54 protein-coding genes and 1 tRNA gene (1 of these 55 running past the window's edge) are annotated in these 56,058 nt (G+C 66.0%); 18 read left to right on the top strand and 37 right to left on the bottom strand.

Annotation, left to right across the window (positions count from 1 at the left end; all coding sequences use genetic code 11):
• The 3 genes in view from ACP159_RS08605 to ACP159_RS08595 are tightly spaced (at most 12 nt apart) and all read left to right on the top strand, a layout consistent with a single transcriptional unit that may run on beyond the window.
• Positions 1–925, top strand: the 3' portion of a protein-coding gene (locus tag ACP159_RS08605; protein ID WP_425099264.1) for a Gfo/Idh/MocA family protein. The gene continues 173 nt to the left of window position 1, outside the view; 925 of the gene's 1,098 nt are visible here — the last part of the coding sequence; its start codon lies beyond the left edge, outside the window; it ends in the stop codon at positions 923–925.
• Positions 922–1,746, top strand: a complete 825-nt coding sequence (locus ACP159_RS08600; protein WP_425099263.1) for an amidohydrolase family protein — start codon at positions 922–924, stop codon at positions 1,744–1,746. Before ACP159_RS08605 ends, ACP159_RS08600 begins: the two co-directional genes overlap by 4 nt.
• A 12-nt stretch (positions 1,747–1,758) precedes the next feature.
• Positions 1,759–2,721 carry an aldo/keto reductase gene (locus tag ACP159_RS08595; protein WP_425099262.1) on the top strand — a complete coding sequence of 321 codons (963 nt, stop codon included), beginning with the start codon at positions 1,759–1,761 and terminating at the stop codon, positions 2,719–2,721.
• A 75-nt stretch (positions 2,722–2,796) separates the two neighbouring features.
• On the opposite strand, the gene ACP159_RS08590 is transcribed toward ACP159_RS08595, so the two are convergent.
• Positions 2,797–3,663 (bottom strand): fumarylacetoacetate hydrolase family protein, encoded by an 867-nt coding sequence (locus ACP159_RS08590; protein WP_425099365.1) that lies wholly within the window; start codon positions 3,661–3,663, stop codon positions 2,797–2,799.
• Positions 3,663–5,081, bottom strand: coding sequence for a pyridoxal phosphate-dependent decarboxylase family protein (locus tag ACP159_RS08585; protein WP_425099261.1), 1,419 nt, complete (start codon positions 5,079–5,081; stop codon positions 3,663–3,665). The genes ACP159_RS08590 and ACP159_RS08585 overlap by 1 nt, the downstream gene beginning before the upstream one ends.
• Before the next feature lie 175 nt (positions 5,082–5,256).
• Between ACP159_RS08585 and ACP159_RS08580 the strand changes: the two genes are divergently transcribed.
• The gene (locus ACP159_RS08580) at positions 5,257–5,703 is read left to right on the top strand and encodes a MarR family transcriptional regulator (protein ID WP_425099260.1); all 447 of its coding nucleotides are present in this window, start codon (positions 5,257–5,259) and stop codon (positions 5,701–5,703) included.
• 79 nt (positions 5,704–5,782) lie between these two features.
• Here ACP159_RS08580 and oiaX read toward each other — a convergent pair whose 3' ends face one another.
• Entirely contained in the window at positions 5,783–7,027 is a 1,245-nt protein-coding gene (oiaX, locus tag ACP159_RS08575; protein WP_425099258.1) for a 3-oxo-isoapionate-4-phosphate decarboxylase OiaX, read from the bottom strand.
• Positions 7,028–7,127: 100 nt separating this feature from the next.
• Between oiaX and ACP159_RS08570 the strand changes: the two genes are divergently transcribed.
• From ACP159_RS08570 to nanR, 3 genes are read left to right on the top strand one after another with little or no spacing between them, the layout of a single operon-like run.
• Positions 7,128–8,147, top strand: coding sequence for a Gfo/Idh/MocA family protein (locus ACP159_RS08570; RefSeq protein ID WP_425099257.1), 1,020 nt, complete (start codon positions 7,128–7,130; stop codon positions 8,145–8,147).
• The gene (locus tag ACP159_RS08565) at positions 8,144–9,859 is read left to right on the top strand and encodes a hypothetical protein (RefSeq protein ID WP_425099256.1); all 1,716 of its coding nucleotides are present in this window, start codon (positions 8,144–8,146) and stop codon (positions 9,857–9,859) included. Before ACP159_RS08570 ends, ACP159_RS08565 begins: the two co-directional genes overlap by 4 nt.
• Positions 9,856–10,569 carry a transcriptional regulator NanR gene (gene nanR, locus ACP159_RS08560; protein ID WP_425099255.1) on the top strand — a complete coding sequence of 238 codons (714 nt, stop codon included), beginning with the start codon at positions 9,856–9,858 and terminating at the stop codon, positions 10,567–10,569. The genes ACP159_RS08565 and nanR overlap by 4 nt, the downstream gene beginning before the upstream one ends.
• A gap of 15 nt (positions 10,570–10,584) precedes the next feature.
• Here nanR and ACP159_RS08555 read toward each other — a convergent pair whose 3' ends face one another.
• Positions 10,585–11,934, bottom strand: coding sequence for a four-carbon acid sugar kinase family protein (locus ACP159_RS08555; protein ID WP_425099254.1), 1,350 nt, complete (start codon positions 11,932–11,934; stop codon positions 10,585–10,587).
• Positions 11,935–12,043: 109 nt separating this feature from the next.
• Between ACP159_RS08555 and ACP159_RS08550 the strand changes: the two genes are divergently transcribed.
• Positions 12,044–12,871, top strand: coding sequence for a phosphogluconate dehydrogenase C-terminal domain-containing protein (locus ACP159_RS08550; RefSeq protein WP_425099253.1), 828 nt, complete (start codon positions 12,044–12,046; stop codon positions 12,869–12,871).
• A 449-nt stretch (positions 12,872–13,320) separates the two neighbouring features.
• Here the strand turns inward: ACP159_RS08550 and ACP159_RS08545 are convergent.
• Positions 13,321–13,397, bottom strand: a tRNA-Met gene (locus tag ACP159_RS08545).
• Between the two features lie 194 nt (positions 13,398–13,591).
• On the opposite strand from ACP159_RS08545, the gene ACP159_RS08540 reads away from it, so the two are divergent.
• Positions 13,592–14,440 (top strand): EamA family transporter, encoded by an 849-nt coding sequence (locus ACP159_RS08540; RefSeq protein ID WP_425099252.1) that lies wholly within the window; start codon positions 13,592–13,594, stop codon positions 14,438–14,440.
• Positions 14,441–14,485: 45 nt separating this feature from the next.
• Here ACP159_RS08540 and ACP159_RS08535 read toward each other — a convergent pair whose 3' ends face one another.
• The 9 genes from ACP159_RS08535 to ACP159_RS08495 all read right to left on the bottom strand — a co-directional run bounded on the left by ACP159_RS08535 (position 14,486) and on the right by ACP159_RS08495 (position 25,984).
• Positions 14,486–15,799, bottom strand: a complete 1,314-nt coding sequence (locus tag ACP159_RS08535; RefSeq protein WP_425099251.1) for an ATPase — start codon at positions 15,797–15,799, stop codon at positions 14,486–14,488.
• 153 nt (positions 15,800–15,952) lie between these two features.
• The gene (locus ACP159_RS08530; RefSeq protein ID WP_425099250.1) at positions 15,953–17,269 is read right to left on the bottom strand and encodes a M16 family metallopeptidase; all 1,317 of its coding nucleotides are present in this window, start codon (positions 17,267–17,269) and stop codon (positions 15,953–15,955) included.
• Entirely contained in the window at positions 17,266–18,630 is a 1,365-nt protein-coding gene (locus ACP159_RS08525) for a M16 family metallopeptidase (protein ID WP_425099249.1), read from the bottom strand. Before ACP159_RS08525 ends, ACP159_RS08530 begins: the two co-directional genes overlap by 4 nt.
• A 117-nt stretch (positions 18,631–18,747) precedes the next feature.
• Positions 18,748–19,269 (bottom strand): DUF3035 domain-containing protein, encoded by a 522-nt coding sequence (locus ACP159_RS08520; RefSeq protein WP_425099248.1) that lies wholly within the window; start codon positions 19,267–19,269, stop codon positions 18,748–18,750.
• Between the two features lie 52 nt (positions 19,270–19,321).
• A complete protein-coding gene (lspA, locus tag ACP159_RS08515) occupies positions 19,322–19,801 on the bottom strand; it encodes a signal peptidase II (protein WP_425099247.1) in 480 nt (159 codons plus the stop codon).
• Positions 19,802–19,900: 99 nt separating this feature from the next.
• On the bottom strand, positions 19,901–21,058 hold the full coding sequence (locus tag ACP159_RS08510; protein WP_425099246.1) for a serine hydrolase: 1,158 nt from the start codon (positions 21,056–21,058) through the stop codon (positions 19,901–19,903).
• Positions 21,059–21,186: 128 nt separating this feature from the next.
• On the bottom strand, positions 21,187–22,776 hold the full coding sequence (gene purH / locus ACP159_RS08505) for a bifunctional phosphoribosylaminoimidazolecarboxamide formyltransferase/IMP cyclohydrolase (protein ID WP_425099245.1): 1,590 nt from the start codon (positions 22,774–22,776) through the stop codon (positions 21,187–21,189).
• A gap of 32 nt (positions 22,777–22,808) precedes the next feature.
• The gene (locus ACP159_RS08500; protein ID WP_425099244.1) at positions 22,809–24,557 is read right to left on the bottom strand and encodes a heparinase II/III family protein; all 1,749 of its coding nucleotides are present in this window, start codon (positions 24,555–24,557) and stop codon (positions 22,809–22,811) included.
• A 173-nt stretch (positions 24,558–24,730) separates the two neighbouring features.
• Positions 24,731–25,984, bottom strand: a complete 1,254-nt coding sequence (locus ACP159_RS08495) for an RsmB/NOP family class I SAM-dependent RNA methyltransferase (RefSeq protein WP_425099243.1) — start codon at positions 25,982–25,984, stop codon at positions 24,731–24,733.
• A 66-nt stretch (positions 25,985–26,050) separates the two neighbouring features.
• On the opposite strand from ACP159_RS08495, the gene ACP159_RS08490 reads away from it, so the two are divergent.
• The gene (locus ACP159_RS08490) at positions 26,051–26,227 is read left to right on the top strand and encodes a DUF1674 domain-containing protein (RefSeq protein WP_425099242.1); all 177 of its coding nucleotides are present in this window, start codon (positions 26,051–26,053) and stop codon (positions 26,225–26,227) included.
• 201 nt (positions 26,228–26,428) lie between these two features.
• On the opposite strand, the gene ACP159_RS08485 is transcribed toward ACP159_RS08490, so the two are convergent.
• From ACP159_RS08485 to ACP159_RS08425, 13 genes are all read right to left on the bottom strand, one after another.
• On the bottom strand, positions 26,429–26,962 hold the full coding sequence (locus tag ACP159_RS08485; RefSeq protein WP_425099241.1) for a prepilin peptidase: 534 nt from the start codon (positions 26,960–26,962) through the stop codon (positions 26,429–26,431).
• Between the two features lie 18 nt (positions 26,963–26,980).
• Positions 26,981–27,841 carry a tetratricopeptide repeat protein gene (locus tag ACP159_RS08480; protein WP_425099240.1) on the bottom strand — a complete coding sequence of 287 codons (861 nt, stop codon included), beginning with the start codon at positions 27,839–27,841 and terminating at the stop codon, positions 26,981–26,983.
• 33 nt (positions 27,842–27,874) lie between these two features.
• On the bottom strand, positions 27,875–28,411 hold the full coding sequence (locus ACP159_RS08475; RefSeq protein ID WP_425099239.1) for a tetratricopeptide repeat protein: 537 nt from the start codon (positions 28,409–28,411) through the stop codon (positions 27,875–27,877).
• Positions 28,412–28,440: 29 nt separating this feature from the next.
• Positions 28,441–29,412, bottom strand: coding sequence for a type II secretion system F family protein (locus tag ACP159_RS08470; RefSeq protein ID WP_425099238.1), 972 nt, complete (start codon positions 29,410–29,412; stop codon positions 28,441–28,443).
• A gap of 12 nt (positions 29,413–29,424) precedes the next feature.
• Positions 29,425–30,390 (bottom strand): type II secretion system F family protein, encoded by a 966-nt coding sequence (locus ACP159_RS08465; RefSeq protein WP_425099237.1) that lies wholly within the window; start codon positions 30,388–30,390, stop codon positions 29,425–29,427.
• A gap of 6 nt (positions 30,391–30,396) precedes the next feature.
• Entirely contained in the window at positions 30,397–31,842 is a 1,446-nt protein-coding gene (locus tag ACP159_RS08460) for a CpaF family protein (protein WP_425099236.1), read from the bottom strand.
• A gap of 14 nt (positions 31,843–31,856) precedes the next feature.
• Positions 31,857–33,095, bottom strand: coding sequence for an AAA family ATPase (locus ACP159_RS08455; protein WP_425099235.1), 1,239 nt, complete (start codon positions 33,093–33,095; stop codon positions 31,857–31,859).
• A gap of 324 nt (positions 33,096–33,419) precedes the next feature.
• Positions 33,420–34,106 carry an OmpA family protein gene (locus ACP159_RS08450; protein WP_425099234.1) on the bottom strand — a complete coding sequence of 229 codons (687 nt, stop codon included), beginning with the start codon at positions 34,104–34,106 and terminating at the stop codon, positions 33,420–33,422.
• 21 nt (positions 34,107–34,127) lie between these two features.
• Positions 34,128–35,561 (bottom strand): type II and III secretion system protein family protein, encoded by a 1,434-nt coding sequence (locus ACP159_RS08445; RefSeq protein ID WP_425099232.1) that lies wholly within the window; start codon positions 35,559–35,561, stop codon positions 34,128–34,130.
• A 322-nt stretch (positions 35,562–35,883) separates the two neighbouring features.
• Complete coding sequence (gene cpaB, locus ACP159_RS08440) at positions 35,884–36,738, bottom strand: Flp pilus assembly protein CpaB (protein ID WP_425099231.1); 855 nt, start codon at positions 36,736–36,738, stop codon at positions 35,884–35,886.
• A 234-nt stretch (positions 36,739–36,972) separates the two neighbouring features.
• Positions 36,973–37,152, bottom strand: coding sequence for a hypothetical protein (locus ACP159_RS08435; protein WP_425099229.1), 180 nt, complete (start codon positions 37,150–37,152; stop codon positions 36,973–36,975).
• 84 nt (positions 37,153–37,236) lie between these two features.
• Positions 37,237–37,416, bottom strand: a complete 180-nt coding sequence (locus ACP159_RS08430; RefSeq protein ID WP_282300137.1) for a Flp family type IVb pilin — start codon at positions 37,414–37,416, stop codon at positions 37,237–37,239.
• A 113-nt stretch (positions 37,417–37,529) separates the two neighbouring features.
• On the bottom strand, positions 37,530–37,709 hold the full coding sequence (locus ACP159_RS08425) for a Flp family type IVb pilin (RefSeq protein ID WP_425099228.1): 180 nt from the start codon (positions 37,707–37,709) through the stop codon (positions 37,530–37,532).
• Between the two features lie 351 nt (positions 37,710–38,060).
• Here ACP159_RS08425 and ACP159_RS08420 point away from each other — a divergent pair, with 351 nt between their 5' ends.
• Positions 38,061–38,918 (top strand): lytic transglycosylase domain-containing protein, encoded by an 858-nt coding sequence (locus ACP159_RS08420; RefSeq protein ID WP_425099227.1) that lies wholly within the window; start codon positions 38,061–38,063, stop codon positions 38,916–38,918.
• Here the strand turns inward: ACP159_RS08420 and ACP159_RS08415 are convergent.
• From ACP159_RS08415 to coxB, 10 genes are all read right to left on the bottom strand, one after another.
• A complete protein-coding gene (locus ACP159_RS08415; RefSeq protein ID WP_425099226.1) occupies positions 38,915–39,745 on the bottom strand; it encodes an MBL fold metallo-hydrolase in 831 nt (276 codons plus the stop codon). The two genes, ACP159_RS08420 and ACP159_RS08415, sit on opposite strands and share 4 nt — an antisense overlap.
• 127 nt (positions 39,746–39,872) lie before the next feature.
• Positions 39,873–40,460, bottom strand: coding sequence for a GNAT family N-acetyltransferase (locus tag ACP159_RS08410; protein ID WP_425099364.1), 588 nt, complete (start codon positions 40,458–40,460; stop codon positions 39,873–39,875).
• The gene (locus ACP159_RS08405) at positions 40,460–41,722 is read right to left on the bottom strand and encodes a M16 family metallopeptidase (RefSeq protein ID WP_425099225.1); all 1,263 of its coding nucleotides are present in this window, start codon (positions 41,720–41,722) and stop codon (positions 40,460–40,462) included. The genes ACP159_RS08410 and ACP159_RS08405 overlap by 1 nt, the downstream gene beginning before the upstream one ends.
• Positions 41,719–43,107 (bottom strand): threonine synthase, encoded by a 1,389-nt coding sequence (thrC, locus tag ACP159_RS08400; RefSeq protein ID WP_425099224.1) that lies wholly within the window; start codon positions 43,105–43,107, stop codon positions 41,719–41,721. Before thrC ends, ACP159_RS08405 begins: the two co-directional genes overlap by 4 nt.
• 3 nt (positions 43,108–43,110) lie before the next feature.
• Positions 43,111–43,782: an SURF1 family protein gene (locus tag ACP159_RS08395; RefSeq protein WP_425099223.1), complete on the bottom strand. Its 672-nt coding sequence runs from the start codon at positions 43,780–43,782 to the stop codon at positions 43,111–43,113.
• A gap of 140 nt (positions 43,783–43,922) precedes the next feature.
• Positions 43,923–44,729 carry a cytochrome c oxidase subunit 3 gene (locus tag ACP159_RS08390; RefSeq protein WP_425099222.1) on the bottom strand — a complete coding sequence of 269 codons (807 nt, stop codon included), beginning with the start codon at positions 44,727–44,729 and terminating at the stop codon, positions 43,923–43,925.
• A 19-nt stretch (positions 44,730–44,748) separates the two neighbouring features.
• The gene (locus ACP159_RS08385; protein WP_425099221.1) at positions 44,749–45,333 is read right to left on the bottom strand and encodes a cytochrome c oxidase assembly protein; all 585 of its coding nucleotides are present in this window, start codon (positions 45,331–45,333) and stop codon (positions 44,749–44,751) included.
• Positions 45,323–45,490 carry a hypothetical protein gene (locus ACP159_RS08380; RefSeq protein ID WP_425099220.1) on the bottom strand — a complete coding sequence of 56 codons (168 nt, stop codon included), beginning with the start codon at positions 45,488–45,490 and terminating at the stop codon, positions 45,323–45,325. The genes ACP159_RS08385 and ACP159_RS08380 overlap by 11 nt, the downstream gene beginning before the upstream one ends.
• Entirely contained in the window at positions 45,487–46,422 is a 936-nt protein-coding gene (gene cyoE / locus ACP159_RS08375; RefSeq protein ID WP_425099219.1) for a heme o synthase, read from the bottom strand. The genes ACP159_RS08380 and cyoE overlap by 4 nt, the downstream gene beginning before the upstream one ends.
• 103 nt (positions 46,423–46,525) lie before the next feature.
• Entirely contained in the window at positions 46,526–47,428 is a 903-nt protein-coding gene (gene coxB / locus ACP159_RS08370) for a cytochrome c oxidase subunit II (RefSeq protein WP_425099218.1), read from the bottom strand.
• A 193-nt stretch (positions 47,429–47,621) separates the two neighbouring features.
• Between coxB and tldD the strand changes: the two genes are divergently transcribed.
• From tldD to ACP159_RS08335, 7 genes are all read left to right on the top strand, one after another.
• Positions 47,622–49,043 (top strand): metalloprotease TldD, encoded by a 1,422-nt coding sequence (gene tldD, locus ACP159_RS08365; RefSeq protein ID WP_425099217.1) that lies wholly within the window; start codon positions 47,622–47,624, stop codon positions 49,041–49,043.
• Positions 49,036–49,467, top strand: coding sequence for a hypothetical protein (locus ACP159_RS08360; RefSeq protein ID WP_425099216.1), 432 nt, complete (start codon positions 49,036–49,038; stop codon positions 49,465–49,467). The genes tldD and ACP159_RS08360 overlap by 8 nt, the downstream gene beginning before the upstream one ends.
• Before the next feature lie 163 nt (positions 49,468–49,630).
• The gene (gene dprA, locus ACP159_RS08355) at positions 49,631–50,845 is read left to right on the top strand and encodes a DNA-processing protein DprA (protein ID WP_425099215.1); all 1,215 of its coding nucleotides are present in this window, start codon (positions 49,631–49,633) and stop codon (positions 50,843–50,845) included.
• A gap of 120 nt (positions 50,846–50,965) precedes the next feature.
• The gene (topA, locus tag ACP159_RS08350; RefSeq protein WP_425099214.1) at positions 50,966–53,659 is read left to right on the top strand and encodes a type I DNA topoisomerase; all 2,694 of its coding nucleotides are present in this window, start codon (positions 50,966–50,968) and stop codon (positions 53,657–53,659) included.
• Between the two features lie 125 nt (positions 53,660–53,784).
• Positions 53,785–54,348, top strand: coding sequence for a L,D-transpeptidase (locus tag ACP159_RS08345; RefSeq protein ID WP_425099213.1), 564 nt, complete (start codon positions 53,785–53,787; stop codon positions 54,346–54,348).
• Between the two features lie 159 nt (positions 54,349–54,507).
• A complete protein-coding gene (locus ACP159_RS08340; RefSeq protein ID WP_425099212.1) occupies positions 54,508–55,212 on the top strand; it encodes a CoA transferase subunit A in 705 nt (234 codons plus the stop codon).
• A gap of 1 nt (position 55,213) precedes the next feature.
• Complete coding sequence (locus tag ACP159_RS08335) at positions 55,214–55,837, top strand: 3-oxoacid CoA-transferase subunit B (RefSeq protein WP_425099211.1); 624 nt, start codon at positions 55,214–55,216, stop codon at positions 55,835–55,837.
• Positions 55,838–56,058 lie beyond the last annotated feature (221 nt).

Below are 56,058 nucleotides of genomic sequence, written 5' to 3'. Positions count from 1 at the left end.
GCAGGTCGTGCCTTACGAAGGCTTCGATGCCCTGATGGCATCGGACACGGTGGACGCGGTGTACATCGCCCTGCCGAACTCGATGCATTGCGACTACGCGGTCCGGGCGGCGCGGGCGGGCAAGCATGTGCTCGTCGAGAAGCCGCTGGCCCTGGACGAGGCCGAGTGCCGGGCGATCATCGCGGCGGCCGAGGCCGCCGGGGTGTGGCTGATGACGGCATACCGGCTGCACAGCGATCCCGGCACGGTGGCGGTGCTGGAGGCGGTGCGCGCGGGAGAGATCGGCGATCCCCGCTACATCCAGTCCGCGTTTTCCTTCCAGTCCGCGCCGGACAATCACCGGCTCAAGGCGACGCATTGGGGCGGCCCGCTGCAGGACATCGGGGTCTATTGCCTGAATGCCGCGCGGCATGTCTTCGGGGCCGAGCCGGTGCAGGTCATGGCGATGGCGGAGCGCGGCCCCGGTGACGCAAGGTTCGCCGAGGTCGACGAGGCCGTGGCGGTGACACTTCGGTTTCCCGGCGGGCGGCTGGCGCAGTTCACCGCCAGTTTCGGCGCGGCGGACGTCGACATGTACCGGATCGTCGGCACCGAGGGCGAGATCGTCGTCGATCCGGGATTCCTGTTCCAGACAGACGTGGGATTCGCCCTGCGGCGCGGCGGGCAGGAGCACCGGCGCCACACGGCGGAGCCCTGTGACCACTTCGGCGCCATGGCGACCTATTTCGCCGATTGCATCCGGGACGGGGTGCGCCCCGAGCCGGACGGCGAGGAGGGCATGGCCGACGTCATCATCATGCGGGCGATCGAGGAGTCCCTGGCCACGGGGCGGGCGGTTGGGCTGGACTTGCCGGAACGGAAGGTGCATCCGGGTGCCGGAACCGCGCGGCAGGTGGCGCGGACGGAGCGGAGGCTTGTCCTGTGAAGATCGACGCACATCAGCATTTCTGGCAGCCCGCGCGGGGGGATTACGGCTGGATGCCGCAGGATGATCCGATCCTGAGCCGCCCCTATGGTCCCGCCGATCTGTCGCCGGCGCTGGCGGCGGCGGGGATTGACAGGACCGTTCTGGTGCAGGCCGCGCCGACGGTTCACGAGACCGAGTACATGCTCGGCATTGCCGATGTGACGGAGCAGGTGGCGGGCGTCGTCGGCTGGGTCGATTTCGAGGACCCGTCGCAACAGGCCGTCCTGGAGCGGCTCGCGCGGCATCCGAAGTTCTTCGGCGTGCGCCCGATGATCCAGGACCTGCCGGATGACGACTGGATGCTGCAGGACTCGGTGCAATGGGCTTTCGAGGCCCTCGTGGCGCTCGACCTGACATTCGACTGCCTCGGCTTCCCCCGTCACATCGACAGGTTCCACGCCCTGCTGACGCGGCACCCGGCCATGCGGGCGGTGCTCGACCACTGCCTGAAGCCGCAGATCCGGGACGGCGCTTTCAACGACTGGGCCGACGGCATGGCGCGACTGGCGCGGGAGACCGGGGCCTATGTGAAGCTGTCGGGCATCGTGACCGAGACTGACGGGCGCATGGCCGACGATGATCTTGCGCCCTACGTCGACCACGTTCTGACCCAGTTCGGCGCGGAGCGCGTCATGTGGGGCAGCGATTGGCCGGTGGTGCGGCTGGCTTGTGAATACGGTGACTGGCATGCGCAGGCCCTGCGCCTCTGCGCCGGGCTCGGTGCAGCGGACAAGGCGCGGGTCTTCGGTGGCACCGCGGCGGAATTCTACAGGATTTGAAGGAGCAGGACGATGAAACGGGTCAAAATCGGCCAGACCGGCCTGGAGGTCACCAGCCTTTGTTTCGGCACCTCCGGCCTTGGCGACATGCCCGATACCTACGGGTATTCGGTGGACGAAGACCGGGCCGCCGCCACGGTGCACGCGATCTTCGACGGGCCGGTGAATTTCCTCGACACCTCGAACAACTATGGCATGGGCCGGTCCGAGGCGCGTGTCGGCGCGGTGATCCGGGAGCGCGGCGGTCTGCCGGAGGGGTTTGTCCTCTCGACGAAACTCGACCGCGACATGGAGACCCGGCGCTTCGATGCAGCGCGGGCGCGGCAGTCTCTGGAAGAGAGCATGGCGCGTCTGGGACTCGATCACATCCCGGTCCTGCACCTGCATGACCCGGAACACGCGCGGGACCTCAAGGAGATCACCGCGGAGGGCGGGGCCCTGGACGAGCTTTTCAAGATGAAGGAGGAGGGCCTCTGCGGCGCTGTCGGCCTCGCGATGGGCAAACTCGACGTCATGGAGCCGATCCTGCGGGCCTATCCCTTCGACTGCCTGATCAGCCACAACCGCTTTTCCCTGATCAACCGCTCGGCCTCGGCGGTGTTCGACTACGCCGTGGCGCAGGGCATGGCGGTGTTCAACGCCGCGCCCTATGCGGGCGGTGTGCTGGCCAAGGGCAGCGCGGTCATGCCGCGCGTGACCTACATGGAAGGCACGGAGGAAACGCTGGCCCCGGTGCGGGCGGTGGAGGCGGTCTGCGCCGAACACGGCGTCGCCCCGGGCGCGGTGGCGCTGCAATTCTCGATGCGCGATCCGCGCGTGGCCTCGACCATCATCGGCGTGTCCAAACCAGAGCGGGTGCAGCAAACGCTGGACTGGGCCAGCGCGGAGATCCCGCAGGTCGTCTGGGATTCGCTCGAAACCCTCGGGTACGAAACCGAAGATCCGGAAGCCAACCGCGTCTATCGTCCGGGCTGAATTGGTTGCTCGGACCAATGGCGCAACCAGGGACGACCCCGGGCCAAAGTCTTGGCCCGGCAAATTGTTCCTGCCCTACAGCACCTCGTTCGCGACGGTGTTCCGCAAGGTCCCGATCCCCGGGATGGAAACCTCCACCACATCCCCCGGCGCGAGATAGCGTGGGGGATCGAACCGCGCGCCCGCGCCGGTGGGGGTGCCGGTCACGATGATGTCGCCGGGCTCGAGCGTGGTGAAGGTGGAGATATAGGCGATCTGTTCCCGCACCCCGAAGAGCATGTTGGCAATGGCATCCTGCTGGCGCACCGCGCCATTCACCGTCGTCGTGATCTCCGCTCCGTCGATCTGGATCGGATTCGTCAGCGGCACCAGCCAGGGGCCCATCGCCCCGGAGCGATCCCAGTTCTTGCCCTGCGTGACGTTGAACTTCGCATGGCGCACCCAATCGCGGATCGTGCCTTCGTTGCAAATGGTCAGCGCGGCGATATGCGCATAGGCGTCCTCCGCCGCGATCCGCCGCCCGCGCTTGCCGATCACCACCGCCAGTTCCCCCTCATAGTCCAGCGTATGGCTCTCCGGCGGGCGGATCAGCGGCGCGTCGGGGCCGGTGAAGGACGCGGCGAACCGCGGGAACAAGGACATGTGCTCCGGCTGTGCGCTGCCGTCCTTGTATTCCGCGTTGCGGTCCGGAAAGTTCACCCCGACGCAGAGGATCTTGCCCGGGTTCGGCAGCGGCATCGTCAGGGTGATCTCGTCCAGAGCATGATCCGCCGTCCGCCCGGCGGCGCGTTTGAACACGTCCTTCAGGGCATCCGCCGCGATGACCTCCTTCAGCGTGGCGAATTCGGGCGCCAGCCTGCCAAGGTCGATGACCGCGTCGCCGGTATGCAAGCCATAGCCGGGCGTGCCGTCCTTCTCGAACGAAACGAAATGCGGGAACATCATGATTGGGTACCTCCGGTTTTGGACAGCAGGTCGAGGATCGTGTGAAAAGCCATCTCCGCGTCCGCCGCTTCCATGCCGAAAGCGCCCGCTTGAAAGCGGATGGTGATGCGGCCCTCAAGGTTGGTCTGCGTCAGGTAGATGCGCCCGTCGCTGTTGATCGCCTCCACGAGCGCCTGCACCGCCTCGTTTGACGCCCCCTTGGGACGGAAGGTGAAAAGCGAGAGCACCGGCTCCGAGGTGATCTCGATCCCCGGTTGCTCGCGCAGCCGGTTGCAGAGTGCGCGTGACCAGGCCACATGGTTTCGGATCATCTCGCGCAGCCCGTCGAGGCCGTAGGCCCGGATCAGGAACCACAGTTTCAACGCCCGGAAGCGGCGGCCAAGCGGCACGGACCATTCGGAATAATCCGTCACGTCCCTGTGGGCGTGAGTCTTCAGGTACTCGGGACGGATGGCGAGAGTCTGTCGCAGCGCGTCCGGGTCACGGATGAAATGCGCCGAACAGTCGAACTGCGCTCCCAGCCACTTGTGCGGGTTGAAGACCACGCTGTCCGCCTGCTCGACACCGGCCCAGAGTGTGCGGAACTCGGGGCAGATCATCGCCGCTCCGGCCCAGGCGGCATCCACATGCAGATACAGCCCCTCCGCCGCGGCGATCTCCGCCAGCGCCGCGATGTCGTCGCACGCTCCCATGCCGGTCGCCCCCGTCACGCCGATCAACCCGGCGGGCAGGAGGCCATTCGCGCGGTCCTCCGCGATCCGCGCCCGCAGCGCCTCGGTGTCCATGCGGCGCATCGGATCGCCGGGGACGGTGGGAACCTTCACGAGGTTTTCCTGCCCGATCCCGGCAACCCAGATCGCCCGGTCGATGGAGGTATGCACCTCCGTCGAGCAATAGATCCGCGGCACCGGCCCCCCGGCCAGCCCCCGGACATTGCCCTGCCACGTGAGCGCCCGCTCGCGCATCACCAGAACGGCGGCCAGCGTCGCCGAACTGGCACTGTCCTGGATCACGCCCGCGAACCCCTCCGGCAGTCCGATCGCCTGCCGCAGCCAGTCCAGCATGCGGGTCTCCATCTCGGTCGCGGCGGGAGAGGTCTGCCAGAGCATGCACTGCGGCGCGAGGGTCGTGACCATCATCTCCGCCAGCATCGAGGGCGGCGCGGCGTTGGCGGGGAAATAGGCAAAGAACCGAGGGTGCTGCCAGTGGGTCAGACCCGGCATGACGATGCGCTCGAAATCCTCGAGGATCTCCGCCATGGCGCAGCCGGTTTCCGGCGGCGACGCGGGCAATTGCGCGATGATCTCACCCGGCTTCACGGCAGCCCGCACCGGACGGTCTCGCAGCGTCTTGTGATACGCCGCGCCGCGCCGCGCGATCTTGCCGCCCCAGTCCGCAAATTCATCCCAATCCATCGTCCAGCCTCCCGATTGCCCGTGCCTTGTCCTGCGTTCTACCGGATCGGCGCTGGCGGACAAGCCACCCCGGAACGCCGGCAGGGCCCGCGCCGCGCCCCCGTGCGCCAGCAATCCGACGGTTGCCCCGCGCCGGGCGTTTTCCTAGCATGGTGGGCAACGGGAGTGCGCTGACGTGGCGAGAAAACCGCAGCTGCCGCCGATCGGGCGGTCCTTGCCCATCGCGATGATGCGGGCGCGCGAGACGGTCATGGCACCGATACGGGCCACTCTGTCCGCCTCCGGCATCACCGAGCCGCAATGGCGGATACTGCGGGTGCTGGCCGAGGATGGCCCCTCCGATGCCACGCATGTGTCCGACCGCGCCTGCCTGCTCTTGCCGAGCCTGATACGGATCGCGCGGTCGATGGCGGACCGGGAGTTGATCCATATGGCCCACGATCCCCTGGACCGGCGGCGGCAGGTGCTCGATCTCGGATACGAAGGGACGCTTTTGCTTGCGGCAAATGCCTCCGCCGTCGCGGACATCGTGGAGGGGTACAAGGCGCGGCTCGGCAACGAGGACTACGAGTTGCTGCTCGACCTGCTCGCGGTGCTGGGCGATCCGCCCGGGACCAGCTGACCCGCCCCCCTTCCAATTGCCTGAAATATCCCGGGGTCCGGGGTGGAACCCCGTGGAAAATTCTGTTCCGGCAGAATTTTCACCCCCATTTGGCCAGCGCCGCGGCCAGCTCCGGATGCTCCCTTGCATAGTCGTCGAGCGTCGCGCCGGAGGCCGCCGCCTCCCAGGCCTGCCGGATCGCCCGGACGCCGCTCGCCATGCCCATCGGGTGGCCATGCACGCCGCCCCCGGCGAGGTACATCAGGTCGAGCGTCCCGCCGGTGCGGTTGAACGTCTCCACCGCCTGACCGCCCCATTGCCCGGAGCAGACCACCGGCAGGCAGGTGTCCCGCTCGGAGAAGATCGGCGTCGTCACATCGCCGAAGGACTTCACGAAACTCTCGTCCGGCTCCCAGTATTTCGCCCGGATGCCGTTGATCTGGAACTGATCCACGCCCAGCAGCCGCCAGATCTTCTGGTACGCCCGGAACTCCATCCCCAGCCCCGGATGCCGCGTGAGAATATCCCAGCCGTTGCGATGTGCATGCAGGCACAGCGCGGACCGCTTGCGCAGGAAGCTCATGCCGCCATGACCCACGGAATTGATGTTGATCACCGCCGCATTGCCCCCCGCAGCCGCCACCAGATCGTGCCCGCGCATCATCTCGTCCGGATCGGCGGCGGAGATGCCGAAGGCGTACATCACCCGTTTTCCCGTCTTCTGCTCGTGCGCGTCGATCACCGGCATGATCGCCTTCACCCGCGCCGCCAGCGGCGAATAACCGGGGCTCATCAGCTTCTCGTCGTCCTTGATGAAATCGACCCCCGCCTCGCAGAGGTCCTTGATGACCCGTGCGGTCTCCTCGGGCAGCAGGCCCAGCGACGGCTTGATGATCGAGCCGATGATGACCCGGTCCTGCACCCCCATCAGCCGCCGCGAGCCTTCCATGCCGAACTGCGGCCCGGGGTGGCAGGCCCATTCCGGCGGCAGGTCGAAGTCCATGACCCGCACCCCGGTGAGGCCCCGCACGGCAAAGACGCCGCCGATGCAGATCGTCATCAGCGCCGCGATATCGGTGCCAACCGCCTCCAGCGGGTAGGCAATCACCACATCCGCGCGGTTGTACGGCCCCTGGCCCGACGGATCGGGGATCGATGGCACGTCCAGCGGCGGCAGGGCGGTGACGCACTCGACCACGGCGGCGCAGCGGGCGCGAACCGCCTCGGTTTCGCCCGGAAGCTCGGTGAAGGTGCCGGTGGACTGGTCCGAGGCGATCTTGGCGGCGAGCGCCGCGACACTGCCGGAGGTTTCGAGCCGGTAGGTGACCTTGATGCGGCTGGCCATGGGGCGTCCTTTGTCCTGTTCCGAGAAGCTGTAATACTCATCATACCTGTTGACAAGTGGCGGCACTCGGGGAACGCTGGGGTGGAACAGGGAGGGCCATATGCGGATTGCGCTCATCGGCTGCGGGTTCTTCGCGCAGAACCAGCTGCACGGCTGGCAAGGCATCGACGGCGCGGAGGTGGTGGCGCTCTGCGACCGAGACGCGGATCGGCTCGCCGCCTCGTCGGATGCCTTCGGCGTGGCGCGCACCTATGCGGATGCCGAAGCGCTGTTCCGCGATGGCGGCTTCGACGTGGTGGACATCGCGACAACCGTGGCCTCGCACCGGCCCCTTGTGAAACTGGCGGCCCGGCACGGCGTGCACGTGATCTGCCAAAAGCCCTTTGCCCTGACCATGGCGGACGCACGTGCCATGGTCGCCGCGGTCGAAGCGTCAGGCAAGCTCCTGATGGTACACGAGAACTTCCGATGGCAATCGCCGGTCCGCGCGGCGATCGACGCGCTGCGCAGCGGGGCCATCGGGGAGCCGTTCTTTGGCCGGGTCAGTTTCCGCTCCGGCTATGACGTGTTCAGCGGCCAGCCGTACCTCGCCGAAGGCGAGCGATTCATCATCGAGGATCTCGGCATCCACATCCTGGACATCGCCCGTGCCCTGTTCGGCGACGTGGCGCGGATCACCGCGACGACGCGGCGGATCAATCCGAAGATCCGTGGCGAGGACGTCGCGACGATGTTGCTCGCCCACACCGGTGGCGTGACCTCGGTGGTCGATTGCTCCTATGCCACGCGGCGCGTGCCGGAGACTTTCCCGGAAAGCCTTCTGGAGATCGACGGCACCGAAGGTACGTTGCGGCTCGATACGGGATACAGGCTGACCATCCAGCGCGGCGGACAAACGGACGTGCGGGACGTCAGCCCGCCGCTGCTGCCCTGGGCGTCGAAGCCCTGGCACAACATCCAGGAGAGCGTGCAGCTGATCCAGCAGCATTTCGTCGACTGCCTGCGCGAGGGCCGGGTGCCGGAGACCTCCGGGCAGGACAACCTGCAGACCTTCGGCCTCGTGGAGGCGGCGTATCTCTCGGCGCGGGAGGGGCGGACCGTGGGGATGGACGAGATATGAGCGAGGCGCTGCGGCTTTACGGCACAGAGGTGCCGGACGTGGCGTCCGAGCGGATCATCTGCGGCGATCTGAGCCTGAGCCTGCAAGACGGCGCCCTGCGGCACATCCGTCTCGGGGGGCAGGAGTTGATCCGCAGTATTGCCTTTCTGGTGCGGGACCGGGACTGGGGCACGCTGGTGCCGGAACTGACCGAAGTGTCGCGCGAGACGGCTGCCGGGCTGCGACTGCACCTGCGCGCGGTCTATCGAACCGATACGGCGCGGATGGACGTCGACCTGCGGGTGACCGCCTCCGACAATCGCCTGCGCATCACCGCAGAGGGGCGGGTGCGCGGCGTGTTCGAGACCAACCGGGCGGGGTTCACCGTCCTGCATCCGGCGAGCGCGGCGGGGGCGCCGGTCACGGTCACGCACTCCGACGGGACCGTGGCGCGGGCCGCGATGCCGGTGCTGATCGACCCGTGGCAGCCGTTCCTGGACATCACGCGGCTGACGCACCGGGCCGGGGCTTGGGACGTGACCTGCGCCTTCGAGGGCGACACCTTCGAGATGGAGGACCAGCGGCAATGGGGCGATGCCTCGTTCAAGACCTACAACCGCCCGCTGGCGCTGCCCTGGCCCTATGTGCTCGAAGACGGAACGGTGCTGCGTCAGGCGGTGGAGGTCTCGTGGGACCCTGCCGAAAGCCGGTTTGACCCCATCCCGGCGGACCCCGTGGCGGGCGCGGTCTTCCCTCAGATGGCGCTTGTCGTCACGGCGGAGGAGGCGCGGCAACTGGGCGAAGACCCCTCGCCGCTGTCTTGGGTGGCACCGCACCGGCTGCTCTGCTCGGTGGACGGCGCTTCGGGCAATACGGCGCAGCAATTCGCGGCCTTCGCCGCCCTGCAACGGGCCGCGCCGTCGCCGCATTACGATCTTGAGCTGATCCCGATCTTCGATGCGCCCCCGGCGCTTGATCTCGCGCGGCTGGCGCTCGAAATGGCGCAGGCCGGCTTCGCGCCGGAAAGCGTGCTGGTCTGTCCTTCGGTCGACCGGCAATCGACCCCGCCGGGCAGCGACTGGCCGGACTGCCCGCCGCTCGAAGACATCCATGCGGCGGCTCAGGACTGCTTCGTCGGTGTGGAACATGGCGGCGGCATGGTCAGCTTCTTCCCGGAGTTGAACCGCAAACGCCCGCCGGTGGAGCAGCTGGATTTCGTCAGTCACGGTCTCTGTCCCATCGTGCACGCGGCGGACGACCTGTCGGTGATGGAGACGCTGGAGACGATCCCGCATATCACGCGCTCCGCCCGGGCGATTCTCGGCACGGCACGGTATCGCATCGGTCCGTCGACCATCGCCATGCGCCAGAACCCCTATGGCTCGCGCACGATGTCCAACCCCGGACAGGGACGGGTGTGCATGACCGACGACGACCCGCGTCACAGGGGTGCCTTCGGCGCGGCCTATGTCATCGGTCTGGCGGCGGCGCTGGCACCTGCTGGCGTGGCGGTCTGGACCCCGGCGGCGGTGCTCGGCCCGCGCGGGATCGACCCGGCATGGCCGATCTGCGCGGCGCTGAACGTGCTGGCGCGGCTGGCCGGACAGCGGGTCAAGGCGGCGTCGGTCGCGGGCGGCCTGGCCCGGCTGGAGGTCGGCGGGACGATCCTGACCGCGAACCTGACGGCCCGGCCGAACGCCGGGCTGGCCCCCTACGCATGGAGCGAGACATGACGGTGGAAGACAGCCCGGACAAGATCACGCGGCGGAAACTGTCCGACCAGGTGCTGGACCGGCTGCAGGCGCTGATCACCTCCGGCGAGTTGAAACCCGGCGATGCGATGCCCTCCGAACGCGCCCTGATGGCCCGCTTCGGCGTGGGCCGCCCGGCGGTGCGCGAGGCGCTGCAATCGCTGCACAACAGCGGTCTCATCACCATCAGCCACGGCGAGCGCAGCCGGGTGAACGCCATCGACGCCGATCTGGTGCTGAGCCAGAGCGATACCATCGCGCGGCTGCTGCTGAGTTCCTCGCCCGGCAACCTGCAGCACCTCAAGCAGGCGCGGCAGATGTTCGAGCTTGGCATGGTGCGGCTGGCGGCGCAGCAGGCGAGCCGGGAGGACATCGCCGATCTGCGGCGGCTGGTGGACCAGCAACGGGCGCACCTCGGTAATGCTGAGGCCTTCGTCTCCGCGGACATGGCGTTTCACACGAAGCTGGCGCAGATTTCCGGCAACCCGATCATGGCGGCAGTGTCCGGCGCGATGCTGGCCTGGCTGTTCGAGTACCATGGCGCGTTGCTGCACTGGTCGGGCAAGGAGGAGGTGACCCTGGCCGAACATGCGCGGATCGTCGACCTGATCGCCGCCCGTGACACGGAGGGCGCCGTCGCGGAAATGGCGCGGCACCTGGCACGCGCGCAGGACGTGTTCGAGGCTCGGTAGAGTGGGCCTGCGCGGTTATCGCGCCCCGCCACCGGCCCGAATCCAGCCAAAGAAGTCGGCGCTGCCCATCTGCCCGCCCTTGAGCGCGATCTCCAGCCCGTCGTGCGGGCCGGCGCCGTAGGCCTTGCAGAGCGAGACGCCGGGGATCGTCGGGGCGAGCGCCTGCAGGGCTTCGAGGTTCAGCACCCGCATGCCGTGACCCGAGGTGTCGCCACCCGAGATGACCGCGCGGCGGATGCCGCTGCCGGTCAGGATGCCGTCGAGCACGCGCCCCAGCGCCACGCCGATCCTTTCGTTGGCGGCCTCTGGCGTCATGCGCGTCTGCGACAGCGCCTTGCGCACGGCGGCCACGGCGGGATCGTCGGGGCCGGTGGCCGAACAGATCAAGGGACTGGCCCCCCGGTCCGCAGCCTCCAGACCGGCGGCGACCGCCCCGGCGATCTCGTCATCCAGTGTCGCCGGGTCGGCGATGGCGCGGGCGGCGTCGAAACGGATGACCGTGAAGCCATGGGCGGCAGCCCAGGCGATCTGCTCGGCGGTCATCGGCGAGACGGAACCGGAAACAGCCGCGATCCGAGGCACCGCACCGGCCCCGGGTGTGGCGGCGGGCGGCGGCAGCAGGCCGGTTTCCTGCCAATGGCGCACCAGCGCGAATTCGATACCCTGCGAGCCGACGGCAAAGCTCAGCCGGTCCACGTTCTCCCAGATCAGCCGCCCGGCGGCGGATTCGCTGGCAGGCTCCATGCTGTCGATGGAGAGGATGCGGGCGCCGCTCGCCAGCGCCCTGTCGAGCGCGTCCGCAGGCCCGGACCACAGCGCTTCGAGGTCGATCAGCGCCGAGGGCAGGGCGGTCTGCAGCGCGAGGTGACACAGCAGGTCTGCCTCGTCCATCGGCGTGACCGGATGGCGGGACATGACCGGGTGCCGGTCGAGCCGGTAGACGCCATCGAAAGTCCCGGCAAACAAATGGCCAAACGCCTGGTAGCGGCGCATCTGCGGCGCGGCGGTGATCATCGGCGCGGCCTCCGCCCCGGTGATCTCCAAACCGATCTCGATGGCGGTGCCGATATTGCCGGACTCGGGGGAGGAATCGAAGGTCGAGCAGACCTTGTAATGCAGGAGCGGCGCACCGAGGCCGTGCAGGAAGCGGAACGGCCCCGGCAGGTTGGTCTGCATCCAGGCCGGGCCATGGGTGCGGGCGGTGGAGGCGATGCCGATGGCCTGCGCGGTGCTGAACCGCTCCAGCAGGGCAGGCGAAGGGATGTCGGAGAACAGCACCGTCTCGAGGCCGGCAAAGGCCAGCACCTCCATCGTGGCGGCGGAGCCGGTAAAATCGTCCCCGAACCAGGTTATCAGCGGTGCCATGCCTGTCCCTCCCTGCGCGCCTCGGGACGCGTTGACTCTTAGGTGTGATTATTATCTTGTCATACCAGTTATACAAGCCCAACCCGGGCCGGATGAGGAGAGACTGATCATGACGACTGTTGCGCTGCTGGGGGCAGGCGGAAAGATGGGCGTGCGCCTGTCGAAGAATTTCGCAAAGACCGATTTCACCGTGCGCCATGTGGAGGTGAGCGAAGCGGGCCGGGCGCGGCTGAAGGCGGAGGTCGGCGTCGATTGCGTCGACCAGGCGGCGGCGCTGGACGGAGCCGAGGTGGTGGTGCTGGCGGTGCCGGACACGCTGATCGGCATGGTCGCGCAGGGCATCGTCCCGGAACTGAAGCCGGGAACGATGGTCGTCATCCTCGACGCCGCCGCGCCCTATGCCGGGCACCTGCCGGAGCGGGCGGACATCACCTATTTCGTCACGCATCCGTGCCACCCGATGATCTTCCACAACGAGCCGACGGAGGAAGCCCGCCTCGACCGCTTCGGCGGTGTCGCGCACCCGCAGGGCGTGGTGAACGCGCTGATGCAGGGGCCGGAGGAGCACTACGCGCTGGGTGACAAGGTGGCGAAGGCAATCTACGCCCCGGTCCGCACGACCTACCGCGTGACGGTTGAGCAACTCGCCTACCTGGAGCCGGGCCTGTCCGAGACGGTCTGCGCCTCGCTGCTGGTCGTGATGAAGCAGGCGATGGACGAATGTGTGAAGCAGGGGATTTCCGAGGACTGCGCCAAGGATTTCCTGCTCGGCCACATGAACATCCTCGGCGCGGTAATCTTCGGCATCCAGGAGGGCCAGTTCTCGGACGCCTGCAACAAGGCCATCGAGTTCGGCATTCCGGCGCTGATGAAGGACGATTGGAAAAGGGTCTTCGAGCAGGAGGAGATCATGGCGTCGATCAAGCGGATCACCTGAGGGGCCGAACCGACGCCCCGCCGGGGCCTCCCGGCGGGATGTTCTGGAGGGGGGAAGATTTTGCCGGGACATAATCTTGTTACAGCGTTTCTGGTTTGACCTGAACCATCGAGAGGCACGCATGTCCCGGGAATACGAAGCATGGCAGGGCATGCGTGCCTCAAGTTCAACCAGAAACGCTTTAGGGGCTTCGCCCCTCCCTTCGGGCTCCCCAAGGTATTTGGGGACCAAAGAAGCCGGGCGCGGTCTCATGTTTCCATTTGCTGCAAATATCCCGGGGGGAGGCTCGAAGAGCCGGTGGGGGCAGGGCCCCCACGCGGGCCGAAGGCCCGCGCCTGTCGACCCGGGGCAAGCTTTTCGCAGAAAAGCGCAGGCACGGGGCGAAACCCGGTTCGGGCAAAAGCCACGCCAAAGAGACGCGTTCAGGTCTGTGAGGGAAGGTTTTACAATGGTGGCGTGGGGGAGACTTGAACTCCCGACCTATCGATTATGAGTCGATCGCTCTAACCAACTGAGCTACCGCGCCGTCCACTGTGAGGCCGCTGATTACTGAACGGGCCGGAAGGGGTCAAGGGCAAAATCGGAGAAATTTCGGCCGCCGCGCACAATGGCCGCGCGGGGCGGATCGCAGCCGGTGGCGTTTCTGCGATCCGTCAAGAACCGGGCTTTTCGCGGTCCGGGCCGATGGCCTACGATGCCCCGAAAATCACGGAGTGTCCGATGTCGTCCCAGGTCTTTCTCGCGGTCGTCGCCGCGGCCTTGCTGCATGCCAGCTGGAATGCACTCGTCAAGGGCGGCGCCGACAAGACCACCAGCATGGCGGCCGTGGTGCTGGGCCATATGCCGCTGGCGGCCCTGCTGCTGCTCTTAGTGCCCGCGCCGCAGCCGCAAAGCTACCCGTACCTCGCCGCCGGTGTCCTGCTGCATCTCGGCTACCAGCTGTTCCTGCTGCAGTCCTACAAGATCGGCGACCTGACGCAGGTCTATCCGATGGCGCGGGGCTCGGCGCCGCTGCTGGTGGCACTGGTCTCCGTGGGGTTTCTCGGCGTGACGCTGAACAACCTCGAGATCCTCGCGATTCTCGTCATCGGCGGGGGCATTCTCAGCCTCGCGCTGGTGCGCAGGCAGGACGGGCTGCGCAACGGCAAGGCAGCGCTGCTGGCCCTCGTGACCGGCTGTTTCATCGCCTCCTATTCGCTGGTCGACGGCATCGGGGCGCGGGAGGCGGGCACGTCCGTGGGCTTCTACGCCTGGCTTGCCATCATCAACGGCATCATGATGGCGGCGTTCCTCGCGATTCGGGCGCCGCATGTGCTGCGCCGGGTCGCCGGGCCCGGCCGGATGCCCTTCGTCGTCGGGGGAACCGCCTCTTTCGTGGCCTACGCGCTTGTCACCTGGGCCTTCACACAGGCCCCGATCGCGCTGGTCACGGCGCTGCGCGAGACCAGCATCGTGTTCGCGCTCCTGATCGGCGTGGTCTTCCTCAAGGAACGGCTCGATCTCGTGAAACTCGTCTCGACCTTCCTGACCCTCGCGGGGGCGGCCTTGCTGCGGTTCGCGAGGGCGTAGGTCCGTGGGGGCGGGCCGCGAGCAGGCAGACCCGCCCCCGTGCCGTCATTTGACGATGATCTCGTCCTTGACGAACATGTTGCCCCAGGCGCGGTCCACCAGCTCCGGGGTCATCTTGTAGGGAATGCCCTCGAAATCGCACACGGCGATCATCTGGTCGATCAGGAAGACGGGCTGGTAGTTGGCGTAGACGTTGTTGATCGTCGGGTACTTGTTCTTGAGCAGGTGCACGAGGCTGGCCTCGTCGAGCTGCATCTTCTTCTTGCGGGCCACCAGTGCGAAGATCTTCAGGAAATCCTCCTGGGTCGGGCCGCCGATCTTGATCTTGAAGAAGATCCGGCGCAGCGCGGCCTGGTCGAAGATCTCGTTCGGGTGGAAGTTGGTGGAGAAGATGACGAGCGTGTCGAAAGGCACCTCGAACTTCTCGCCCGATTGCAGGGCGAGGATGTCCTTGTTCTCTTCGAGCGGCACGATCCAGCGGTTGACCAGCTTCTGCGGCGGCTCCGCCTGGCGGCCAAGGTCGTCGACGATGAAGATGCCGCCGGTGGACTTCAGCTGCAGCGGCGCCTGGTAGGTGCGGGCCGTCGGGTTGTAGACGAGGTCGAGCATGCTCAGCGAGAGTTCACCGCCGGTGATCACCGTCGGGCGGGCGCAGAGCACGTAGCGGCGATCGAACCGGGCGGTGCGGCGCAGGGCGCTTTGGTTGTCGCTGTCCTCTTCCGCCTTCGAATGCACGATGGGGTCGTAGACGGTGATGACCTGGCCGGAATACTCGATGGCGCGGGGCACGTAGATGCGGTCGCCCATGGCGTCGCGGATGCCGTTGGAGATGGACGACTTGCCGTTGCCCGGCGGGCCGTACATCAGGATGGAACGGCCGGAGCTGACGGCGGGGCCGAGGTTCGAGATCAGGTCGTCCGGCAGGATCAGGTGGCCCATGGCCCCGGTCAGCTGGTCGCGGGTGATCTGGATGTTGCGGATCGACTGGCGCTGGATCTGCTCGCGGTAGGTGTCGAGCGGCACCGGCATGGGGCCGAAATATTCGGACTGGGCGAGGGCGTCGAGGGCGCGGGCCTTGCCGCTGTCGGTCAGCTGGTAGGGCATCTCGCTGGCAACGTTGCCGCCAGCCCCGAGCGTGCCCATGGCTTCGAGCAGGCCCTGCGCCCGCGCCATGTCGATCACCTCCTGGGTGATCGGCACCGGCAGGCAGATCGCCTTCGACAAGGCGGTCACCACGTTGGTGTTCTTGCGGAACATCGTCTTGAGCACGATGTCGCGGATCATCACGTTGGTCAGTCCGACCTCGGCGAAACTTTTCGGCGACGGGGGCGCGACGACGGCGCTGGTCTGCATGTTCATGGTGCGGGCCTGCCTCGGTTGTTTGACGTGAACAATCGCCCGGCAATGTGGCGGATTGTTGGCCCGGCAGGGGAAGGTTCGGGGCAAGGGCCGGATGCGAAAAAGCCCCGGGGCCGGCCCGGGGCTTCCCCTTTTTGTCGCAGCGGCGCGGGGTCAGTTGCCGACGCTGGTCTCCAGCCCGTCCGGCTGACCCACCACGACGAAATGCAGCGCCTCGGGCTTGAGCACGCGCGCGGCAACCCGCTTCACGTCGTCCAGGGTCACCGCCTCGACCCGCGCATTGCGTGTGTTCACATACTCCGGATCCAGACCCTCCAGTTGCATCCCGACGAGGATGCCAGCGATTCGGGCGTTGCCGTCGAAGCGCAGCGGGTAGCCGCCGGTCAGGTAGGTCTTCGCCCGATCCAGTTCGTCCTGCGTCACGCCGTTCTGCGCCACATCGGTCCAGACATCGCGGATCACCTCCGTCGCCTCGGCGATGCGATTGTTGGCGGAGGCCACGCGGCCGACGTAGAGGTCTGCATGGTCCTTGTTGGCGATGTAGGAATAGACGCCATAGGTCAGCCCGCGCTTTTCGCGGACTTCGTCCATCAGCCGCGCCTCGAAGCCGCCCCCGCCGAGAATCTGGTTCATCACATAGGCGGCAAAGAAGTCATCGTCGTTGCGCGGGATGCCGGCATGGCCGAAGATCGCCACGGATTGCGGTGTGTCGAAGGGGACGACGGTCACACCTGCCTCCGTCTGCACCGCGACATCGGCGGGCATCGGGGCGCCGGTTTCCGGCAGGTCGCCCAGCAGCGCATCGAGCAGCGGGCCAAGCTCGTCCGCGGTGATGTCACCCGCGGCGGCGATGTAGACACGGTCGCGGGCCATGGTGGCGGCCTTGGCGGCGATCAGATCGTCACGGGTCAGCGCCGCGACGCTCTCGACGGTGCCGTCAAGGTGCGAGCCGTAGGGGTGATCGCCGAACACCATCTTGTCCCAGGCGGCACCGGCGATGGCGTCGGGGTCGCGCAGGTCGGAGCGGATTCCGGAGATCACCTGCGCCCGCACCCGCTCGATGGCGTCGGCGTCGAAGCGCGGTTCGATGATCGACTGCCGCAGCAGCGCCAGCGCCTCGTCGCGGTTCTCGCTCAGCACGCGGGCGGAGATCGTCAGCGTGTCGTCGCTAACCTCGTAGTCGAAGCTTGCGGCCAGCGAATCGCGGGCGTCGGTGAAGGCGCGGGCGTCCATCTCGCCGGAGCCGTCTTCGAGCAGGGCGGTCATCAGGTTGATCGCGCCGCGCTTGCCCGGCGCGTCGAGCGAGGCCCCGCCCTGGAAGGCGATTTCCAGTGCGAGGAAGGGGATCTGCGGCTCCTCCACCAGCCAGGCTTTCAGCCCGCCGGGGCTTTCGACCTGCTGGATGTCCACCTCGGCGCGGGCCATGGCGGCGCTGAACACCAGCGCGACGAGTGCGAGAAACCGGGTCATTGCGAGACCTCCTGTCCGGCCACCGGGGCGGCCTCTTCGTCCATGAGATAGCCGGTGACCGATTGCCTGCGGTCAAAGACCTCCCGCGCGGCGGCCATGATGTCCTCGGCGGTGACCGCCTGCAGCACCTCGGGCCAGTCCTGCACGTCCTGCACGGTCAGACCGGCGGTCAGGGCGTTGCCGTACTTGCGGGCGAGGCTCTGGACGTTGTCGCGCTCGTAGATCTGGCTCGCCTTGATCTGGAACTTGATCCGCTCCAGCGCCGCGGCGTCCACGCCGTCGGTCATGAACTCGGCCACGGCCTTGTCCATCGCCGCCTCGGCCTCTTCCAGCGTCACGCCCTCGGCGGGCACGACGATCATGTTCAGGCTGGTGTCGTCGAGCGCGGTGTCGTCATAGAAGACACTGGTGTAGACGGCGGTCTGGGTGTCGAACTGGAGCTTCGTGCTCAGGACGGAGGTCTGCCCGCCCCCCAGAAGCTCGGCCAGCAGCGTCAGCGCGGCGGCCTTCTCCTGCGCCCCGGCGTCACGCTCGGGCGCGAGGTAGCTGCGGATCACGTACGGCTGCGCGACACGCGGGTCGCGGTAGACCAGCCGCCGCTCGGCCAGCTGGCGTGGCTCCTGCGCCCGGTTGCGCGGCTCCAGCGCCGGATTGGCGGGCAGGGGGCCGTAATGCGCCTTCGCCATGTCGAGCACCGCCTCCGGCTCCACATCCCCGGCGACGATCAGGATGGCGTTGTTGGGGGCATAGAACTGCTTGTAATAGGCCAGCGCATCGGCGCGTTGCAGCTGTTCCATCTCGTGCCGCCAGCCGATGATCGGCGTGCCGTAGGGGTGATTCATGTAGAGCGCCGCCATGCGCTGCTCCCCGAACAGCGAACCGGGATCGTTCTCCACCCGGCTGTTGCGCTCCTCGATGATCACGTCGCGCTCGGTGGCGATGTCGTCCTCGGTGAGCAGGAGATTGACCATGCGGTCCGCCTCCATCTTCATCATCAGGTCGAGGCGATCGACCGCAACCCGCTGATAATACCCGGTATAATCCGTGGAGGTGAAGGCGTTGTCAGTGCCGCCATTGGCCGCGACCACCTTGGAGAACTCCCCCGGCTCCATGGTCTTCGTCCCCTTGAACAGCAAATGCTCAAGGAAATGCGCGACGCCGGAATGGCCACGCGGCTCGTCCGCCGATCCGGCGCGATACCAGACCATGTGCACGGCCACCGGCGCACGGTGATCCTCGATCACCACGACATCCATGCCGTTATCAAGCTGGTAGGTGGTGATCTGGTCGGGGAGATCCGCCGCCCGGACGGGCAGGGCCGCCGCCATGGTCAGCAAGAGACTCAGGATTAACCGGGACATCGACGCTCCTCTCCGAAATCAGGGTTGCGAGCAAAGTACGACTGTGGAGGTTAAGTTCAACCTTCCAGACCCGCGCAGGCGATCACAGGGTCGCGAACACACCCGCGCCACATGTCGTTATTCAGGCGGAGCGGCAGGCGTCCGGGCTCCGGCGGCGCGATAGCGTTCGAGCCAGAGATAGGGGTCGAGCGCCTGACGGCGGTAGGCGATGTAATACTCGTCGCGCGGAATGATGCTCCAGGTAAAGAGCGACCGGCGCTTGCGGAACGCGAGATCCTCGGCGGCGAGCGACTCCCGGATGCTGCCGTCGCGGCCAAAGCGGCTGGCGCGGCTGATGATCGCCGTATCGGCGGCCGGAACGCCCGCGCCGGGGTCGACACGGTTCGGGTTGCCGCCCAGAACCGCGACCGCATCCTTCAGCGGCGTCTGGTCCGTCCGGTTCGCGCCGCCCGGGGTCGGGGCGGGCAGGGCGGTGTAATTCTCCGGCTGTTCCAGAGGCTTGGCCGGAACGATGGCGAATTCCTCGGGCTTGCCGCTGTTGGTGCGCAGATCGTGCAGCGTGATGTCACGATCCCTGCCCAGGTTACAGGCAGAAAGGCCAATGAACGCCAGCAATCCGACACAATGCGCAACCCGCATCGCCACCCTCCAAGTTAATCGACCCTAGCCTTAACCCATAAGGCCAGCGTCGTCACGCGCCCTTTTTATGGCCCGGAAACAGAACAAGTCCAAGGGCGCCAACGAAAATTGCCACATCCGCCACGTTAAACGCAAACGGGTTGTCGAAACCGCAACAGGACATGTTGAGAAAGTCCGCCACGGCGCCATAGAGCACCCGGTCCACCACGTTGCCGATGGCCCCGCCGATCAGCAGGCCTGCGGCGATGAGCCCCGGCGTGCTCGGCGGATCGCGGCGCATCCAGACCAGCACGAAAAGCACGATGCCGAGCGCCACGGAAATCAGGATCCAGCGCGTCGCCGGGGCCTCGCCCGCCAGAAGGCCGAAATTCACACCGTAATTCCACGCCATGCGGAAGGTCAGGAACGGGGGGAACACGTCGATGTGCTGGCGCGTGGCGAGGTCCAGCACATGCACCACCCAGATCTTGGTGATCTGGTCGAGGATGAAGGTCAGCAGCGCGGTGCCGCCCACCAGCCGGAGTGCCTGCATGGAGTATGGTTTTGTCACGGCGATCGTGCCTTGCCTGCTCTTGGTTGCGACGGGGTGTAGCCTGCCTGCGCGGGATTGGAAACCGGGCTTCGCGCCGTCTCAGCGCAGAACTGCCAGAACGCCGCGATAGGCGGCAGCGGCGCCAAGCATGTTGATCGGGTCCTTGCCGTTGAAGGTCACGGCGACACAGACCTCGCGCCCGACATCGTCCAGTAGCGCGGTGGTGAAATTGGCAACGCCCGGCTCGGAGCCACCCTTGTAGGCGACGCGTGCCCAGTTGTGCGGCTCGGCGAGGCCGGGGTTGATCTGCATCACCGGCAGATCCGCCAGCGGCATGATCAGCGCGCACAACCGGCTCAGCGGCACGGTCCATTCGAGGCCCGGCACGTAGGGCGGCACCGTGCTGGACTGCGGCAGCGATTGCCCGGCCTTGGCGGCAAGCGCGGGGCGATCCTCCGGCGCGGCCAGCAGGTACTCCGCCTGCGCGGTCTCGTTCAGCTTGAGCGCAAAGAACTCCCGGGTCGTCAGGATGCTGTCGAGGCCGAGCGCCATGGCGATGCGGTCCCGGCCCAGCACGTCGATGAGCAGGTCCGTCGCGGTGTTGTCGGAGATCGAGATCATCAGCGCGGCGGCGGTGTGCAGCGTCACCGGCGAGCCGTCGGGCAGGGTCTGAAGCTGGCCGGTGGGCAGCGACTTGTGCCGCGCTTCCAGCGTGACCACGTCGGCCCATTTGCGCGTGCCGGCCTTGATGTCCTGCGCCAGCACCGAAAGCACGCCCAGCTTGAAGGCCGAGGCGACGGCCATGGGCGTGTCCGCGTCCTTGCTGCTCAGAACCTGCCCGTCGCGCATCACCAGCCAGGACACCTGGTCCGACAAGCCATTCAGTTGCGACAGCGCCGTGTCCATGTCCTGCGGAATCGGCTCCGGCGCCGCGAACCAGAGCGACAGCACCCGGCCCTGGTCGTCGAGCTTGATGGTCCCGGAGGCGCGGTGCGTCATGGTCTCGACATAGAAGCTGCCGTCATCGGAGGCTTCGACGATCAGCGGCGCCCCGATCAGGTCGCGCACCTGCCCGATGACGCCCTGCACCTGGTCGATGGAAATCGTGCTCAGGAACGCCGGGGCGAAATCCTCGGTGTCGGCGCCTCCGGACAGAAGTTTCTCCAGAACCGAATCCGCACCTTGAGCAAAACACGCCAGTCCCGTGCCGAGACACAAGGCCGCGCCGAGTATGAGCGATCGCAGGAGCCTGACCATGCTCGCCATCCTTTTTTGGCCAAGAATGGCCGTTGGCGCGGGTTTAGGCAAGCGTTTACCTGCCGGAACGGGAGGGGAAAGCGCTTGCGGGACAGGGCTTTCCCCTCGGTCGGGCGACGCGGAGCGGCTCAGTGCCGGAAGTGGCGCATGCCGGTCAGGACCATGGCGAGACCGGCCTCGTCGGCGGCCTTGATGACCTCGTCGTCACGCATCGAGCCGCCGGGCTGGATGACGCAGGTCGCCCCCGCTGCGGCGGCTTCCATCAGCCCGTCCGCGAAGGGGAAGAAGGCGTCGGAGGCCACGGCGGAGCCGATGGTCAGCGGCTGCGGCAGGCCGAGGGCCTCGGCCATGCGCTCCGCCTTCTTCGCGGCGATCAGCGCGCTGTCGAGGCGGCTCATCTGGCCCGCACCCACGCCCACCGTCGCGCCGTCCTTGACATAGACGATGGCGTTGGACTTGACGTGTTTCGCCACCTTCCATGCGAAGAGAAGGTCCCGCATCTGCTCTTCGGTCGGGGCCTTTTTCGTGACCACCTTGAGGTCCGAGAGGTCCATCTGCCCGTTGTCACGGTCCTGTACCAGCATCCCGCCGGAGACCTGATGGTAGGACAGCCCCGCCTCGGCGGTATTCGCCAGACCGGGGGTCAGCAGCAGGCGCAGGTTCTTCTTCTTCGCAAAGATCTCCTTCGCGGCGTCATCGGCGGCCGGGGCAATGACCACTTCGGTGAAAATCTCGGTGATGGCCTCGGCCGTCGCCACGTCCAGCTTCGAGTTCAGCGCCACGATGCCGCCGAACGCGGACGTCCGGTCACAGTCGAACGCCTTCTGGTAAGCCTCCAGCAAAGTCGCCCCCTTCGCCACGCCGCAGGGGTTCGCGTGCTTGATGATCGCCACCGCCGGACCGTCCTTCGGCAGGAACTCGGAGACCAGCTCAAACGCCGCATCGGTGTCGTTGATGTTGTTGTAGGACAGCTCCTTGCCCTGCAACTGCGTCGCCCTGGCAATGCCGGGGCGCTCGGACCCATCCACGTAGAACGCCGCCTTCTGATGCGGGTTCTCGCCATAGCGCAGCGATTGCGCCAGCGTCCCGGCGAACACCCGGCGGCGCGGCGTCTCCTCGCCGATCGCGCTGGCCATCCACGTCGATACCGCCGCGTCATAAGCCCCGGTGCGGGCATAGGCGATCTGCGCCAGCCGCTGGCGGAAGGCATAAGACGTCTGCCCGTCGTTCTCGTCCAATTCGGCCAGCAGCGCGGCGTAATCCTCCACATCCACAACCGTGGTCACAAATGCATGGTTCTTCGCCGACGCGCGGATCATCGCCGGGCCGCCGATGTCGATATTCTCGATCATCTCGTCATATTCGGCACCCCGGGCCAGCGCCGCCTCGAACGGATAGAGGTTCACCACCAGGAGGTCGATCCCGCCGATCCCGTGCTCCTCCATCGACGCCACATGCCCGGCGTTGTCCCGCAGCGCCAGCAATCCGCCATGCACCATCGGGTGCAGCGTCTTCACGCGCCCGTCCATCATCTCCGGAAAGCCCGTCACCTCGGAGACGTCCCGCACCGCAATCCCCGCATCGCGGATGGCCTTGGCGGAGCCGCCGGTGGAGAGCAATTCCACGCCGCGCCCGGCCAGCGCCCTTGCGAGGTCGATCAGGCCGGTCTTGTCGGAAACGGAAAGCAGCGCGCGGCGCACGGGATAGAGGTCGGTCATGGCAGCAGAAGTCCCTTCGGGGGGTTATCGGATCAGGTCGACATCTCGCTGTCGTCCCGGGCGTAGTCGCGGACGGCGGTGGCCGTCTCCTGCGCCTTGGCCAGGGACCAGCGGATGCGGGTCGCATAATCCATCGCGCGGCCGGATAAAACGATTTGTTTGGTCGCACGGGGCCGCATCCGGCCCTTTTCCAGGTAAACCGAGGGTTCGATGTCCATCTCCGCCCGCCCGGAGAAGCGGAACACCCAGATTTCCCCCGACCGCAGCGCCAGCGAGACCGCATTGCCCCCCATGTCGAGCGCGACATCTACTTCCGGATGCAGGTGAAAGCGGATGTCATACGGCAGACCGGCCAGCTTGACCCCGTCCAGCGCCTTGTCGAAGCGTTTGTTGGCAGCGCCATCGAGCGCGACGAGGTAATCCTCGCCCTTGATCTGCCGCCCGTCGAGGCTCAGCTCGATGGACCGCGCATGGGTCAGCCCCTGCAAGCCGACATAGCCGTCGTGCCCGGCCTCCAGCCGGAACCCGGTTTCAAGGTGGTCCATCTGTACCGGCACATGACGGGGCGTGTCCTCCAGCACCTCGCGCTGCGTCAGACCGATCCAGCGCTCCGGCGCGAGGCGGGAGCTGGAATACCCCTGCAACGACAGCGTCGAATGCGAGGGCGTGGCCCGTCCGGCCCGCCGCCAGTCCGCCCCGAACTCCATGCCGGAGCCGCAATTGACGATCAGCGGGCGGCGCCCGGAGGTCAGCTCGAAAGCCAGCGTCGAGGCATGCGCCTGCGCCGAGGCCTTGCCAGAGGGCGGCGGCGCGGCATCGACGATGATCGAGGTGCGGCCAGCCGAAAGCCGGGCGTATCCCATGGCCAGCCCCTCGGTCTGGCGCTTCTTCACCCCGGAGGCCGCCAGCGCCTGATCCAGCCGCCCGTCGAGACCCCGCCCGCCGCCATGGAACCGCGCCAGCCCGCCATCCGCATGCCGGAGCGTCCGCAGGGTCGGCGCGATGCGGGCGATGGCGTCCAGATGGGCCGGGTCCGGTGTCTTGTGGCTCTGCTCCAGCGCCGCCTGCGCCCAGGTCAGCAGGGTGAAAACCTCCAGCAATTCCTCCGGGTTGCGGGTCGGAATGCCGCCCTGCGCGTCGACCTGCCGGGCGCATTCCTGCCCCAGCGCTTGCCGCGCGGGCTCGGCCCGGTCCTCCATGCCCTCGATGGACAGCCCGCAATACAGCAGCCCGGTCAGCGCTTCGAACCGGGGCAGGCCGGGGCTCGCCCCCTGCCAGCGCCGCGACAGGAAGGTCGTCTGCGCGGCCAGCGCCTTGTAATAGGCCTCCGCCTGCTCCGGCGTGGTGCCGCGCAGCAGGAACAGCGCGTGATGCACCCAGCGGATCACCCGCCGCCCGGTCAGTTCCGGCGACCATCCGGGGCCGGTGCCGCCGCCATAGCGCTTGATCCAGCCCCAGAGCCAGTCCTGCGCCAGTTTCCGCGCCTTGGTATCCCCGACCGCCGCCAGATCGTCGAGCCAGCCAAAGCCGTGCAGCGCCTCGGCAAAGGCCTCGTCCGGCAGGTCGAGGTCCCAGATCATCGCGCCTTTGACTTCCATCAGGTGCCCGGCGAACATGACGTTTCCGGCGAGCATCTGCCGCCCCCGGGCGAAATAGCCGATGGTGCGCGGCTCCGGCTGCGAGACGAAGCCTTTCGCCGGACGGGCCCGGGCCGCCATCCGCGCGTGCAAACTGTTGAGGAAACGCGCCTGTCTGGCCCGCCAACTGCGCCCCTTGGACATCTCACTGCCTTACGTCTTGCGGCCTGCTGAACCGCCTCACCCACGCCCCTTCTGGGGCTGTTCTTGTCTAGAATGTATCCTTAACGAATCGTTAAGTCACCTTGCTTTGTCCCTGCTGCGACGTTCCGGGCCGGTGCCTCCGTGCCTTCGGCGAAGGATCGCGCAAAATCCGTTCAGTCCTTGCGCAGGTGCACCATGTAGAAGCCGTCGAGGCCGCCCTTGTCCGGCCAGAAATCCGGCCTGAGCCGCAGACCGCCCTCGGCGCTGCGCCAGCGGTCTTCGATCCATGGCGCCTCGGGTTTGATGACGGTCAGTCCGGGATGCCGGGCCAGCGCCTCGTCGATCTGGCACTCGCCCTCGTCGGGGATCAGCGAACAGGTGGCATAGACCAGCGATCCGCCGGGATTCAGGAGAGTGAGCGCATGGTCGAGCATCTCCGCCTGAAGCGCGATCAACTCCCCGATGCGCTCGCCCTGATGCAGGTGTGGCAGGTCGGGATGGCGGCGGATCGTGCCGGTGGCGGAGCAGGGCGCGTCGAGCAGGATGGCGTCGTACCGGCCTTCGTGTTCCATCGCGTCGGCGGCGACGAGGGTGGCCTTGAGCTTTGTTCGGGCGAGGTTTTCCTCCACGCGCTGGAGGCGGCTATGGGACAGGTCGAGTGCCGTGACCTCTGCTCCCGCAGCGGCAAGCTGCATGGTCTTGCCTCCGGGCGCGGCGCACATGTCGAGCACGGTTTTCCCCGCGACATCCCCGAGCAGCTTTGCTGGCAGCGCCGCGGCGGCATCCTGCACCCAGAACGCCCCGTCGTCGTAACCGGGCAGGGCGCTGACCTGCCCGCCCGTGAGCCGCACCGATCCGGTGGGCAGCAGCGTGCCGCCCGTCGCTTCGGCCAGCGCCGCCGCGTCATCCCTTGACGTAAGGTCAAGGGGCGCTCCGGCGAAGTGCGCAACCTCCATCGCGGCCACGGCCTCCGCTCCCCAGGCGGCCACAAGCGGGCTGCGCAGCCATTTCGGCAGGCGCGGGATGCGCAGTTTCTGCCACTCCGCCGGGCCGGTTTCCGCGACCCTGCGCAGGACGGCGTTGACCAGCCCCTTGAACTGCTGGGTGCGCTTGCCCGAGGCGGTGAAGTTTACCAGATCGTTAACGATGCCATGCGCCGCCCCGCCGGTGCAAAGCTCGACCGTGCCGAGCCGCAGGGTGTTCATCACCACGAGACCGGGGGCCTTGCGCAGGTGCGGCTTGAGGATCTTGTCCGCGCGTTCAAGGCTGCGCAGCACCTCGCCCGCCAGCCGCTGCGCCGCGGCGCGGTCACCGGGGTCCAGCGCGTCGAGCTTGAGCGCCGCCTCCCCAAGCGGGCGCTGTTCACCCAGAACCTGGGTCAGGATCTGCACGGCGCCCTTGCGGGCGGGGCTGAAGGCTTTGGTCATGGGCGCTCCGGGGTTGCTCCGCCATGGCGGGGGCGTATATCAACGGGGTAGTACGAGGAAAAGCCGATGTCCGACAGTCAAAAAGACCTCCCCCCCGCCGCCCTGCGTGCCCTGGCCGAGGCCGAGGAGCGCCGGAAGACGGCCGAAGCGTTGAGCCTGCCGAAGGAACTGGGTGGGCGGGACGGGCCGGAGCCGGTGCGCTTTGGCGATTGGGAGAAGAAGGGCATCGCGGTCGATTTCTGACGGCTGGGAAAACGTTTCACCCGGGGCTCTGCCCAGTCGCCTGTGGCGACTCCCTGGGGGCATTTGGGGGCCTCGTCGTTGGATGGAAATGTTTCGCGTGCGAAACATTTTTTATTAACAGGGGGTTAGGGGTTCTGGCGTGCGGTGGGGTGACGCTTTTTCAACCGGATTGTGAACCCGCGCGGAGCGCCGGTGCCGTCGTCAGGCGCCGTAAAACGCGCCCATGATCAGGTAGGTCGAGAGCATCAGGGCAAAGCCGGTGCCCATCGGAATGGTGAAGCGGTTGCCCTTGCCCACCGATTTTTCCGTATCGACGGAAGCCCCCTTCCACGTCTTCCAGTCCGGCGCCAGCCGGTGCAGCGGGGTCCAGCGGACCAGAAGCACGGTGATCGTCGCGGCCAGCATGGCGGCGGCGGCGACGAAGAGCATCAGGCGGATGTCGCCGGGATGGATGAACATCGCCAGAACTGCGGCGAATTTCACGTCCCCCGCGCCGATCTGGCGGAAGAACCAGAGCAGCAGCCCGTAAGCGAAGACCACCGCGTAATGGGCAAAGCGCCAGGCGAAGTCGATGAACGGCATCGTGGCGAGGCCGATCGCCACGAAGGTGAGGAACAGCGCCCAGACCGTCACGTTGGTGATCTTCTTCGTGCGCATGTCGACGTAGAAGGTCAGAACGCAGATCGGCACCACGAGAAGGGCAAACAGGGCCGCCTGAAAAGCCGGGATTTGCATGGGCGCGGGTCCGTCAGGTCAGCGGGCCACCGACGCTTCCAGCGCCTCCAGCGACCGCGAGGCGGCCTCGAAATGCTGCGGATGCGTGTCGATCGCCTCGCGCAGCAGGCCCTTGCCGATCTCCATATCGCCGCGCTTGATCGCCGCGAGACCGAGGGAGTAGAGCAGTTCCGCCCGCTCGATCTGGCTCATCGGCACCACCGGCAGCGTGTATTTGCCCTGTGCGCCGCGGGCCAGAACGAGGTTGTTCTTGGCGGTGAAGTTGTTCCGGTCGCGCTGGATGGCGTCGTAGAACAGCCGCTCGGCCTCGGCGTAATCGCCGCGGCTCAGCTTGGAGTAGCCCCAGTTGTTCAGCACGTTGGCGGGCGTCGTGGTCAGGCCCACGGCCACCTCGTAGAAGCTGTCGGCCTTCTTCCATTCCTTGTTGCCGTCGGCGATCATCGCCTCGAGCCGGTAACGCTTGAAGGTCTCATGGGTCGGCGGGATGGAATCCAGCACCTTTTCGGCGGCGGGCCACTCGTTGGCGCGGATCAGCGTGTCAGCCAGCTCGACACGGTCGTCGTTGGTGGCGTCCTTGTGCTCCACAACCTTCGCCCAGGCGACCTTGGCCTCGGTGACGCGCTTGGCCTTGACCAGAGAGGTGGCCAGCCCGCGCAGCAGGTCGATGCGGTCCGGGTCCTGGCTCAGGGCACGGTGGAAGTAGGCAACCGACTCGTTCGGGTCCCCGACGGTCAGCATGACATCGTTGAGATTGGTCTCGTCGATGACGTTGACGCCCTGAAACTCGCGATCCACCGCATCCTTGTCGATGGTCTTTTCACAGGCGGAAAGCGTGGCAAAGCCTGCCACGGCGAAAATCACAACCAGGGATTGGCGCATGTTTCCTGCGTCCTTTTGCTGCTCTGCCTCGATCTACCCGTTTGTCAGCGATATCTGGTAGACCCTGCTACCCCGCCGCACGAGTTTGAATTCGTAGTCCGTTTCCTCAGCATAATCGGAATTGTCCAATTTTGCGAGGGCCAAGCGCAGATTGTCCCGAATTGAGTCGTTTTGGCCATTGTCGAGTGCATAGGCCCTGCGAAATACCTCGACCGCTTCGGCAATATTGCCACGCTCCATCAGCACGACGCCGAGATTGTTCCAGGCCTCGGGCCAGTCGCCTTCGACTTCGATGGCCTTGCGCAGCAGCTTTTCCGACTGGTTCAGGCGGCCGAGGGCGAGGTTGGCGGAGCCGAGGGCGGTGAGGACTTCGGCGTTCATGCCGTGCTGGCCTGCCGCACGGGTGTAGGCTTCGAGCGCCAGTTCGTGCTCGCCCGCGTCCATCAGCCGGTGTCCGACGATGAGGCCGTCGACGGCTTCGCCGCGCGGGTCGAGAGCCGGGGCGTAGACCTGCCCCTCGGGAGTCGACTGGCCGCCCGGAGAGCAGGCGGCCAGAAGGAGGATTGCCATGATTGATCCAATGCGGATCGCGGTCATTGTTATTGTCCGATACTGCCCATCTGCGTGATGCCGACGGCCGAGGGACCCACGAGGATGATCAGCAGCGGCGGCACAGTCAGCATCATAGTGGTCAGCGTCATCTTTGTCGGCAACTGGTTTGCCTTTTCTTCCGCACGCATGACCCTTTTGTCACGCATTTCCCCGGCGTAGACCCGGAGTGCATCGGAAATCGACGTACCGAAGGTCTGGGCCTGGTTCAGCACGGTGACGAAGCTGGAGACGTCCTGCACGCCGCAGCGTTCGGACATGTCGTTGAGCACCTGTGTCTTGTCCTTGCCGGCCTTCATCTCGTGGGCGATGATTTCATATTCATCGGCCAGCGCCGGGTAGGAGGCGCGCAGCTCCTTGGAGACGCGGACGATGGACTGGTCCATGGACTGACCGGCCTCGACGCAGACGAGCATCATGTCGAGCGCGTCCGGGAAGCCGGACTGGATCTCCTCCTTGCGCTTCTCGACGCGCTTGGTGATCCAGTATTTCGGCGTCATGTAGCCCGCGGCGCCGGGGCCGAGGATGTACATGAGCTTCTGCTGCATGGTCGCGGAGGCGCCATCGACGAACATCAGGAAATAGACCGTGCCGCAGGCCAGCAGGCCGAGGCCGAGCGCGAATTGCGCGAAGTAGTAGATTTGCACCGCGTCCTTGGTCCGATAGCCCGCCTGAAGCAGCTTCATGCGGATGTCGGAGAGTTCCTTGGCGTCCTGCGGTTCGAGGAACTGCGCGTATTTGTTCAGTTTCTCGTTTTTCTTCTTCTCGCGCAGGACCTGGCGGGTGTCGGCGTTCATCCGCTCCTGGCCGGTCTTGCGCAGCCTGTCCATCGGGTCGGGTTTGGACCGCAGCATGAGCGGGATCGTCGCGACGATCAGCAGCACGGCGAGACCGGCGACCACCAGCAGCGGCCCGGCGGGTCCGAGCATGTCGGTGATCATTGTGTTGAGTTGATCGAGCATGGCAGCGGAACCTCAGACCTTGATGTTAACGAGCGCCTTCATGACGATCATGTTGAGCGCGAGCATGATGAACACGATGAAACAGGCGGGGATGAACCACGGGTGGTCGAGGACCTCGTCGTAGTAGTCCGGCTTGGCCACCTGGATGAACACGAGGGCGCCGAGCGGGAAGGCGGAGAGGAACTTGCCGGACCATTGCGCTTCGGCGGTGATCGCCTTGACGCGGCGGAACAGGCGGAAGCGGGCGCGGATCACCTTGGCGAGGCCTTCGAGGATCTCGGCGAGGTTGCCCCCGGCCTGCTGCTGGATCGCCACGGCGACGGCGAGGAAGCGCAAGTCCTGCATGTCGAGGCGTTCGGCCATGTGCTTGAGCGCCTCGCCGATGTCGCGGCCATAGGTGGCCTCGTCCGCGATGATGCCGAACTCGGTGGCGAGCGGGTCCTTGATCTCCTTCGAGACGATGGAGATGGCGGAGGTGAAGGGGTAGCCGGTGCGCAAGCTGCGGACCATCAGTTCCACCGCGTCGGGGAGTTGCTCCTCGATCATCGACAGGCGCTTCTTGGCCTTGTGATTGACCCACATGTAGACGCCGCCGATGCCCATGCCGATGCCCATCAGCAGGCGCACGGCAAAGCCGGCCTCGGTACCGATGGAGAGGCCGATGAAGGCGACGACGCTGACCGCCGCCATCAGCATGATGAGCTGCTGCGGGGTGAAGGCGATGGCGGCCTTCTGCGCCTTGTCCGCCAGCACCGAGTAGAGCGGCAGGGACCGCGACTGCATGTGCTGGTCCATCTCCTTGCGGAGCTTGGCCAGCACGTCCTCGCGGCCCTCGCCCTTGTCGAGCATCTCGAGGCGGCGGTTGACCTTGTTGTTCAGGCTGATCGACTTGCCGAAGGCGACGAGATAGACCCCTTCGACCAGCACCAGGACGGCGATGAAAATGATGCCGTAGATGATCGGCTGTGCGCTGAGCATTCGGGATTACTCCGGTCTGAAAGGTTCGTAGATCGACGGCGGGATGTCATAGCCCCACATCCGGAAGCGTTCGGAATAGTGCGAACGCACGCCGGTGGCGGTGAAATGGCCGATGATCTTGTTGTCGGGGGTCAGGCCCACGCGCTGGAAGCGGAAGATCTCCTGCATGGAGATCACGTCGCCTTCCATGCCGGTGATCTCGGTGATCGAGGTCATGCGGCGCGAGCCGTCCTGCAGGCGGGAGGCCTGCACGATGAGGTTCACGGCGGAGGAGATCTGCGAACGCACCGCCTTGAGCGGCATCTCGATCCCGGCCATGGCGATCATGTTCTCCAGACGGGCCACACCGTCGCGGGCGGAGTTCGCGTGGATCGTGGTCATCGACCCGTCGTGGCCGGTATTCATGGCCTGCAGCATGTCGATGACTTCCTCGCCGCGCGTCTCGCCGACGATGATGCGGTCGGGACGCATCCGCAGGGCGTTCTTGAGGCAGTCGCGCGGCGTCACCGCGCCCTTGCCTTCGACGTTCGGCGGGCGGCTTTCCATGCGGCCCACATGGGTCTGCTGGAGCTGGAGTTCCGCGGTGTCCTCGATGGTCAGGATACGCTCGGAGTTGTCGATGAAGGACGAGAGCGCGTTGAGCGTGGTCGTCTTGCCGGAACCCGTACCGCCCGAAACGATGACATTCAGGCGGGTGGCGACGGCGGCCTGCAGATAGACGGCCATCTCCTCGGTAAACGCGCCGAACTTCACCAGATCGTCGATCCCGAGCTTGTCCTTCTTGAACTTACGGATGGAGACGAGGCTGCCGTCGATGGCGATCGGCGGCACCATGGCGTTGAAACGCGAGCCGTCGGACAGGCGGGCGTCGACGTAGGGGTTGCTTTCATCGACACGGCGACCCACGGCGGAGACGATCTTGTCGATGATCCGCATCAGGTGCTTCTCATCCTTGAAGGTGATGTCCGACAGGGAGAGTTTGCCGCTGCGTTCGATGAAGATCTGGTGCGGACCGTTGACGAGAATATCGGAGACCGTCTCGTCCTTGAGCAGCGTCTCCAGCGGGCCAAGGCCCTTCACCTCGTCGTAGAGGTCATTGATCATCGCCCGGCGCTCGTCTCGGTTCAGGACGATGCCGCGCTCCTGCAGCGACTCGGTGGCGATGGCGCTGATTTCCTCGCGCAACTCGCTCTCGCCGGCCTGGTCGAGCGCGGCGAGGTTGAGGTTGTCGAGCAGGGCGCGGTGCAGTTCGAGCTTGATCTCGCCCAGCCGCTCCTTGCGTTTCTTTTCCTTGTCCATCGGCGCGGCCTGCGCCGGAGCGCTCGGCTTGGTCTTGCGCATGGCGGTGGGTTTCGCGACCGGCACGGCCGGGGAAGGTGCGGCAGAGGGGGCCTCCTCCGGGCGAACCGGCGCGGCGTCTTTCAACTGGGGTTTCTTGTATCTCGAAAACATGTGTTTCCCCGCTCTCAGGCTGCTTCTGCGTCTGAATTGCCAAGCGCCAGCAGCGAGGCCGCCAGCTTGGAGATTTCCTTGCGCAGCGGATTCTTTGCTGCGTGGTTGGCGAGCGGCAGGCCATGGTCACAGGCCTGCATGACCACCTTGCCGCCGTCCGGGAACTGCACGTCGAGCGCGATGCCGAGGCTGTCGGCCATGCGCTTGACCCGGGCCTTGCCCTGGAGGTCGGTGAATTTCGGCGCGCGGTTCAGGATGAAGCGCAGCTTGTCGAAGGGCAGGTCCTCGGACATCAGCGCCTTCTTGAGCCGCAGCGTGTTCTGGGCCGAGCGCATGTCCAGCTCGACCATGGCGAAATAGACCTGCGCTTCGGTCAGCACGGTTTCCGTCCAGTTCACGAGGCAGCCGGGCATGTCGACGATCACGTAGTCGAAGTGCTCCCGCGCCACGTCCAGCAGTTTCTTGACGTCCGGCGGCGACAGCATGTCCAGCGGCAGGATTTCCGCCGGGGAGGTGAAGACCTGGAGTTTTTCCTCGAAGCTGACCAGCGCCTGGGCAAAACTTTCGCTGTCCATGGAGTCGGTGTCGGACAGCAGTTCCAGAACCGACTCGCGGCGGGGCAGGTCGAGATAGGTTGCGACGGAGCCGAACTGCAGGCCGAGGTCGATCAGGCAGACGCGGGGCGTCTTGTTCTTCGGCAGGGTCACCAGCTCGTAGGCGAGATTGGTGGCCAGCGTCGAGGCCCCGGCGCCGCCGGCCAGCGACTGCACCGCGATCAGCACGCCGTCGCCGTCGCCTTTCAGCTTCACCTTCTTCTGCGTCGTCTCCTGCGTGACGGCCTGGGCCGGGCGGCGCATGCGCTCGACCGCGGCGGCCAGTTCGCCCTCGGGCAGGGGGTAGGGGACAAATTCGTCCGCGCCGTTGCGCAGCAGCTGGTGCAGCGCGGCGGGGGTCACGTCCTCGGCGATCAGCACGACCTTGACGCCGCGCGCCTTTGCGCCGGTGATGATGGCGCTGAGCTTGGCGAGGTCCGGCTCGTCGATGGCGTCGATGGCCATGGCGATGAATTCGAGGTGGGCGGCGTCGGGCTGGCTCAGGAAGGGCAGGGCTTCCTCGAAGCCGAGGTCGCCCCAGCTTTCGCCAAGGATGGCTTCCATGTCCTCGATGAGAAGGTCGAAGTTCTGGACGTCACGGCTGACTGTGCAGGCGGCGATCGGGGCCGGCTCAGTCGCTGGTGCGGATGTACTCGTCATGATGCCTCACGTCCTGTTCTTTTGCGCAGGTCGGACCCGGGGAGGCGCGTCGTCCACCAAACTGAAACCACCCAAGTCCGGATACTGCGGGAGCCGACTCGCGGGCCGGTCGCTGATCCTTCGCCGATCAAACTGACCGGGAAACGCGGCAAGATTTGGGCCAAAAAACCGAAATTGTACGGTATTTCCAGACAGCCCGGTTTCCGGAAAGCTGGTTAACCCATGTTATTTCAAGGGCTTGAGGAAATCCGGTGGAAACAGTAGGACAAGAAAAAGGCCCCCTGAGGGGCCTTTTCGGAAACACTTCGACGGATTTGTGCGGGATTAGCCGCCGCTGCCGCCAACGCCGGTCTCCGTGGCGAAATCGTTGCCGGAGATGCCCGACAGGACGGTCTTCGGCACGCCGGAGCGGATGTATTCGCGGTAGATCACCTCGGCGTACTTGCCGTCCAGGACCGTCGGATGCCCGGCGACGAAGCCCGAGACCTCGGTCACGGTGCGGCGGTTGCGGCGCTCCTTGCCCTCGGTCACGATGATCGGCTGGGTTTCGCCGTAGCTGACCAGCGCCTCCAGGCGGGATCGGTCAACGCCTTGGGAAACAAGGAAATTCACAACCGCATTGGCACGGCGCAGCCCGAGGTTCTTGTTGTACTGGGCGTTCCCGACCTTGTCGGTATGGCCGTAGACGTTGAAGCGCACTTCCGGGAACTGGCGGATCCAGTTGGCCTGCTCGCGCAGGGTGTCGCGCGCCCCGGCGTCGAGCTCGGCGCTGTTGAAGGCGAAGTTGACCGTGGTCATCACCTCCGTGGCGAAGCGCTGGCCGAGATCGTAGACGTATTGTTTCTCGCCGTTCTGATACTGCGTGTTGTTCATCGTGGCGTAGCCGAAGTCACCCGTATCGGTGAGCGAGCCCGCCTCGCGGTTGAAGGAGGCATAGACCGGGTCCCGGCTGTTTGCGCTGCATCCGGCCAGCACGCAAAGCGTGAGGCCCGCCATCGTGATCCTGCTCATGTGCTGTCCCCGCATCTGTTCTCAATCCATCACATAGCCGTAGGAGCCGTTGAAGTCCTGCTTGGCGACTTCGCCCGCAGCGCCCCTGAGTGTCTTGCGCGACGTGTCCGAACCGACCCGGCCATAAAGGAACAGATCCTTCTCGGACGGCGGCCGCACGCGGTCCGTCGGCAGGGCAAGTGCCTCGCCCTTGGTCGGGGTCACGAGGTGCGGCGTCACGATGATCACGAGTTCCGACTGTTCGCGCACGTATTCGGCGGAGCGGAAGAGGGCGCCGAGCACCGGCACGTCCCCGAGCCACGGCACCTGGCCGTTGAGATCGCGGAAGTCGTCTTCCAGAAGACCGGCGATGGCAAAGCTCTCGCCGTCCCGCATTTCCACGGTGGTCTGCGCCTCGCGGCGGCGGAAGGCCGGGGCGGTGATCGTCTCGAACTGGAACCCGTTGTCGAAGTCGAGGGCGGAAACCGCCGATTCGAGTTCGAGGTTGATCAGGTCGCCGTCGACGACGCGCGGAATGAAGTTCAGCTCGACACCGAAGGGCTTGTATTCGATGGAGATCATGCCGCCCTGCTGGGCAACCGGGATCGGAAATTCGCCGCCGGCGAGGAACTTGGCTTCCTGTCCGGAGATGGCGACGAGGTTCGGCTCGGCGAGGGTGCGCACGACGCCTTTCTGTTCAAGGGCTTCGAGCAGGATGCCAACCTCGAGGCCGCCCGCGTTGAAGCCGAAGAGCACCGCGCCCTCGGCGGCGTTGGCGCCGGATTGCGGGTTGAGCTTGCCGACGATGGTGTCCACATCCGCCAGCGGGGCGGCGTTGCCGGTGCCGATCTCCAGGCCGAGATCGCCGCCGAGAACAGAGCCGCCGGTGCCGATGGAGGCGCGCAGCGTCTTGGCGACGGAGCGGCTCATCTCGGCGAAGCGGACCTTGAGCATCACCTGCTGGATGCCGCCGACGCTCATCAGGTTCGAGACCCGCGTCGGGGCGTAGCGCTCCGCGAGGTCCAGCGCCCGCTGCATCTTCATGGTGGAGGAAACCGTGCCGGAGAGCACGATGCCGTCGTTGGCGGTGCGCACCTCGATCTTCTCGTCCGGCAGGATCTGCTGGAGGCGTTCCTTGAACTCCGTCACATCCGCCGCGACACGCACATCGACGTTGGTCAGGAGCTTGCCCTGCGCGTCGAGGATGGTCAGCGTCGTGGTGCCCGGCGACTTGCCGAGAACGTAGATCGAGCGATCCGAAAGCGAGTTGATGTCGGCGATGCCCGGGTTCGCGATCGAAAGCTCGGCGAAGGGCACGTCGCTTTCGACGACGACCGCCCGGTTCATCGGCACGCTCAGCACCGATTCCGTGCCTGTCCGGACGATCCGCAGCTGTTCGGCCTGCACCGTCCCTGCCATGGGCGCAACCGCCATGGTCAGCCCCAGGAGGGCTGCCTTCACAAACATATCTTTCATGTGACCTGCCTTTCGATCACGCCTCGGAATGCAGGTCTGTTGCCTGCTTGTTTTCAGGCAGGATGCGCCACTTTGGGTTTCAACGCAAGAATCAAAGACTTCTTGCACGTGCCTTATGTGGATAACGCGCAACAGGCGGTGAATTTTGCCCGGCCCTAAAGCGCCCCGCGTTGAACTTGAGACGCCGATACCCTGCCATGCCTTCGGCATTCTCGGGACATCGGCGTCACTGGATGATTCAAGTTGAAAGCGGGACGCTGTAACAGGCAGAAGGGCGCCCCGTGCGGGACGCCCTGTTGTCTGATTCCCGGTGTTGTCCGGATCAGTTGGCGCAGGGGATCGGGATCTCGATCTTTTCCGTGCCGCGGTTCGTGCGGATGGTGCAGGTCTCCAGCGTGCGCTCGGCTTTCTGCTCTTCCTTCTGGATGCCGAGGAGCGACCGCTGGTCGACCTCGATCACTTCGGCGACGGTGTCGTCGTTGTGCGACATCAGGGAGAGGGACAGACGGCCGGTCGACTGCGCCTGGGCGAGGGCGGCCACCTGTTGCGGGCTGGCCGCGACGGTGACGGTACGGGCGATCGTCGCGTCCGGGCTGTCGGAATGGGCCATCTGGTCGATGGCGATGAGGCCGATGCCGGTCTGGATGAGCTTGGTCACGTCACCGACGGGCAGGTTCGGGTCGTTGCCCGGGATGCGTCCGGTCCAGTAGATGTCCACGCGGTCGCCGGGGCGCAGGAAGCCGGACACGCCGGAGGCCACGTCGACCTTGATGGCAAAGGCGCGCTGCCCGCGTTCAAGCCGCGAGGTCAGACCGGCGTCGCCGCCGGGCTCGGACACCTTGATGGCCACGAGCGCCTCGTTCTTCTCCATGGCCCGGACGACGACGCGGGGGCCTTCCGTCGGGACGAAGAAGGGGTTCGCCTCGTCGAAATAGCCGTCCGGCAGGATCTGCGTCGGCCAGGGCGCCAGGGCGACGTCCTCCTCGGCGATCTGTTCGCCGAAGGCGAGCGCACGGGTCGCGATGTAGATTTCCTGGGTGGGAACGGCCGCGGTCACCTTGGCCCGTTCCTCCTGCAGCGCGGTTTCATAAGCGCCGATATAGTTCTGCGCCATGTAGACGGCAAAGCCGGCCAACCCCAGCCCCGCTATCAACACCAATCCGAATACAAGTCGCATGGTTCTTCCTCATGGGTTCACGTTCATCTCCACCGCAGCGGAGTATCCTGGTGACACTGTGCTTGGGCATTGTGGCCAAATCAGGTCCCGTACCGGGCCGCTTTGTGAATTGTTCACGCCCGGGAACCGACGGGTGAACAGGCGGAAGAGGGGAGGGGATCACGGTCCCCAAACGGAAAAAAAGGCTGCCCCGTTCTGGTTCAGCCTCTCTCGCGTAAGGATGATCGGTTGCGATCAGAAGTCGTTTTCGGCGGCAATTGCGCCACCTGCCGAACTCATGAGCGCATTCGAGTTGTCTTCGATGACGAAGAAGGAGATCGCGGACATGCCGACGACGGCAGCAGTGATCACAACCCAGTCAACTGTGACGGCCCCGGACGTGTCGTCCCGAAACGCTTTGAAAAGTTGAAACATCCTCTACCCTTTCCTGCTCAGTGGTGATGCCCCCGAGCCAGGTTCGGAAACCGGCTCGGTGGTCATGTCTTAAGCGAGAAAGACTTAGAAGTCGTTTTCTGCTGCCACGGCACCACCGGCTGCGGTGATCAGCGTGGAGGCGTTGGTTTCGATGGTCGAGTAGGCGGCGATGGCGAGGCCGACGACGGCGGCGGTCAGGACCACCCAGTCAACGGTCACGGCGCCAGCTTCGTCTTTGCGGAAGGTGTTCAGGAACTTCATCATGATCTTGTCTCCGATATGGCCAACCCAGGGCCTGGAATGCGTTGAGGTGCCGGCGCGTCGTGGGCGGTGCCCGCGCGCCGGGCTTGTCATGCGGCGGTTAGGCCGCGAACGACTTAGAAGTCGTTTTCGGCCGCGACTGCGCCACCGGCTGCGGTGATCAGCGTGTTGGCGTTGGTCTCGATGGTCGAGTAGGCTGCGATGGCCAGGCCAACGACGGCTGCGGTCAGAACGACCCAGTCAACAGTCACGGCGCCGGCTTCGTCTTTGCGGAAGTTCTTGATCAGGTTCATCATGGTCTCTCTCCGTAGATAAGGTTTTGCTCACGTTCACCGCGTCGATCCGTTGATGGGCCTCTCTCACTTGCCCCGTCTCTCTGCGGTATGAGCTTAATTAACCCTCCGTTTGGGGCGAGATTGGGGCCGGAATGGTTTGATTTTGCGCTGCCGCGATTTTCTGCACCGTCAAAGATTACTTGATTGATAACAAAAGGGATTTTCTGCCAATTTCAGGTGATTTAGGCCCGGCGCTATCCACAAGTGTAGGGAAATTACACCAGTCGGTTTACCACTTGGACACACTCATGGCTTACTCCGCGCCTTTGTGGCATATTGGGAAAAAACCGCAGAGTTTTACGAGCAGGACACATGAGAACCCGAGTCTTCCCGGCGCTGATCTGCGCCCTGTCGCTGGCTGTGCCGGTGCATGCCGAGTCGGCCTTTCCGGAATTCAGCGCGAAGCGCGTGACGGTGCCCGGCGCCGGAACCAAGAAACGCATCACGGTTCAGATCGAACCCCGGGCCGAGCCGGCCATCGCGCCGCGCCTGCCCGATCCGGAGAAGCCCGTGACCGCTTCCGCGTCAGCCGTTGCGCCGGTAAGGCCCGCCGGGCCGCCGGTGCCCGTGGGCAGCTACGCCTGGTTCTGGGATCACGTTTCGCCGGAGCTGACAGCGACGAGCCCGGGACGGCTGGCCCCGGCTCTGGAAAGCCTCGCCCGCTCGCCCGGCGGCGATGCGGTCGCGCAGCCGCGTCTCAAGAGCCTGCAGGAGATCGTCAACGCCTATGGCAAGGAGATCCTGATCGCCAGCATCGGCACGCGGGTCTCCCCGGCGCTGGCGCTGGCGGTGATTTCCGTCGAATCCGCCGGCCGGGCCGATGCACAAAGCGGCGCGGGGGCGCAGGGGCTGATGCAGCTGATGCCCGCCACGGCGCAGCGCTTCGGCGTCTCCGACAGCTTCGATGCGGCGCAGAACATCAAGGGCGGCATCGCTTTCCTCGACTTCCTCATGGAAAAATTCAACGGAGACCCGATTCTCGTTCTGGCGGGCTACAACGCCGGGGAAAACTCCATCGAGAAGAACAACGGCGTGCCGCCCTACGCGGAAACCCGCGATTACGTGCCGAAGGTGCTGGCCGCCTTCCAGGTGGCGCGGGGGCTGTGCCTGACGCCGCCGGAGCTGGTCTCCGACGGCTGCGCCTTCCAGATCATGACCGCCAGCAACTAGTCCGTGTCCCGCAGCCATTGCGGGCGCAGCACCTTGATCGTGGGGCGGGACGGCAGATCGCGCAGGGAGACCTCCAGCGAAGGCCCGTCAACGTAGTCGATGGCGAAGCTCTCTTCCATGCCTGCAAGGAAGCGTCCGAGCGCACCGTCCGAGAACCAGTGCATGGGGATCACGACGGAGGACCGCAGCCGCTCCGTCACCGCCATGATCGTCGGCAGGGGCAGGGTATAGCCGCCATCGACCGGCACCATCAGCACATCGACGCGCCCGAGGGCCGCGTATTGCTGCGCGGTCGGCTCGTGGTGCAGGTGGCCGAGATGGCCGATGCACAGCCCCTCCACCTCGAAGACGAAGATCGAATTGCCCTTGTCCTCCGTCCCGCCGAACTGGCTGCGAATGTCGGTGGACACGTTGCGCACCAGCATTTCGCCAAGGTCGAGATGATGCTCGATGCCGGTGCCGAAGGTCTCGCCCCAGCCTTGCAGCACATGCGGAATCGCCGGATCGGGGGCGGTGGTCCAATGGGTGTCATGGGCGTGGTTCATCGTCACCACGTCCGGCATCAGCGTGGTGTTGCCGATGAAGCCGGTGAAATCCGTGACAACATCCAGCCCGCCGGGTGTCTGGATCAGGAACGACGCGTGGGCGATGTAGTGGATGCGGACGGAATACTCCGGCACCGGCTCCGTCCAGGACGCCTTGTGCAGGTATTCGATGCCGGGCGCGGCGTCCGCGATGGCGATGCAATGGCTGGGGCGGCGTTGGTCGCCGCCTTGCGCGAGGGCAGGGGCGGCAAACAGCAGACAGGCGGCAAGAAGGCGAAACATCGGCGTCTCCTTTCGGTATTCCGAAAGGATAGGTCCGGGGTGGCGTTTGCCAAAGGTGAAAGCGGCGCAGGGCGCTCACGGCTGCGTGAGGGGCACGATTGCCGGGCGGGGTGTCAGGGTGCCGATGTCAGATGCCGACCGTGGTCTTGCCCCGCCGGTCGCCGCGCAGCGCAGCGTAGAGCACATGCGTGCGCCAGCGGCCGTTGATCTGCAGGTAGCTCTGCGCGACGCCCTCGTACTTGAACCCGGAGCGTTCCAACAGACCGCGCGAGGGCACGTTCTCGGGCAGGCAGGCGGCCTCGATCCGGCTCAGGCCCATCTTCTCGAAGGCGTGATGCACCATCGCGCCGATGGCCTCGGACATGTAGCCGTGCCGCGCGTAGGGCTCGCCGATCCAGTAGCCGAGCGTACCGGCCTGCGCCGGGCCGCGGCGGATGTTGTCGAGGGTGATCGCGCCGAGCAACTGGTCGTCCTCGCGCCGGATCAGGAACAGCGGGATCGCGCTGGCGCCGTTGATCGAGCGCGAGGCCCAGTAGACGCGGTTGGTGAACGACCGGCGCGAGAGGTGGTCGGAGGCCCAGGTCGGCTCCCAGGGGGTCAGGAACTCGCGGCTCTCGCGGCGCAGGCTGGACCAGGGCGTGAAATCGGCATGCACCGGCGGGCGCAGGGTCAGGCGCTCGGTTTCGAGCTTGAGCTTGCGCCGCACCCTCAGCATCATGCGACCCGCCGAGCCTCCAGTTCCTCCAGCGCGGGGGCGTCCGCCACCGGGCCATAGAGCGCCATGGCCGCGGGGGCGGTGGCGGCCTGGCTTTCGGCAAAGCGGCGCACATCCGCGAGGGTCACGGCGTCGATGCGGGCGACGGTTTCCTCGATCGGCGGCACCTTGCCCCAGATCTGGATCATGCGGGCCATGCGCTCGGCGCGGCTCGACGGGCTTTCGAGGCCCATCAGCAGCCCGGCCTTCATCTGTGCGCGGGCGCGGTCGATCTCGGCCTGGCTCATGTCGGAGGCGGCGCGTTTCATCTCGTCGATGGTCAGCCGTGCCAGATCGCCGACCTCCTCGCCGGAGGTGCCCGCGTAGATCGTGGTCATGCCGGTGTCGGCATAGGCGCCGGACTGGGCGAAGATGGAATAGCACAGCCCGCGCTTCTCGCGGATTTCCTGGAACAGGCGGGACGACATGCCGCCGCCGAGCGCGAGGCTGTAGATCTGCGCGGTGTAGAAGGACGGATCGCGGTAGCCCGGTCCCTCGATGGCCAGCGCCCAATGCGCCTGTTCGAGATCCTTGACCCGGCGGCTCTCGCCCCCGGCGAAGCGGGCGGCCTCGGCGGTGCCATGGGCGCGCGGGGCAAGGTCGCCGAAGAGGGTCTGCGCCTGCGCGACGATGGTGTCGTGATCGACAGCTCCCGCTGCGGACAGGATCAGCTGATCGGGGCCGTAGTGCTCCTCGACGAAGCGCGAGAGGTCCTCGCGCCCGAAGGCCCGCACCCGCTCCTGTTCGCCCAGGATGGTCCGCCCGATGGCCTGCCCGGGGTAGGCCTTCTCCTGCAGCCAGTCGAAGACCACGTCGTCCGGCGTGTCATGCGCCTGGCCGATCTCCTGCAGGATGACATGCCGTTCGGTTTCGATCTCGTGCGGATCGAAGACCGGACTACGCAGGATGTCGGCGATCACGTCGAGCGCCAGCCCGGTGTCCGCCGCGAGGATGCGGGCGTAGTAGGCCGTGACCTCGCGCGAGGTATAGGCGTTGATATAGCCGCCCACGTCCTCGATCTCCTCGGCGATCTGCAGGGCCGAGCGTGTCTTCGTGCCCTTGAAGGCCATGTGTTCGAGGAAATGCGCGATGCCGTTCTGTTCGGGCCGTTCGTGCCGCCCCCCGGCGGTCACCCAGATGCCGATGGAGGCCGATTGCAGGCCGGGCATGGATTCGGTGACGATGCGGAAGCCGTTGGGCAGGGTGGCGGTCTGGACGGTCACTTGGCGAGGCGCTCCGTGATGAGGGTTTCCAGCGCGGCGAGATCGTTCGGGACTCGGGTCACGCGTTCCGCCCGCTCATACAGGTCCGCCATGCGCGAGGGAAGGGGCGGGCGCAGGCCGCTGGCCTTTTCCACCGCGTCGGGGAATTTCGCCGGATGGGCGGTGGCGAGGGTGATCATCGGCGTCGCCGGGTCCCGCATCGTCTCGCCCACGCGCACGCCGATGGCGGAGTGGGGGCAGAGGAGTTCGCCCATGGTCTTGTGCGCCTGCGCGATGGTCTCAAGGGTCTCCTCCTCGGAGACACGTCCGGAGTCGAAGTGCTCGCGCAAGGCTTGCAGGGCGCCCTGGGAGACGGAGAAGCCGCCGGTTTTCAGCTCGTCCATGAGCTGCGCCACGGCTTTGCCGTCGCGGCCATAGGCGTCGAACAGCGCCCGCTCGAAGTTGCTGCTCACCTGAATGTCCATGCTCGGGCTGATGGAGGGGTGCACCTCCGAGGTCTTGTACTCGCCCTGCGACAGGCAGCGGTGCAGGATGTCGTTCTGGTTCGTCGCCACGATCAGCCGTTCGATGGGCAGACCCATCTTCTTGGCGATGTAGCCCGCGAAGATGTCGCCGAAGTTGCCGGTGGGCACGGTGAAGCTGACCGGGCGATCCGGAGCGCCGAGGGAGACGGCGGAGGAGAAGTAATAGACCACCTGGGCCAACACCCGCGCCCAGTTGATCGAGTTCACCCCGGCGAGGCGCACGGAATCGCGGAACTCGAAGTGGTTGAACATATCCTTGAGACGGGCCTGGCAGTCGTCGAAATGCCCGTCGAGCGCCAGCGCGTGCACGTTGGCCTCCGGCGGCGTGGTCATCTGGCGGCGCTGCACCTCGGACACGCGGCCATGCGGGAAGAGGATGAAGACATCGACGTTATCCAGCCCCTTGAAGGCCTCGATGGCCGCCGATCCGGTGTCGCCCGAGGTCGCGCCGACGATGGTGACGCGCTCGCCCCGGCGCTCCAGCGCTTCCTGGAACAGCTGGCCGATCAGCTGCATTGCGAAGTCCTTGAAGGCCAGCGTCGGCCCGTGGAACAGCTCCAGGAGGAAATGGTTCGGCGCCAGCTGCACCATGGGCGCACGGGCGTTGTGGCCGAACCCGGCGTAGGCCTTCGCGATCAGGTCGGCGAAGACCTCGTCGGTGAAGCCGTCTCCGACGAAGGGGCGCATGACGCGGAAGGCGGTTTCCTCGTAGCTGAGGCCATTCAGGGCGCGGATGTCCGCCGCGCTCATCTGCGGGATGGTCTCGGGCACATAAAGACCGCCGTCGCGGGCGAGACCCGAGAGCATGGCCTCCTCGAAGGTCAGGGCAGGGCTTTGGCCACGGGTGGACACGTAACGCATCGGTCAGTCTTCCTTGCTGCGGCGCCGGATCAGCGCGGCGGTCATGATGAGCCACACCACGGCGAGGGAATACCAGGTGATGGCGTATTGCAGATGGTCGTTGGGAATACCGGCGGTATCGACCGGCATCAAGGTCAGGCCCGGGTCGGGCGGCGTGATCTGGCGGGCGATGACGAGCAGCGGCTCGGTCTTGAGCGCCTCCGCCATGGCGCCGATGTCGCGGGCGAACCAGGTGTTCTTGGCCACGTCATTGTCGGGGGTCGAGGAATTGCGGTCGTCGGGCCAGTGCAGGTTGCCCTGCACGGTAACGGGCTCGGCCCGCGCGGGGGCTTGCTTGCGGTCCACGGGGGTGAAGCCGCGATCCAGCAGAATGGTGCGGCCGTCCTCGGTGGTGAACGGGGAAATGACGCGCCAGCCTGCGCCAAGCTGCTTGGCGGAGACAAGCACGAAGAGGGCCTCCTCGCCGATGCTGCCGGAGAGGGCGACGGGCTGGTATTTCTGCTCGGCGGGCGAGACCATGTCCGGTAGGGGCTGCGGTGCGCCGCCGATCCGGCTCTCGATCTCGGAGAGGATTCCGCGCTTCCACTCCAGCCGCTGCAGTTGCCAGGTGCCGAGGCCGACGAGGATCGCGGCGCCGATGAGGCCGAAGAGCAGGGGGGGAAGGATGCGTTTCACGTCGGGTCTCACAAGAAGAAAGGCGCAGTCCCGGGACTGCGCCTTTGCTTTTTTCATTGTCGCCCGCCGGGTTCAACCTCTGATGCGCGGTGCGGGGCAAAGCCCCGCCCTACGGGAGTGTTGCGCCGGAGGCCGCCGGGTCAACCGCCCCAGATGTAGACGGCGGCGAAGAGGAACAGCCAGACCACGTCCACGAAGTGCCAGTACCAGGCCGCCGCCTCGAAGCCGATGTGTGATTCCGGGGTGAAGTGACCCGCGTAGACCCGCATCAGGCAGATGAAGAGGAAGATGGTCCCGACCAGCACGTGGAAGCCGTGGAAGCCCGTCGCCATGAAGAAGTTCGCGCCGTAGATATTGCCGGCAAAGCCGAAGGCGGCGTGGCTGTACTCGTAGACCTGGAACACGGTGAACAGCGCGCCGAGGGCAATCGCGAGGATCAGGCCCCACTTCATGTCCTGGCGGTTGTTGTCGTGCACGAGAGCGTGGTGCGCCCAGGTGGCGGCCGCGCCGGAGCAGAGCAGGATCAGCGTGTTGATCAGCGGCAGGTGGAACGGATCGAAGGTCTCGATCCCCGCCGGCGGCCAGGGGCCGTCGATCGCCGGCGACATGCCGTTCGGGTCCATCGGGTACATGGCGTGCTTGAAGAAAGACCAGAACCACGCGAAGAAGAACATCACCTCGGACATGATGAACAGGATGAAGCCGTAGCGCAGGCCGATCTGCACGACGGGGGTGTGATCGCCCGCCTTGTTCTCCGCCACGGTCTCCGACCACCAGCCGAACATGACGTAGAGCACGCCGACGAGGCCGATCAGCAGGATCCAGGGACCGTGGTCATGGAAATACCGCACCGCGCCGAAGAGCATGATGAACCCGGCCACCGCCCCGGCGAGGGGCCAGATGGAGGGGTTCAGGATGTGATAGTCGTGGTTTTTTTCATGCGCCATCGTCAGTCCTCGTTAGGCGTTAATTTACGGACGCTTGCGCGTCGTCGTCGGAGGCAAGAGCGGCCTGCGCGTCTTCGGGCAGGTCGATCTCGTAGAAGGTGTAGCTGAGCGTGATCGCCTTGATGAACTTCGCATCGGCATCGTCGACGATCGAAGGATCGACGAAGAACACTACCGGCATCTCCACCCGTTCGCCGGGCTGGAGCACCTGCTCGGTGAAGCAGAAACACTCGATCTTGCTGAAATAGCCGCCCGCGTCGAACGGGGCGACGTTGTAGGTGGCCTGCCCGGCAACGGGGTGGTCGGTGGGGTTGTAGGCCTCGTAGAAGGCCATGCCCTCCTCGCCGATGCGCAGGGTCATCTCGCGCTGCATGGGTTTGAACTCCCATGGCATCGAGGGTTCCTTGGATGCATCGAAGCGGACCTTGATGGTCTTATCGAGGATCACGTCGCTGGCCTGTTCGGACACGCCGGTGACGCCGCCGAAACCGGTCACGGCGCAGAACCAGCTGTAGAAGGGCACCGAGGCCCAGGCGAGGCCGCCCATGACGGCGACGACGCCGACCAGTTGCAGGACGGTCTTGTTCTTTGGATCAATTGCCATTCTGCACCTCTTGCGGTTGCATCTGGTAATCGCCGCGCGTGACCTTGACCACGGTCATGCCGAAGAAGATGGCCACGAGTGCCGCAAGGGTCAGGCCGACCCCGAGATTGCGGCTGAAGCGGCGGCTGTGGATCTCGTGCTGCTTGCTCAGGCTCATGCGAAGACCCCGAGCTTGTCGATGCCGGCCTCGATCAGGATCGCGCCGAACAGGGCGAAGAGATAGAGCAGGGAGAGCTTGAAGAAGCTTTTCTCGACCTTGAAGTTGTCCGCCTCGGCGGCGTCCTCGTCCCGGCGCCAGATCGCCCACGCGCCCTTGAGGAACAGTGCGTTCAGCACCACGGACACGGCAAGGTACACCGGCCCGCCGACCTGCGTGAAGCCGAGCGCCATGGCGAAGGCGGCGAGCAGGATGGTGTAGACAAGGATATGGGTGCGGGTCGCGCGGCGGCCGTGGGTGACGGTCAGCATCGGCACGGTGGCGTTGTCGTAATCCATGCGGACAAACAGCGCGAGGGCCCAGAAATGCGGCGGCGTCCAGAGGAAGGTCAGGCAGAACATCAGGACGGACGCGGTGGAAATGTCGCCGGTGGCGGCAGCCCAGCCGATCATCGGGGGGAAGGCCCCGGCGGCACCGCCGATGACGATGTTCTGCGGCGTCAGGCGCTTGAGCCACATCGTGTAGATCACGACGTAGAAGAAGATGGTGAAGGCCAGAAGGCCGCCGGCCAGCCAATTGGTGGCAAGGCCGAGGAAGACGCAGGCGAAGACGGAGAGCGTCAGGCCGATGGCGAAGGCTTCCTCGCGGGTGACTTTGCCGGCGGGAATCGGGCGCTTCATCGTGCGCTTCATCACCGCGTCGATGTCGGCATCGTACCACATGTTCAGCGCACCGGAGGCGCCGCCGCCCAAGGCGATGAACAGGATCGCGACAAAGCCGATGAAGGGGTGCACGGGCACCGGGGCGGCAAGCAGGCCGACGAAGGCGGTAAAGACCACCAGCGTCATCACGCGCGGCTTCAGCAGGGCGAAGTAATCGCCGAACTGCGCTTCGCCTTCGATGGGCCGGCTGTCAAAGCTTGCGTCGCTCATGGCACTCCCCTGGGGGTTCTCGGGTCTTCTGGTCGGGCGAAGCCGCGCCCGGGCGGGCGCAGCTCGTGGTCTGTGGCGGCGCAGCGGGCGCCGCCGGTCAGGCTCAGTTCGTCAGGACTTCGCGCACGTCGGTGTAGTCACCTTCCTCGACGGAGCGGGCCAGCCAAGCCTCATAGGCGGCTTCGCTGACGACCTTGACGGTGATCGGCATGTAGGCGTGATCCTTGCCGCAGAGCTCCGAGCACTGGCCGAAATAGACGCCTTCGCGCTCCGGCTTGAACCACAGTTCGGCGAGGCGGCCGGGAACCGCGTCCTGCTTTACGCCGAAGGCCGGGATGGTCCAGGAGTGGATCACGTCGGCGCCGGTGATCTGCATGACGATGGTCTTGCCCACCGGAATGACCACGGCGGTGTTGGTGGCGAGCAGGAAGTCGTCCTTGGAGTAGCCGGCGCGCTCGAGGCGGGCTGTCATGGCATCGGAGCGGACGAAGTCCTGCGCCCCGGCGGCGTAATCCTGGTCTTCCATGGTGGCCGGGTGGCCGATCATGTAGCTGTCATAGGCCAGATCGGTGCCGACGTATTCATAGCCCCAGTACCACTGGTAGCCGGTCGCCTTGATGACGATGTCACCTTCGGGGATTTCCTGCTGCTTGAAGAGCACGGGCAGGGAGAAGGCACCGATGAACACGAGGATCACGATCGGGCCGAGGGTCCAGGCGATCTCGATCGGGGTGTTGTGGGTGAAGGTGCGCGGCGTCTTGTTGGCACGCTCGTTGAAGCGGATGTAGGCAACCGCCAGAAGGACAACGACGAAGATGCAGATCGCGGTGATGATGAACAGCAGCAGGCCATCGAGCCAGTGCAGGTCACGGGCCAGCTCGGTGGCGGCCGGCTGGAAGCCGAAGGTCGCGTCGGCCGGGTGACCCACAACGGGAAGATCCTGCGCCAGGGCTGGCGCGGCGATGAAGGCTGTGGCGAGGCCGGTCAGCATCGATTTGAGTTTCATGTGTCACCCTGATCGGTTGTACGTCTGTCAGTATTTCGTGGCGGCGGGAGAGGGGGTAGCATCGAGCCAGAGACTCAGAATCCGCGCATCCCATTGCGTATCCCGGGCTTAAAACCATATTTTGCCCCACCGTTAAAGACAAACTCTTGCGGCAAAGCGCCGCTTTTTTGATCTGGATCAAACCGAGGACCCCATGACCGATGCCCCCTTCCGCCCGTTCGAGACCCACCTGGACCTTGACGAGGCCACGTCCATCCTGCGTCAGGCGCTTGCCGGGGCGGAGGATGGCGAGTTGTTCCTGGAGCGGCGGCGGTCGGAGGCGCTGGTGCTGGACGACGGTCGAATCAAGACCGCGAGCTACGATGCCTCCGAGGGATTCGGTCTGCGGGCCGTGAAGGGCGAGGTCGCCGGGTACGCCCATGCCACGGAGATCAGCGAAAGCGCCTTGCGGCGGGCGTCGGAGACGGCGCGGCTGGCGGTGGGCGATGGCGGCGGCGTGATGGCTCCGCCCCCGGCCGGCACCAACCGCACACTTTACACGGATGCCGATCCGATTGCCGGGGCTGCCTTCCCCGTGAAGGTCGAGACGCTGCGCGAGATCGACGCCTTCCTGCGCGATCTCGACCCGCGTGTTGTGCAGGTGACGGCCTCGATTGCGGCGAGTTTGCAGGAGGTGGCGATCCTGCGGCCCGAGGGCGGTCTCGTCACGGACGTGCGTCCGATGACCCGGGTCAACGTGAGCGTCATCGTCGAGCAGGACGGCCGCCGCGAGAGCGGCTCCGCCGGGGGCGGCGGGCGCACCACGCTGGACGGGCTGTTGCAACCGCAGGACTGGCAGTCGAAGGCCCGCGAGGCGCTGCGCATCGCGCTGGTCAACCTTGAAGCGGAGGCTGCGCCGGCGGGCGTCATGGACATCGTGCTCGGGCCGGGCTGGCCGGGTATCCTGTTGCACGAGGCCATCGGGCACGGTCTGGAAGGCGACTTCAACCGCAAGGGGTCGTCGGCTTTCGCCGGGCTGATGGGGCAGCAGATCGCGTCCAAAGGCGTGACGGTGCTGGACGATGGCACCATCCCGGACCGGCGCGGGTCCATCACCGTGGATGACGAGGGCACGCCCTCGGGCAAGAACGTGCTGATCGAGGACGGCAAACTGGTCGGCTACATGCAGGACCGCCAGAACGCCCGCCTGATGGGCGTGCAGCCCACCGGCAACGGCCGCCGTGAGAGCTACGCGCATATCCCGATGCCGCGCATGACGAATACCTACATGCTGGGCGGCGACGCCGATCCGCAGGACATCGTCGCCGATCTCAAGGACGGCATCTGGGCTGTGGGCTTCGGCGGCGGGCAGGTGGACATCACCAACGGCAAGTTCGTGTTCAGCTGCACCGAGGCCTACCGCGTGAAGAACGGCAAGGTCGGCGCGCCGGTGAAGGGTGCCACGCTGATCGGCGATGGCGCCACGGCGCTGCAGCAGATCCGGGCGCTCGGGAATGACATGGCGCTCGATCCGGGCATGGGCAACTGCGGCAAGCAGGGGCAATGGGTCCCGGTGGGCGTGGGCCAGCCGACCGTGATGATCGGCGGGCTGACGGTGGGGGGCTCGGGTGTCTGACACCGGCTGGCGGCCGGTCAGGACGCGCTACCTGACCGCGCCGCGCCTTGGGCAACATGTGGTCTCCGTGCTGCTGGCCATGGTGGCCATGCCGGTTTTCGGCGGGATGCTCTGGCTGGTCGGGGCCGCGACGAAGGCGTCGCTGCCCTCTGTGGGGGCGGCGATCGAATCCGTCGGGGTCATCGTGCTCTATTCCTTCGCCATCAGCTGGCTGGGCCACCTGCCGTTGGCGGTGGTGCTGCACCGGATGCTGCGGGGCGGGCAGGGGGGATGGCTCGTCGCGCTGGTCGCATCGGCCCTGATCGGGGCGTTCTGGGCTCAGGTGTTGCACCTGCCGATCATCCTGCCCTTCGCCATCGTCGGCGGCATGCTGCAGGCGTGGCTGCTGCGCCGTGCGGTGCTGGCCCGCGCCAGCCTGGCCTGACAGGGCATCCTCCGGGCCTGCTGGCCCCCGGATCAACCGATACTCAAGATAATATCGCACATTTTCAATGCGTTGATTTTTTTCCGACAAATTGCTCGTTGCGGTTTACCTTTGGTTAACCGGACTCGCGCTAAATCTGTGCCTGCAAGTTGACGGAGCCGGGATGTTCGAAGACAATCACTCTTCCACTCACCCCCCACTCCCACCCACCACGGAAGACGATCGGGTGTCCTGGCTCCGTCTCTTGCGCTCACGCCGGGTTGGCGTGGCAACCTTCTGGCGATTGATGGCTGAACATGGCACCGCATCGGCGGCGCTCGAGGCCCTTCCCGAGGTGGCCCGCGCGGCGGGTGTCACCGATTACCAGACCTGTCCCGAGTCCGTTGTCCTCTCCGAAATGAAGGCCGCGCAGCAGCGTGGGGCGCGGATGCTCTGCGCGGGCGATCCGCTGTATCCGCCGGACCTGCGCGACATTTCCGATGCGCCGCCGATCCTGTGGATGATCGGCGAGCCCACGGTGCTGACCCGTCCGATGGTTGCCGTCGTCGGCGCACGCAATGCCTCCTCGCTCGGGCTGCGCATGGCGCGGGGACTGGCGGAGGAGTTGTCGGAGGCGGGTCTCGTCGTGGTCTCGGGCCTTGCCCGGGGCATCGACACGGCGGCGCATGTGGCCGCGCTGCGCGGCGGCACGGTGGCGGTGCTGGCTGGCGGCGTCGACATTCTCTACCCGTCCGAGAACACCCAGTTGGCGGAGCAGATCGTCGCGTGTGGCGGTGCCCGGGTCAGCGAGATGCCCATGGGCATGCAGCCGGTCGCCCGGCATTTCCCGATGCGCAACCGCATCATCTCCGGCATGGCGCAGGCGGTGGTGGTGGTCGAGGCGGCGGCGAAGTCCGGCTCGCTGATCACCGCCCGCGACGCGCTGGACCAGGGACGCGACGTGCTGGCCGTTCCGGGCCACCCGCTCGACGCCCGCGCCGCCGGGTGCAACATGCTGATCCGCGACGGGGCCAGGCTGGTGCGCTCCGCAACAGACGTGCTCGAGGCGCTGCCGGACCGCGCGGCGCCGGGGCTGCCGCCGCAACTGGACCTGCCTTTGCCTCAGGTGCCTGTCGCTCCGCAAAAACCGACGCGCAACTTGCAGGATACCGCCCGCCTGCATTCGGAAATCCTCGCCCGGCTCGGCCCTTCGCCGGTGGCGGAGGATCAGCTTGTCCGGGACATCGGGGCACCCTCCGGTGCGCTCGCTCCGGTGCTGACGGACCTTGAACTCGATGGCCGGATCGAACGGCAGCCGGGTGGTCTGCTCTCCCTGGTCGTGGGTCGCGAGGCGGGGCAAATCGCCGCGCGGCAAGGCTCTGGAAAGGCGAAGGCTTAGCCTCTGCAAGGCCCCGCAGCCGGACCCGCCGATTGACATTTCCCCCTTGCGCCCCACATGCCTGAACGCCATACGCTGGCCGCCAAGAGCCGGAATTTGATGTAAGAGGTTATCGAATCCATGCCCGTCGTTGTCGTCGAGTCGCCTGCCAAAGCCAAGACAATCAACAAATATCTGGGATCCGACTACACGGTTCTGGCGTCCTACGGGCATGTGCGCGACCTTCCGGCCAAGAACGGCTCCGTCGACACCGAGGCCGATTTTGCCATGACCTGGGAGATCGGAAACGACTCGAAGAAGCATGTGGCGGCCATCGCGGAGGCGCTGAAGAGTGACGACGAACTTATCCTCGCCACCGACCCCGATCGCGAAGGGGAGGCGATTTCCTGGCACCTCAAGGAAGCCCTGACCAAGCGCCGCTCGATCAAGAAGACAACGCAGGTCAGCCGCGTGACCTTCAACGCCATCACCAAGAAGGCCGTGACCGAGGCCATGGCCAACCCGCGCGACATCGACGCGCCGTTGGTGGAGGCCTATCTCGCCCGCCGGGCGCTCGACTATCTCGTGGGCTTCAACCTCTCGCCGGTGCTCTGGCGCAAGCTGCCGGGCGCACGGTCGGCGGGACGGGTGCAGTCCGTCTGCCTGCGGCTTATCGTCGAGCGCGAGACCGAGATCGAGGCCTTCCGCGCCCGTGAATACTGGCAGGTGAAGGCGCAGCTGCTGACGCCGCGCGGCCAGTCCTACGAGGCGCGGCTGGTGACTTTGGCGGGCAAGAAGCTCGACCGCTTCGACCTCGCCAATGCCACGGACGCGGAGATGGCGGTCAGCGCCATCGAGAAGCGGGCGCTGAAGATTGCCTCCGTCGAGGCCAAGCCCGCGAGCCGCAACCCTTCCGCGCCCTTCATGACCTCGACGCTCCAGCAGGAGGCCAGCCGCAAGTTCGGCATGGGTGCCCGCCAGTGCATGAACGCCGCGCAGCGGCTCTACGAGGCGGGTCACATCACCTACATGCGGACCGACGGCATCGACATGGCGCCCGAGGCCGTGACCGCCTGCCGCGATGCGATCAAGGACCGGTTCGGCGCGAATTACGTGCCCAAAGAGCCGCGGATCTACAAGAACAAGGCCAAGAACGCGCAGGAAGCGCACGAGTGCATCCGCCCGACCGACATGACGAAGGACGCGGCGGAGCTGAAGCTCAAGGACGAGGACCAGCGCCGCCTGTACGACCTGATCTGGAAGCGCACGCTGGCCTGCCAGATGGAAGGCGCGCGTCTGGAGCGGACTACCGTGGAAATCGAGAGCGACGACAAGCAGGTCGGCCTGCGGGCCACCGGGCAGGTCGTGGTCTTCGACGGCTTCCTGAAGGTCTACGAGGAAGGCCGCGACGAGCCGACCGAGGATGGCGACGACGGCCGCCTGCCGCAGATCATGCAGGGGGAACCCGCGAAGTTCGACGGCGGCGCGTTGGAGGCGGCTTTCGACAAGGCCGGCGAGAAGGGTGAGTCCGTCGTCGAGGACACGGACACGCGGGGCATGCAACGGAACGGGGCTGCCGTGCTGGCGAAGAACGGCGCGGTGCTGGCGCTGCAGAGTTTCACCCAGCCGCCGCCGCGCTACACCGAGGCGACGCTGGTCAAGAAGATGGAAGAGCTGGGCATCGGCCGCCCCTCGACTTACGCCAGCGTGATCACCACGATCCAGGACCGCGAATATGTCCGCAAGGAGCAGAACCGCCTGTTCCCCGAGGACAAGGGCCGGATCGTGACGATCTTCCTGCTCAATTTCTTCAAGCGCTACGTGGAATACGACTTCACCGCCGCGCTGGAGGATGAACTCGACCAGGTGTCGAACGGCGAGGAGGATTACAAGGATCTTCTGGCCAAGTTCTGGCGCGATTTCAGTGCCGCCATCGCCGAGACCTCGGACCTGCGCATCGCGGAAGTGCTTGATATTCTGGACGAGGCGCTCGCACCGCAGCTTTATCCTCCGCGCGAGGATGGCAGCGATCCGCGCATCTGCCCGAAGTGCGGCAAGGGTCAGTTGCACCTGAAGACTTCCCGCTCCGGCGGGTTCGTCGGCTGTGGCAATTACCCTGAGTGCACCTATACCCGCCCCATTACCGGCGAGGGCACCGAGGCGGAAGAGAAGCTGCTCGGCACCGACAACGGCGACGAAATCTGGCTCAAGACCGGGCGTTTCGGTCCCTACCTGCAGCGCGGCGAGGTGCATCCGGCGTCGAAGGAAAAGCCAGCGCGGGCCAATCTGCCGAAGGACCGGGCGAAGAAATTCCTGCCGGGCTGGGGTCCGGAGGACATCACGCTGGAGAAGGCGGTCACGCTGCTGACCCTGCCGCGCGTGATCGGCCTGCATCCGGACGGCGGCGAGATCAAGGCGGCCCTCGGCCCATTTGGCCCCTACATCGTCCACCAGTTGCCCGACGAGGACAAACCGACCTACGTCAATCTCAAGGAACTCATCGAGGTCTTCGAGATCGGCATGAACCATGCGGTGGAACTGCTGGCGGAGAAGCGGGCGAACCCCGGCGCCGGACGGCGCGGCAGCGCGGCGAAGGCCCTGCGCGAGCTGGGCGAGCACCCGGACGGCGGCAAGATCGCCATCTTCGAAGGCCGCTACGGCCCCTACGCCAAGTGGGAGAAGGTCAACGCGACCCTTCCCGACGATGTTGATCCGGCCAAGCTGACGCTTGAGCAGGCCATCGAGATCGTCAACGAAAAGGCGAAGAAGGGCGGCAAGAAGAAGCCCGCCAAGAAGGCAGCGCCGAAGAAATCCGCGGCCAAGGCGAAGAAATAGGGCGCCGCACGGCGCCTTTCCGCCACTCCGCGCGGTCGTTACATCCGGTAAACCGTATGTGATTTTTGTTTGCTGATGGCATGTGTTTGGGTCCGCCCGACACGGCGACAGCAGAGGATCACACCATGAGCCAGACGACACTTTCCCGACGCGGCCTCATCGCAGGCGCGGGCGTTGCGCTTTTCACCCCCGCCATCGCTCGCGCACAGGCGGCGGAGCCGATCATCCGCCGCAATGTCTCCAGCTTCCTGAGCCAGGACTGGCGCGACCATTTCGACAGTCTCGGCGTCGGCTGCATCGTCTGTGACACCGGCAGCCGGGCGCTGCACTACTGGTCCGCGGATGGCAGCGACTACCGCGTCTATCCGACCTCCGTGCCGAAGACCGACGAGTTGACCCGCCGCGGCTACACCCAGATCGTGCGCAAGCAGGTCGGCCCGACCTGGACCCCGACGGCCAGCCAGATGGAGCGTTTCCCGGACTGGCACCCGGTCGAGGGCGGCGCCCCCGACAATCCGCTCGGCACCCATGCCATGTATCTCGACTGGCCCGCCTACCTGATCCACGGCACCCATGACACCCGCAAGATCGGGCGTCCCTCATCGGACGGCTGCATCGGTCTCTACAACGAGAAGATCGCGGAACTCTACGCCATCACCGAGATTGGCACGCAGGTCCGGATGATCTGAACCTGTCGAACCCGCTCGACCAAAGCCGCGCCGATCCGCGCGGCTTTTTTTGGAGGGCGGCGGTCATGTTAACGCCCAAAGGGGTCTGGGGCGACATTGACTCTCCTCTGCTCCGCAGCGAAAACTCCCCGCAAGTCAGGAACTCAGAGGAGTGATCCCATGAAAAAGGTTTACGGCTCGGCGAAGGAGGCCCTCGACGGGATCCTCTTCGACGGCATGCTGATCGCGTCGGGGGGCTTTGGCCTCTGCGGTATTCCGGAACTGCTGATCGACGCGCTGGTTGAGAGCGGCGTCAAGGATCTGACCGTTGCCTCCAACAACGCCGGCGTCGACGGGTTCGGTCTGGGCAAGCTGCTCGACACCCGCCAGATCAAGAAGATGATGTCCTCCTACGTGGGCGAGAACGCCGAATTCATGCGCCAGTACCTCTCGGGCGAGCTGGAGCTGGAGTTCAACCCGCAGGGAACGCTGGCCGAGCGCATGCGCGCCGGTGGTGCGGGCATCCCCGGTTTCTACACCAAGACCGGCGTCGGCACGGTGATCGCCGAGGGCAAGGAAGTGAAGAGCTGGAACGGTCAGGATTACATCCTCGAAGAGGGTATCTTCGCCGACCTCAGCATCGTGAAGGCCTGGAAGGCCGATGACACCGGCAACCTCGTGTTCCGCAAGACCGCCCGCAACTTCAACCCGCCCGCCGCCATGTGCGGCAAGATCTGCGTGGCGGAGGTCGAGGAGATCGTCCCGCGCGGCTCGCTGGACCCGGACCTGATCCATCTGCCGGGCATCTACGTGCACCGCCTGATTCAGGGCGAACACGAAAAGCGGATTGAACAGCGGACCGTCCGCAAGCGGGAGGAAGCGTAACATGGCATGGGATCGCAACCAGATGGCGGCGCGGGCCGCCCAGGAACTCGAAGACGGCATGTACGTGAACCTCGGCATCGGCATCCCGACGCTGGTGGCCAACTATGTCGGTGACAAGGACATCACCTTGCAGTCCGAGAACGGCATGCTCGGCATGGGGCCGTTCCCCTTCGAGGGCGAAGAGGACCCGGACCTGATCAACGCGGGCAAGCAGACGATCACGGAGCTCTCCCGCACCTCCTATTTCGACAGCGCCATGTCTTTCGGCATGATCCGCGGCGGCAAGATCGCGGCGGCCATCCTTGGGGCCATGGAAGTGGCCGAGAACGGTGACCTGGCGAACTGGATGATCCCGGGCAAGCTGGTGAAGGGCATGGGCGGCGCGATGGACCTCGTCGCGGGCGTTGGCCGCGTGGTCGTGGTCATGGACCACACCAACAAGCACGGCGAGTCGAAGGTGCTGAAGGAATGCACCCTGCCGCTGACCGGCAAGGGCGTGGTCAACCGCATCATCACCAACCTCGGCGTGCTCGACGTGGTCGAAGGCGGCCTCAGGATCGTCGAATGTGCCGACGGCGTCACCGAGGACGAGCTGCGCGCCGCAACCGAGGCGACCATCGTCTGAGCCTCTGAACCAAGACCGAAGAAAGCGCCCCGGTCCGCCAGACCCGGGGCGCTTTTCTTTTCCAGGCCCTCTGCTTCTTTGGTCCTCAAATACCCTCGGGGTAGGCTCGAAGAGCCGTAGGGGCAGCGCCCCTGCTGGCGCTTCCGCAGGAAGCGCCACCCGGTCGGGGGGGGGGGCGCCCGGACCCCCAACCCCCCCACCCCCCCCGGCGCGCCCCACCC

The organism is Tropicibacter sp. S64 (assembly GCF_049803835.1).
Taxonomy (GTDB): Bacteria; Pseudomonadota; Alphaproteobacteria; order Rhodobacterales; family Rhodobacteraceae; genus Pacificoceanicola.
The sequence above is the reverse complement of the archived record's forward strand: the minus strand, read 5'-3'. Positions and strand labels throughout refer to the sequence as shown.

Bases quoted from the DNA above. Each gene is read 5' to 3' on its own strand.
- ACP159_RS08595 (WP_425099262.1), top strand. From the start codon at position 1,759: ATGAAACGGGTCAAAATCGGCCAGACCGGCCTGGAGGTCACCAGCCTT.
- ACP159_RS08590 (WP_425099365.1), bottom strand. From the start codon at position 3,663: ATGTTCCCGCATTTCGTTTCGTTCGAGAAGGACGGCACGCCCGGCTAT.
- ACP159_RS08585 (WP_425099261.1), bottom strand. From the start codon at position 5,081: ATGGATTGGGATGAATTTGCGGACTGGGGCGGCAAGATCGCGCGGCGC.
- oiaX (WP_425099258.1), bottom strand. From the start codon at position 7,027: ATGGCCAGCCGCATCAAGGTCACCTACCGGCTCGAAACCTCCGGCAGT.
- ACP159_RS08570 (WP_425099257.1), top strand. From the start codon at position 7,128: ATGCGGATTGCGCTCATCGGCTGCGGGTTCTTCGCGCAGAACCAGCTG.
- ACP159_RS08565 (WP_425099256.1), top strand. From the start codon at position 8,144: ATGAGCGAGGCGCTGCGGCTTTACGGCACAGAGGTGCCGGACGTGGCG.
- nanR (WP_425099255.1), top strand. From the start codon at position 9,856: ATGACGGTGGAAGACAGCCCGGACAAGATCACGCGGCGGAAACTGTCC.
- ACP159_RS08555 (WP_425099254.1), bottom strand. From the start codon at position 11,934: ATGGCACCGCTGATAACCTGGTTCGGGGACGATTTTACCGGCTCCGCC.
- ACP159_RS08550 (WP_425099253.1), top strand. From the start codon at position 12,044: ATGACGACTGTTGCGCTGCTGGGGGCAGGCGGAAAGATGGGCGTGCGC.
- ACP159_RS08540 (WP_425099252.1), top strand. From the start codon at position 13,592: ATGTCGTCCCAGGTCTTTCTCGCGGTCGTCGCCGCGGCCTTGCTGCAT.
- ACP159_RS08535 (WP_425099251.1), bottom strand. From the start codon at position 15,799: ATGAACATGCAGACCAGCGCCGTCGTCGCGCCCCCGTCGCCGAAAAGT.
- ACP159_RS08530 (WP_425099250.1), bottom strand. From the start codon at position 17,269: ATGACCCGGTTTCTCGCACTCGTCGCGCTGGTGTTCAGCGCCGCCATG.
- ACP159_RS08525 (WP_425099249.1), bottom strand. From the start codon at position 18,630: ATGTCCCGGTTAATCCTGAGTCTCTTGCTGACCATGGCGGCGGCCCTG.
- ACP159_RS08520 (WP_425099248.1), bottom strand. From the start codon at position 19,269: ATGCGGGTTGCGCATTGTGTCGGATTGCTGGCGTTCATTGGCCTTTCT.
- lspA (WP_425099247.1), bottom strand. From the start codon at position 19,801: ATGCAGGCACTCCGGCTGGTGGGCGGCACCGCGCTGCTGACCTTCATC.
- ACP159_RS08510 (WP_425099246.1), bottom strand. From the start codon at position 21,058: ATGGTCAGGCTCCTGCGATCGCTCATACTCGGCGCGGCCTTGTGTCTC.
- purH (WP_425099245.1), bottom strand. From the start codon at position 22,776: ATGACCGACCTCTATCCCGTGCGCCGCGCGCTGCTTTCCGTTTCCGAC.
- ACP159_RS08500 (WP_425099244.1), bottom strand. From the start codon at position 24,557: ATGTCCAAGGGGCGCAGTTGGCGGGCCAGACAGGCGCGTTTCCTCAAC.
- ACP159_RS08495 (WP_425099243.1), bottom strand. From the start codon at position 25,984: ATGACCAAAGCCTTCAGCCCCGCCCGCAAGGGCGCCGTGCAGATCCTG.
- ACP159_RS08490 (WP_425099242.1), top strand. From the start codon at position 26,051: ATGTCCGACAGTCAAAAAGACCTCCCCCCCGCCGCCCTGCGTGCCCTG.
- ACP159_RS08485 (WP_425099241.1), bottom strand. From the start codon at position 26,962: ATGCAAATCCCGGCTTTTCAGGCGGCCCTGTTTGCCCTTCTCGTGGTG.
- ACP159_RS08480 (WP_425099240.1), bottom strand. From the start codon at position 27,841: ATGCGCCAATCCCTGGTTGTGATTTTCGCCGTGGCAGGCTTTGCCACG.
- ACP159_RS08475 (WP_425099239.1), bottom strand. From the start codon at position 28,411: ATGGCAATCCTCCTTCTGGCCGCCTGCTCTCCGGGCGGCCAGTCGACT.
- ACP159_RS08470 (WP_425099238.1), bottom strand. From the start codon at position 29,412: ATGCTCGATCAACTCAACACAATGATCACCGACATGCTCGGACCCGCC.
- ACP159_RS08465 (WP_425099237.1), bottom strand. From the start codon at position 30,390: ATGCTCAGCGCACAGCCGATCATCTACGGCATCATTTTCATCGCCGTC.
- ACP159_RS08460 (WP_425099236.1), bottom strand. From the start codon at position 31,842: ATGTTTTCGAGATACAAGAAACCCCAGTTGAAAGACGCCGCGCCGGTT.
- ACP159_RS08455 (WP_425099235.1), bottom strand. From the start codon at position 33,095: ATGACGAGTACATCCGCACCAGCGACTGAGCCGGCCCCGATCGCCGCC.
- ACP159_RS08450 (WP_425099234.1), bottom strand. From the start codon at position 34,106: ATGAGCAGGATCACGATGGCGGGCCTCACGCTTTGCGTGCTGGCCGGA.
- ACP159_RS08445 (WP_425099232.1), bottom strand. From the start codon at position 35,561: ATGAAAGATATGTTTGTGAAGGCAGCCCTCCTGGGGCTGACCATGGCG.
- cpaB (WP_425099231.1), bottom strand. From the start codon at position 36,738: ATGCGACTTGTATTCGGATTGGTGTTGATAGCGGGGCTGGGGTTGGCC.
- ACP159_RS08435 (WP_425099229.1), bottom strand. From the start codon at position 37,152: ATGTTTCAACTTTTCAAAGCGTTTCGGGACGACACGTCCGGGGCCGTC.
- ACP159_RS08430 (WP_282300137.1), bottom strand. From the start codon at position 37,416: ATGATGAAGTTCCTGAACACCTTCCGCAAAGACGAAGCTGGCGCCGTG.
- ACP159_RS08425 (WP_425099228.1), bottom strand. From the start codon at position 37,709: ATGATGAACCTGATCAAGAACTTCCGCAAAGACGAAGCCGGCGCCGTG.
- ACP159_RS08420 (WP_425099227.1), top strand. From the start codon at position 38,061: ATGAGAACCCGAGTCTTCCCGGCGCTGATCTGCGCCCTGTCGCTGGCT.
- ACP159_RS08415 (WP_425099226.1), bottom strand. From the start codon at position 39,745: ATGTTTCGCCTTCTTGCCGCCTGTCTGCTGTTTGCCGCCCCTGCCCTC.
- ACP159_RS08410 (WP_425099364.1), bottom strand. From the start codon at position 40,460: ATGCTGAGGGTGCGGCGCAAGCTCAAGCTCGAAACCGAGCGCCTGACC.
- thrC (WP_425099224.1), bottom strand. From the start codon at position 43,107: ATGCGTTACGTGTCCACCCGTGGCCAAAGCCCTGCCCTGACCTTCGAG.
- ACP159_RS08390 (WP_425099222.1), bottom strand. From the start codon at position 44,729: ATGGCGCATGAAAAAAACCACGACTATCACATCCTGAACCCCTCCATC.
- ACP159_RS08385 (WP_425099221.1), bottom strand. From the start codon at position 45,333: ATGGCAATTGATCCAAAGAACAAGACCGTCCTGCAACTGGTCGGCGTC.
- ACP159_RS08380 (WP_425099220.1), bottom strand. From the start codon at position 45,490: ATGAGCCTGAGCAAGCAGCACGAGATCCACAGCCGCCGCTTCAGCCGC.
- cyoE (WP_425099219.1), bottom strand. From the start codon at position 46,422: ATGAGCGACGCAAGCTTTGACAGCCGGCCCATCGAAGGCGAAGCGCAG.
- coxB (WP_425099218.1), bottom strand. From the start codon at position 47,428: ATGAAACTCAAATCGATGCTGACCGGCCTCGCCACAGCCTTCATCGCC.
- tldD (WP_425099217.1), top strand. From the start codon at position 47,622: ATGACCGATGCCCCCTTCCGCCCGTTCGAGACCCACCTGGACCTTGAC.
- dprA (WP_425099215.1), top strand. From the start codon at position 49,631: ATGTTCGAAGACAATCACTCTTCCACTCACCCCCCACTCCCACCCACC.
- topA (WP_425099214.1), top strand. From the start codon at position 50,966: ATGCCCGTCGTTGTCGTCGAGTCGCCTGCCAAAGCCAAGACAATCAAC.
- ACP159_RS08345 (WP_425099213.1), top strand. From the start codon at position 53,785: ATGAGCCAGACGACACTTTCCCGACGCGGCCTCATCGCAGGCGCGGGC.
- ACP159_RS08340 (WP_425099212.1), top strand. From the start codon at position 54,508: ATGAAAAAGGTTTACGGCTCGGCGAAGGAGGCCCTCGACGGGATCCTC.
- ACP159_RS08335 (WP_425099211.1), top strand. From the start codon at position 55,214: ATGGCATGGGATCGCAACCAGATGGCGGCGCGGGCCGCCCAGGAACTC.